43 protein-coding genes (1 of these 43 running past the window's edge) are annotated in these 57,671 nt (G+C 38.0%); 22 read left to right on the forward strand and 21 right to left on the reverse strand.

Translation table 11 applies throughout. The features are described from left to right. Positions 1-168: 168 nt before the first annotated feature. Positions 169-1,206 carry a 2-dehydropantoate 2-reductase gene (locus CH362_RS00005; RefSeq protein ID WP_100708327.1) on the forward strand — a complete coding sequence of 346 codons (1,038 nt, stop codon included), beginning with the start codon at positions 169-171 and terminating at the stop codon, positions 1,204-1,206. 29 nt (positions 1,207-1,235) lie between these two features. Here CH362_RS00005 and CH362_RS00010 read toward each other — a convergent pair whose 3' ends face one another. Next, complete coding sequence (locus CH362_RS00010) at positions 1,236-1,841, reverse strand: DUF2062 domain-containing protein (protein ID WP_100708328.1); 606 nt, start codon at positions 1,839-1,841, stop codon at positions 1,236-1,238. 11 nt (positions 1,842-1,852) lie between these two features. Then, on the reverse strand, positions 1,853-2,638 hold the full coding sequence (locus tag CH362_RS00015) for a tetratricopeptide repeat protein (protein ID WP_100708329.1): 786 nt from the start codon (positions 2,636-2,638) through the stop codon (positions 1,853-1,855). A 353-nt stretch (positions 2,639-2,991) separates the two neighbouring features. Here CH362_RS00015 and CH362_RS00020 point away from each other — a divergent pair, with 353 nt between their 5' ends. Beyond that, positions 2,992-5,085, forward strand: coding sequence for a PP2C family protein-serine/threonine phosphatase (locus CH362_RS00020; RefSeq protein WP_100708330.1), 2,094 nt, complete (start codon positions 2,992-2,994; stop codon positions 5,083-5,085). A 4-nt stretch (positions 5,086-5,089) separates the two neighbouring features. On the opposite strand, the gene CH362_RS00025 is transcribed toward CH362_RS00020, so the two are convergent. The 3 genes from CH362_RS00025 to CH362_RS00035 all read right to left on the reverse strand — a co-directional run bounded on the left by CH362_RS00025 (position 5,090) and on the right by CH362_RS00035 (position 6,450). Next, a complete protein-coding gene (locus tag CH362_RS00025; RefSeq protein ID WP_100708331.1) occupies positions 5,090-5,446 on the reverse strand; it encodes a hypothetical protein in 357 nt (118 codons plus the stop codon). 121 nt (positions 5,447-5,567) lie between these two features. Continuing rightward, positions 5,568-5,984: a MaoC family dehydratase gene (locus tag CH362_RS00030; protein ID WP_100708332.1), complete on the reverse strand. Its 417-nt coding sequence runs from the start codon at positions 5,982-5,984 to the stop codon at positions 5,568-5,570. Between the two features lie 13 nt (positions 5,985-5,997). Then, positions 5,998-6,450: an FAS1-like dehydratase domain-containing protein gene (locus CH362_RS00035; protein ID WP_100708333.1), complete on the reverse strand. Its 453-nt coding sequence runs from the start codon at positions 6,448-6,450 to the stop codon at positions 5,998-6,000. Between the two features lie 244 nt (positions 6,451-6,694). On the opposite strand from CH362_RS00035, the gene CH362_RS00040 reads away from it, so the two are divergent. Both CH362_RS00040 and CH362_RS00045 read left to right on the forward strand, forming a co-directional pair. Continuing rightward, positions 6,695-9,094 carry a sulfatase family protein gene (locus tag CH362_RS00040; RefSeq protein WP_100708334.1) on the forward strand — a complete coding sequence of 800 codons (2,400 nt, stop codon included), beginning with the start codon at positions 6,695-6,697 and terminating at the stop codon, positions 9,092-9,094. Between the two features lie 179 nt (positions 9,095-9,273). Beyond that, positions 9,274-9,501, forward strand: coding sequence for a hypothetical protein (locus tag CH362_RS00045; RefSeq protein ID WP_100708335.1), 228 nt, complete (start codon positions 9,274-9,276; stop codon positions 9,499-9,501). A gap of 33 nt (positions 9,502-9,534) precedes the next feature. On the opposite strand, the gene CH362_RS00050 is transcribed toward CH362_RS00045, so the two are convergent. Continuing rightward, the gene (locus CH362_RS00050) at positions 9,535-10,833 is read right to left on the reverse strand and encodes an OmpA family protein (protein WP_208859507.1); all 1,299 of its coding nucleotides are present in this window, start codon (positions 10,831-10,833) and stop codon (positions 9,535-9,537) included. Positions 10,834-11,059: 226 nt separating this feature from the next. Between CH362_RS00050 and CH362_RS00055 the strand changes: the two genes are divergently transcribed. Beyond that, on the forward strand, positions 11,060-12,094 hold the full coding sequence (locus CH362_RS00055) for a helix-turn-helix domain-containing protein (RefSeq protein WP_100708337.1): 1,035 nt from the start codon (positions 11,060-11,062) through the stop codon (positions 12,092-12,094). A 207-nt stretch (positions 12,095-12,301) separates the two neighbouring features. After that, positions 12,302-13,999: a CocE/NonD family hydrolase gene (locus tag CH362_RS00060; RefSeq protein ID WP_100708338.1), complete on the forward strand. Its 1,698-nt coding sequence runs from the start codon at positions 12,302-12,304 to the stop codon at positions 13,997-13,999. Between the two features lie 49 nt (positions 14,000-14,048). Here CH362_RS00060 and CH362_RS00065 read toward each other — a convergent pair whose 3' ends face one another. Both CH362_RS00065 and cutA read right to left on the reverse strand, forming a co-directional pair. Beyond that, the gene (locus CH362_RS00065) at positions 14,049-14,663 is read right to left on the reverse strand and encodes a hypothetical protein (RefSeq protein ID WP_100708339.1); all 615 of its coding nucleotides are present in this window, start codon (positions 14,661-14,663) and stop codon (positions 14,049-14,051) included. A 94-nt stretch (positions 14,664-14,757) separates the two neighbouring features. Then, a complete protein-coding gene (gene cutA / locus CH362_RS00070) occupies positions 14,758-15,075 on the reverse strand; it encodes a divalent-cation tolerance protein CutA (protein WP_100708340.1) in 318 nt (105 codons plus the stop codon). Between the two features lie 123 nt (positions 15,076-15,198). Here cutA and CH362_RS00075 point away from each other — a divergent pair, with 123 nt between their 5' ends. Then, complete coding sequence (locus tag CH362_RS00075) at positions 15,199-16,047, forward strand: patatin-like phospholipase family protein (protein WP_100708341.1); 849 nt, start codon at positions 15,199-15,201, stop codon at positions 16,045-16,047. 89 nt (positions 16,048-16,136) lie between these two features. On the opposite strand, the gene CH362_RS00080 is transcribed toward CH362_RS00075, so the two are convergent. Further along, positions 16,137-16,346: a hypothetical protein gene (locus CH362_RS00080; protein ID WP_100708342.1), complete on the reverse strand. Its 210-nt coding sequence runs from the start codon at positions 16,344-16,346 to the stop codon at positions 16,137-16,139. A 339-nt stretch (positions 16,347-16,685) separates the two neighbouring features. Next, complete coding sequence (locus tag CH362_RS19195) at positions 16,686-16,832, reverse strand: hypothetical protein (RefSeq protein ID WP_165780212.1); 147 nt, start codon at positions 16,830-16,832, stop codon at positions 16,686-16,688. Positions 16,833-17,275: 443 nt separating this feature from the next. Here CH362_RS19195 and CH362_RS00085 point away from each other — a divergent pair, with 443 nt between their 5' ends. From CH362_RS00085 to CH362_RS00105, 5 genes are all read left to right on the forward strand, one after another. After that, positions 17,276-18,439: an acyl-CoA dehydrogenase family protein gene (locus CH362_RS00085; protein WP_100708343.1), complete on the forward strand. Its 1,164-nt coding sequence runs from the start codon at positions 17,276-17,278 to the stop codon at positions 18,437-18,439. Positions 18,440-18,525: 86 nt separating this feature from the next. Further along, positions 18,526-19,950 carry an anthranilate synthase component I gene (trpE, locus tag CH362_RS00090; protein ID WP_208859508.1) on the forward strand — a complete coding sequence of 475 codons (1,425 nt, stop codon included), beginning with the start codon at positions 18,526-18,528 and terminating at the stop codon, positions 19,948-19,950. Then, positions 19,947-20,525: an anthranilate synthase component II gene (locus CH362_RS00095; protein ID WP_100708345.1), complete on the forward strand. Its 579-nt coding sequence runs from the start codon at positions 19,947-19,949 to the stop codon at positions 20,523-20,525. Before trpE ends, CH362_RS00095 begins: the two co-directional genes overlap by 4 nt. 5 nt (positions 20,526-20,530) lie before the next feature. Beyond that, the gene (locus tag CH362_RS00100; RefSeq protein WP_100708346.1) at positions 20,531-22,438 is read left to right on the forward strand and encodes an ABC transporter ATP-binding protein; all 1,908 of its coding nucleotides are present in this window, start codon (positions 20,531-20,533) and stop codon (positions 22,436-22,438) included. Beyond that, positions 22,435-22,851 (forward strand): response regulator, encoded by a 417-nt coding sequence (locus CH362_RS00105; RefSeq protein WP_100708347.1) that lies wholly within the window; start codon positions 22,435-22,437, stop codon positions 22,849-22,851. The genes CH362_RS00100 and CH362_RS00105 overlap by 4 nt, the downstream gene beginning before the upstream one ends. On the opposite strand, the gene CH362_RS00110 is transcribed toward CH362_RS00105, so the two are convergent. Then, positions 22,848-23,978 carry a carbon-nitrogen hydrolase family protein gene (locus CH362_RS00110; protein WP_100708348.1) on the reverse strand — a complete coding sequence of 377 codons (1,131 nt, stop codon included), beginning with the start codon at positions 23,976-23,978 and terminating at the stop codon, positions 22,848-22,850. The genes CH362_RS00105 and CH362_RS00110 overlap by 4 nt on opposite strands. A gap of 372 nt (positions 23,979-24,350) precedes the next feature. On the opposite strand from CH362_RS00110, the gene CH362_RS00115 reads away from it, so the two are divergent. The 3 genes from CH362_RS00115 to CH362_RS00125 are packed head-to-tail and all read left to right on the forward strand — an operon-like array spanning position 24,351 to position 40,613. Next, positions 24,351-34,259, forward strand: a complete 9,909-nt coding sequence (locus CH362_RS00115) for a type I polyketide synthase (protein WP_100708349.1) — start codon at positions 24,351-24,353, stop codon at positions 34,257-34,259. Continuing rightward, positions 34,256-34,702, forward strand: coding sequence for a holo-ACP synthase (locus CH362_RS00120; RefSeq protein WP_100708350.1), 447 nt, complete (start codon positions 34,256-34,258; stop codon positions 34,700-34,702). Before CH362_RS00115 ends, CH362_RS00120 begins: the two co-directional genes overlap by 4 nt. A 10-nt stretch (positions 34,703-34,712) precedes the next feature. Continuing rightward, positions 34,713-40,613, forward strand: a complete 5,901-nt coding sequence (locus CH362_RS00125; protein WP_100708351.1) for a carboxyl transferase domain-containing protein — start codon at positions 34,713-34,715, stop codon at positions 40,611-40,613. A gap of 93 nt (positions 40,614-40,706) precedes the next feature. On the opposite strand, the gene CH362_RS00130 is transcribed toward CH362_RS00125, so the two are convergent. The 5 genes from CH362_RS00130 to CH362_RS00150 form a co-directional block, all read right to left on the reverse strand. Beyond that, the gene (locus CH362_RS00130; RefSeq protein WP_100708352.1) at positions 40,707-43,685 is read right to left on the reverse strand and encodes a PP2C family protein-serine/threonine phosphatase; all 2,979 of its coding nucleotides are present in this window, start codon (positions 43,683-43,685) and stop codon (positions 40,707-40,709) included. A gap of 4 nt (positions 43,686-43,689) precedes the next feature. After that, a complete protein-coding gene (locus CH362_RS00135; protein WP_100708353.1) occupies positions 43,690-44,109 on the reverse strand; it encodes an ATP-binding protein in 420 nt (139 codons plus the stop codon). 8 nt (positions 44,110-44,117) lie between these two features. Beyond that, positions 44,118-44,459, reverse strand: coding sequence for an STAS domain-containing protein (locus CH362_RS00140; protein WP_086447289.1), 342 nt, complete (start codon positions 44,457-44,459; stop codon positions 44,118-44,120). Beyond that, positions 44,460-45,383, reverse strand: coding sequence for a hypothetical protein (locus CH362_RS00145; protein WP_100708354.1), 924 nt, complete (start codon positions 45,381-45,383; stop codon positions 44,460-44,462). A 142-nt stretch (positions 45,384-45,525) separates the two neighbouring features. Next, a complete protein-coding gene (locus CH362_RS00150; protein ID WP_100708355.1) occupies positions 45,526-46,797 on the reverse strand; it encodes an alpha/beta hydrolase family protein in 1,272 nt (423 codons plus the stop codon). Between the two features lie 146 nt (positions 46,798-46,943). Here CH362_RS00150 and CH362_RS00155 point away from each other — a divergent pair, with 146 nt between their 5' ends. Further along, positions 46,944-47,567 (forward strand): TetR/AcrR family transcriptional regulator, encoded by a 624-nt coding sequence (locus tag CH362_RS00155; protein ID WP_100708356.1) that lies wholly within the window; start codon positions 46,944-46,946, stop codon positions 47,565-47,567. Between the two features lie 36 nt (positions 47,568-47,603). Here CH362_RS00155 and CH362_RS00160 read toward each other — a convergent pair whose 3' ends face one another. Genes CH362_RS00160 through CH362_RS00170 form a run of 3 tightly spaced genes read right to left on the reverse strand, consistent with a single transcriptional unit; the run spans position 47,604 to position 50,443 of the window. Continuing rightward, the gene (locus CH362_RS00160) at positions 47,604-48,305 is read right to left on the reverse strand and encodes an MgtC/SapB family protein (RefSeq protein WP_100708357.1); all 702 of its coding nucleotides are present in this window, start codon (positions 48,303-48,305) and stop codon (positions 47,604-47,606) included. A 15-nt stretch (positions 48,306-48,320) separates the two neighbouring features. After that, on the reverse strand, positions 48,321-49,097 hold the full coding sequence (locus CH362_RS00165; protein WP_100708358.1) for an inositol monophosphatase family protein: 777 nt from the start codon (positions 49,095-49,097) through the stop codon (positions 48,321-48,323). A gap of 23 nt (positions 49,098-49,120) precedes the next feature. Further along, positions 49,121-50,443: a HEAT repeat domain-containing protein gene (locus CH362_RS00170; protein ID WP_244280441.1), complete on the reverse strand. Its 1,323-nt coding sequence runs from the start codon at positions 50,441-50,443 to the stop codon at positions 49,121-49,123. Positions 50,444-50,778: 335 nt separating this feature from the next. Here CH362_RS00170 and hflX point away from each other — a divergent pair, with 335 nt between their 5' ends. Next, positions 50,779-52,449, forward strand: coding sequence for a GTPase HflX (gene hflX, locus CH362_RS00180; RefSeq protein ID WP_341865075.1), 1,671 nt, complete (start codon positions 50,779-50,781; stop codon positions 52,447-52,449). 31 nt (positions 52,450-52,480) lie between these two features. On the opposite strand, the gene CH362_RS19465 is transcribed toward hflX, so the two are convergent. Then, the gene (locus CH362_RS19465; protein ID WP_020769644.1) at positions 52,481-52,606 is read right to left on the reverse strand and encodes a hypothetical protein; all 126 of its coding nucleotides are present in this window, start codon (positions 52,604-52,606) and stop codon (positions 52,481-52,483) included. Between the two features lie 112 nt (positions 52,607-52,718). Between CH362_RS19465 and murB the strand changes: the two genes are divergently transcribed. The 3 genes from murB (at position 52,719) to CH362_RS00195 (ending at position 55,360) form a co-directional block, all read left to right on the forward strand. Further along, a complete protein-coding gene (gene murB / locus CH362_RS00185; RefSeq protein ID WP_100708361.1) occupies positions 52,719-53,672 on the forward strand; it encodes a UDP-N-acetylmuramate dehydrogenase in 954 nt (317 codons plus the stop codon). A gap of 15 nt (positions 53,673-53,687) precedes the next feature. Then, complete coding sequence (locus CH362_RS00190; RefSeq protein ID WP_100708362.1) at positions 53,688-54,269, forward strand: TetR/AcrR family transcriptional regulator; 582 nt, start codon at positions 53,688-53,690, stop codon at positions 54,267-54,269. 179 nt (positions 54,270-54,448) lie between these two features. Further along, positions 54,449-55,360, forward strand: a complete 912-nt coding sequence (locus tag CH362_RS00195; RefSeq protein WP_100708363.1) for a histidine kinase N-terminal 7TM domain-containing protein — start codon at positions 54,449-54,451, stop codon at positions 55,358-55,360. 27 nt (positions 55,361-55,387) lie between these two features. Here the strand turns inward: CH362_RS00195 and CH362_RS19330 are convergent, their stop codons facing one another. Further along, positions 55,388-55,921, reverse strand: a complete 534-nt coding sequence (locus tag CH362_RS19330; protein WP_244280442.1) for a hypothetical protein — start codon at positions 55,919-55,921, stop codon at positions 55,388-55,390. A gap of 434 nt (positions 55,922-56,355) precedes the next feature. On the opposite strand from CH362_RS19330, the gene CH362_RS00205 reads away from it, so the two are divergent. Both CH362_RS00205 and CH362_RS00210 read left to right on the forward strand, forming a co-directional pair. After that, a complete protein-coding gene (locus CH362_RS00205) occupies positions 56,356-57,066 on the forward strand; it encodes a TetR/AcrR family transcriptional regulator (RefSeq protein ID WP_244280443.1) in 711 nt (236 codons plus the stop codon). Between the two features lie 150 nt (positions 57,067-57,216). Further along, positions 57,217-57,671: the start of an Lcl domain-containing protein gene (locus CH362_RS00210; protein WP_100708365.1), read on the forward strand. 1,087 nt of this gene lie beyond the right edge of the window; the window shows 455 of its 1,542 coding nt (coding positions 1-455); it begins with the start codon at positions 57,217-57,219; the stop codon falls past the right edge of the window.

Genomic DNA, 57,671 nt, shown 5'->3' on the forward strand with positions numbered 1-57,671 from the left:
GGTTACTTCCTGAAAATGGCTTCCAACGCGAAAGCTAATCAGTAATTTCGAACGTTGTGTCTGAAAAAAGCCGGGGTTAACCTCCCGGCTTTTTTTATGCCCAAATCTAAGTGCAGAATATCGATTTTCTAGTTGGTATTTTTCTAATATTCTTCATTCTTTCCGCGTATGAGTTTTTCCCCGAAATTTGCAATCTTAGGTTCCGGAAGTATAGGAACATATATCGGAGCTTATTTGGTAAAAGCAGGGTATCCTGTAGTATTTGTAGGTAGAGAAAGATTAAAACAAGAGATCCAATTATTCGGTTTAGGGATCAGCGACTATAAGGGAAATTCTTTCACCCTTGCCCCAAGCCAAGTACGTTATGTTACCGATATAAAAGAAGCTAAGGACTCGAACGTTTTTTTGATCACAGTCAAAAGTAAGGATACGATAGAAGCAGGAAAATCTATTCGTTCTCTTTTTTCACCTGAAGAATTATCCAAAATTACAGTAGTTAGTTTTCAAAATGGAGTTCGTAACTCAAAAGAGCTAGCTGCCGTATTACCTGAGTTAAACGATCGAAACTTACCAGGCATGGTTCCGTTTAATGTGGTGACAAAAGGAAAAGGGCAATTCCACCAAGGGACAAGCGGAGAACTTGTAATTAAATCTAACGAATTTGGGAACAAAATCCATTCTTGTTTAAGAAAAGCAGGTTTACCTTCTATCGTTCATAAAAACATGGAAGGTGTTCTTTGGGGAAAACTACTTTTCAATTTGAATAATAGTTTAAACGCACTCGCTGGTGTTCCTCTTAGAGAAGAATTATCCCAAAGAACTTACAGAAAAATTTTAGCTTCTATGATCTTAGAAGGTTTAGAAATACTTAAACTTTCCGGGATTCAACCTGCAAGCGCGGGTAAAATGATCCCTTGGCTTGCTCCTATCATTTTGGGTTTGCCTGATATTTTATTTTTCAGAGTGGCCTCTTCTATGGTCAAAATTGATCCGGAAGCAAGATCTTCAATGTGGGAAGACCTACATCATGGGAGAACAACTGAAATTTCTTATTTGAATGGAGAGATTATAAGCTTAGCAGATGAGATCGGTCATAAAGCACCAATCAATCGCAAGATTGCTTCTTTGATTTCAGAAGCGGAAAGCGGTTCCGGCAAATCTCAATACGATGCGGAAACGCTTTCTAAACTTTTAGGAATTGTTTAGGTTTCTTTGTCACCCGGTCCGGAAGTAGTTCAAGGCGTCTTTGCGAACAATCCCACATCTTTTCTAACGTGTTTTAGTTCCCATTCTTGAAGGCTAATACCTTCTTCATTTGCTCTTCTGGCTCTATAAGAATTTAATAATCGATAGGTGATAGGATAACCTAATAACGCCAGTGGAATTCCGAAAGCAAAACCACCTATGAACATTGGAAGTCCCATCTTATCGAATAAGAAAATTGTCCAATGATATAATCCGCTGATCAAATCCATAGATTCTGATTCTTTGGAGATCGCCAATAACGTGTCAAAACTAATCTGCTGAAAAGGGATCCCAAGTAAAAGTAGGACTTGTTTTCCTATCCAATAGAATAGAGAATAAAAAAACGGAAGAGTGACCGGATTCGTAATCCAAATCATAGCAATCGCAATTGGAAGATAAAAACGGATACGGAATAATCGAAGTATTAACCAAGTTCCAAGTCCCAAATACATTTGGACTCCTACAAGAGGAGTCATGGACCAGATCAGACCAATAGTCGTTCCTAAACAAACTTCGTGAATAGGAGCATAAGATTCTTGGAAAGGTAAAATGATTTGTTTATGGATTACGCGCCAGATCGTTCTGAGAAAATTCATTGGGTCCTGTTTTATTTAGAACTGGAAAGTTTGGAATATTGTTCCCAAGATTTTGAGTATTTCTCCATTGCTGGAAATAATTCGAAGGCTTTTTTTGCTGACTCGCTAGCTGCCTTAGGGTTTTTTTCGAAATCGTTTTGTAACTTTGCCAGAAGATAATAGGTTTCCGCTTTAATAATTAGATCTCTGTATTCAGTTCCTAATCCTTTTTTTAGGGATTGGATAGAAGCCACCTTGTCTCGATTCAATAGATACACAAAACCAAGTCCATAGTACGCAGAACCTTCTGGTTTTACTTGGATGGATTTATTATACCAATCCAGTGCCTCTTCTCTTTCATCTTGAGAAAGAGCAAGATTTCCCAGATCAGTAAGTAACATGGAACTGTATTCTTGGTCTTTGGTAGCTTGCGCAATTACTAAGGCTTGTTTATATCTTGTTTCAGCCTTTTCATAATTGAGTTTATGTTTTTCAATTTGAGCAAGCCCTCTTAGGCAATCGATGGAGTTTTTATTTTCCTTTAAACAAAGTTTATATTCCTTTTCTGCAGATGGATCTTCTTTCCGTAAATAATGAATCCATCCTCTCAAATAATGGACTTGGTCCATTTTTCCTGTAATAAGTGCCTTATCTTTCGCCTTCTGAACAGATTCTATTAAGTGACCAGAGTCCAATAGATCTCTGATTTCTAGAATAGAAGGCTCATCCTTCTCCCCTGAACAAGCGGAATAAGAAGCCAATACAAGTGTAACGCTAGCTAAAATAGAATAGTTTCTAGAAAAATGAAAACGGTTCATATCTATGATTCGTATCGGTCTTTTTCATGCTCTTCCGGAGGACCGACATGGCAACATGAATTTCCGGTTTTTAAGGCTATTTGGTAAAATACTTCTTTTTTACAAAAAACGCCTGATTGGACGTATAATTCTTCGATTTTTTTCCTCTAATAATCTTTGAAGTTCCCCGAATTTAGACTTTGGGACGCTTCTTTCGTATTTACGGAATCCAAGCAAAAAGTAGAAGATCATATATTCCAGAGCTGAGTTTGGAAATTATTATTTTCCAAAATTCTCTCGAATACTCTTGTTAGTCGGAGAAAGATTGACGAGAAAAGATAATCCGATGGAGGATGGTCCAACCTTCCTGCTAAATGCACACGGCAAAATATTTATTCTTTTTATTAGGACCAATCGGCTTCCTCATTTTCCTTTTGTCTCTCACTCCATGGCATAAGGAGGAAAATTTACGCGCTTACAAAGGTGTAATCGATCTTAGAGGGATCCAAAGTGCAAGTTCCGGCCCGGTAGATCTGTCCGGAGAGTGGGAATTTTTCTGGAGCCAAGAACCAGGAAAAATTTTAGAATCCTTTCATGGGAACATGACAGTTCCAGGCTCTTGGAATAGAGAAACTGAATTACATCCATCTTATGAAAGATTAGGTTATGCAACCTATAGACTCAAAGTTCTTTTGCCAGATGTTTGGGTGGGGAAGGTTCTCACTCTAGGTTTAGGTACTGTTTGGAGTTCCTACAGTTTGTACTTAGATGGAGAGTTCCAAGGAGAATCTGGAGCCCCATCTACTTCTACCCAGACAAGCGTTGCAAGAGTACAACCCAGATCTTTTTCTTTTGTTCCTAATTCCAGTCAGATAGAAGTTTCAATTTTTGTTACGAACAATTTCGCAAGACAAGGCGGGATCAGTTCTCCTGTTAAGTTAGGTCCTTCCGAAGTAATGTTGTCCACAAGGACTAGGACAATCTTCACAGATATTTTTGCATTCTCCAGTTTAGTGATCATGGGGCTTTACCATATCTCTCTGTATTTGTATTTAAGATCCAGCAAGGCTCCTTTGTATTTTGGATTTATGAGTATGGCGATCGGCATAAGGACACTTGTTACGAATACAAGACTTCTTATGGAATTTTTCCCTTCTATCAACCAGAATGGAATACAGATGATAGAACAAATTTCCATGATGTGCGCTACTGGATTATATCTGTTATTCTTCTATGAAACCTTTACAGTCTATGCATCTAAACTATACATAAGGATTTCCTTAGCAATAATCTCCCTGTTCATCCTAATGACTTTATTCGGCTCCTTGGAATTCAACAGCAGTAAGGTCGCATATTTCCACTTATTTATAGGTGTCACGATCGGCTATGTGATCTATGTGATCTTTGGAATAGACTTTGATAAAGAAAATAACTCTTCTTATATCTTATATGGTTCAGGAATACTATTCTTAGGAGTAGCGATCGACCTATTCTATACTTATATTCTAAAAGTTTCCTCTCATCAGGTTTCACATATTGCACTCGTACTTTTTGTATTCTTGCAGTCTTTGGTGATCGCTTCGGACCGTTCTTCTAAATATAAAGAAGCAAAACTTCTCACAGAAGATTTACAAACCATGAACTTAGAACTTTTCGAAATGAAAGAAAAATTGGTTCAAAAGGTAGAAGATAGGACCAGAACTCTAAATGACACTCTGCAACAGATCAATAGAGAGTTAGAGATCGCTCAGAACGTACAAAGAAAAATCCTAACTCCTCCTGAAAGAGAGATTAAAGGAATTCGTTTCGACTACGTTTACAAACCTTTGGAAAAAGTGGGTGGGGATTTCTTAGATATCTCAGAGATCAACCCTGGCCAAGTAAGAGTATTATTAGCAGATGCAGTAGGACATGGAGTGCAAGCAAGCCTTATGACCATGGCCTTAAAAACTGAATACGAAGAATTAAAAAAGCTCCCCTGCCCTACTCATGTATTAAAAGAATTGAATGGAAGATTTTTAAGAAAGTTTGATACCTTAGAAAGTATCTTTCCTTGTTTTGTAGCAGATATCTATTTAGAAAAAAAAGAAGTTCTATATGCTTCCGCTGGACATCCGGATCAGGTTTTGCTTTCTCCAAGCGGAGATTTCGAATTACTTCATAAAACAGGACCTATATTAGGACTATTCGATGATCTGGAGATCGAATTCTCGACCTATAAGTTTCCTACAGGAAGCCGTTTATTACTTTTCTCTGATGGACTCATAGAGAACAGAAGAAAGGAAAATAGATGGAGCACTGTGGAGACAATCGCTTCCAGAGCAGGCACTCTTTCCAAGGTAAGTCTTCAAAAACTGCTAGAAGAATTAGTAGTAATGGAAGAAAAATCCAGGGGAGACGAGCAAAGATACGATGATATCACTATCATCGCGATCGAATCCAGAGAAACTCCCGAATATCCTGCTTAAATAATTAGGCCTTTTCCTTTTTCAAAAGGGAGAAGGTCCAGACACCGCATAAAAACTCAAATCCACTTGGCAATAAGATCATCGGATGGATCCATCCAAGTAATACAAATATGACCAAGACTATAAATTGAAACGTTCTAGAATGAGTGGTCAATTTTAAGAATGGGTGAACATTCGCCTGTCCCATCCTAAAATAAAAATATCCTAATATGATAAGGGTCAATCCAACTACTCTTACCCAAACGTCACTTGCGCTTAATAAGAATAGACTTAAGAAAAAATTCGGAACAGTGATCAGAAGAAATCCTTCGATCAATAAAAAGATCCCGAAGTATTGTACACTTTTACCTGAGTTTATCATGGGCAATATGCATAACTAATTCAAAAAGAAGAACAATCCATTTTTGAGCTAGAATTATTCGCAGGTATAAAAAAAGCCCCCGAGTTCGGAGGCTTTTTAAAGTTTCAGATAAACGAAAAGATTAGCAGATAACTACTAATTCTCCAGAAGCTTTAACTTCTCCTGATTCATCAGAAGCTTCTACAGCAACTGTAAGAAGTTTCTCTCCGTTTTCTTCTTTCTTACGTTTGATTTTTCCAGAACAAGTTAATTTTTGTCCAGGCTTAGTCATCGCTTTGAAAGTAACTCCGAATTCTTTGATCTGCTTTTGGTCTGCCCAAGAAGTACAAAGTCTTCCGATCTGAGCCATTACGAACATACCATGAGCAATAGTTCCGTCTAATCCAGTCTTACGAGCGAAATCAGGATCGTTATGGATCGGGTTAAAGTCACCACTCGCTCCCGCATAACGCACTAAATGTGCATGCGTAATAGTATCCACTTTTAAAGGAGGGAGTTCTTGTCCTACTTCGTACTTATCGAATTCAATCTTACTCATCTTAATCCTCCTATCACTGTTCCGGTTTACGGATGAAAATAGACATCTCTGCTTCGATCACAGTTTCACCTTTCGCATTACGAATTGTGGTGCGGAAAGTCATAGTATCCATTTTACCAACAGTTACGTTAACACATTCTCCCTGAGAAGAAACTTTACCAGGGTAAAGAGTTTTAACATAATTATATTTTTCTTTTAGATGTAGGATCCTGGAAGTATCAACTCCCATGTTCTCCATATCTTTCCAAATTTTAGGATATCCCCAAAATTGGATCACTGTCGGAAATGTAGGAGGAGCTGGAATGTCCTCGTATCCCGCTTTTTTTGCCGCTTCTAAATCGAAGTATATCGGATTGCTTTCGCCGATCGCTAGACAAAACTCTTTTATCTTTCCTCTTTCTACGTCGAATTCGTAGGAGTCGAGTTTTGTGCCGATCAAGTCTTTTGAAATGCCTTTTTCTGCCATAATCCTTTTCCTTTGGATTGGTTTAAAAACCTTCGAAGGATCGAAGATCGTTTCTATGGCCCTATTTTTTAGACACCGATCTCACAGGTCCATTGAATTTTTAGTAACGAACGTTCTGTTCGCTCAAACAAGCGTTCACTGAATGGTGTTCATCCGGATGATAGTCGCTTCGCTCCTGAAGCCCGCGTTGCGGACTATAAGGGTTGTAAGCGGACCCCTCAAGTAAAATTCTGTCCTTGTTCTTATGATTTCTTTTGGTTCCAAACCTTCTAGGATATTAATCCTGATCCTGCTTTGTTATCTTTTACAGGATTGTAGACAAATTTTTCCAGGATCATTTTCAAAAGAAGAAGAGACCATAATCCCTGTTTGGGATGGACTTCGCTCTTTAAAAAAATCTGGAAGTGTATGCAGAGGAAATTCAGAAGAAGCAATTAAAAAGATCTCTTATCATTATAAAAAAAATCCATCTCGTTATTCAGAACTTCCTCTTAACGAAAAATGGAGGAATACACAACTGACTATTTTAAAAGATAAACAAACTCTACTAAATGAATCCAGAGATAGTTTACTCTTATTCCAAAACGGCGGCTGTGATATTTCCTCAGAGTTTATTATTCCCGGAGCAAAACTTTACGATCTACAAAATGTTGTTTTAGATTTTTCTATAACAGCACTTTCTTCTTTAGGGGAGAATGTTCCAAGCTCTGGGAAATTAATCGTGAAATTAGGAAGTAATATCGTATTTTCCGAAGATGTACAAAGCCAAGGAAGAGAATGGGTCGATCATCAAATTAAGATTCCCGAATCTCTTTCTAAAACTTTGGAAGAAAGTCCTTCTACTACTTGGAATTTTGAATGGGCTCCTAAAAATCAAAACGATCTTTTGTTTGTGGGACAACCTACATTATATGCATCTGTAGCTGATCCAAAACTCTGGGGGCCTCAAGAAAACGTAATATTGATCGTAGTAGATGCACTTAGGCCTGATCGTTTGGGATTTGGTGGTTCTCCTGTTCCTACCAGTCCTTATTTGGATGAACTTGCTTCTGATTCTATCATTTTTGAGAATGCTTTCTCCAACGGGAACTGGACCAAACCAAGTATGATCTCCTTCTTTACTTCTAAGATCGCATCTGAATTGGGTCTTGGAAACGCTTGGTTCTATTCTAGCAATCTTCATAGAAAAATATTCTATTCTAAAAAGCCGGAAACACTTCCAAATCTTCTCAGATCCAAAGGTTATCTCACTGCAAGTCTTATGAATAATGTCTTTCTCCTGGATTATACCGGCGTGGGAGTAGACCTTGGGTTTCACAAATTATTCCAACCGGGAAAAGACAAAGATGATACTGAACTCATACTTGCAGAATCCATAAAGTTCCTGAAAGAAAACAAAAACAGAAGATTTTTCCTTCATATAAATATCAACACTCCTCATTATCCTTATCTGCCTGAAAGGAAGTATATGGATATTCTTGCAAAAAAAACTGATCCAAAAATTTGGAACAGCTACGATCCTTATGTAAGAAAATACATGGCGGAGATCTTGTACACGGACGAGGTTATAGGATTAATTTTAGAAGAAGCTAAAAAGACCGGCGCCTTCGATAAATCCTGGATCGCAGTAGTCGCAGACCATGGAGAATTACAATCCATGGAACATTATTATCATCATCATTTCGTGGCGGAAAATTTACATGCCCACGGAGAAACACATTACGACGAAGAGATCAAGGTCCCTTGGATCATTCATCCCCCTGCATCAAAAAAATCGAATATTGAAAAAAGGATTTTCTCCGAACAAGTTTCTTTACTTTCTCTTTTTCCTACTCTAGCAGGAGCCTTGGGTTTACCTTGTGATCCGAAATCCTGTGATGGAAATGATTACTCCAAGGCAATATATGGAAAAGAAGGTCCGCAATCAGAGGACTTTGTATATACTGAAGGAAGATTTTCAGAGTCAATTCGAACTAAAGAATATAAACTGATACGCAGATATCCAGGTTATGATTTTGTAAGAAGGACCAAAGAGGGAGAACCTCATAAAATGCCTGAGGAATTCTATAACTTGGCCTCAGATCCTGGAGAACTACAAAATCTTTTTGCGAGTAATTCGCCTCTCCTAACAAAAGCAAAACAGGAATTAGATTCTCATAGTTTAAAGAAGAACGTTTTCAAACTCAGATTGCCTGCTTGCGAAAAAGAATGCACTCGCAAGATTGAGATCGGGATCCAGGCGGGAATTTATAAAATACAATCAGATACTCCATTTACAGAGAATAGATTAGAAACAAAGTCTGCTTCTATCACAGTAAAACAAGCACCAGGTAAAGAAAGTATCCTCTCCTTCTATACAGTAGAACCTGTCTTTGGATTTCGTTTATCTATTTCCAAAGATGGAAAACCAGAAGATTATAAATCTGGAAAATGGGGAATTCTATCAGAGGCAAGTTCTAAAATTTATAGAGATTCTCCGGAATCTATAGCTTCTGCAAAACTTCCTTACGAATTCAAAACTTCTAAAATACCATATTTTTATAATGATGCCGGCCTTTCCGGAAATTCAGAATCTTCAGAGCAGGCTGCGTTAGGAAAAGAAGTTCGGAAAGTGTTGGAAAGCTGGGGTTATATTCACGAATAAAACCTGTTTTATATAAGAGCCTTCGGCTCTTGAAGCCCGCAATCAACGGTCCTTGGTGACTTAATTTTTGGAACGGACTATAAAAGTTTCTACGCCCCTTTTTGCCAAAACTCCTTGCTTTTTTTATATCTTTCGTTATGTTATCCGCTTGCTAATCAAAACAGAACTAGGTGAAAAGAATGAAAGTTAGAAATCTTGTATTTTGTCTTATTCTAATATTCGGTTTTATATCCTGCGGGACTAATCCTGTAGAACGTTGCCAAGACAGAAGAAAAATAATGAGAGATGCGGTTTGCCAAGCAGTAGGTGCTCACCAACCAGGAACAGAATCCTATAATAACATTCTTCTTTCCTGCTTAATGGAAAGTAATCATTTTAACGAATGCGAAAGCGAAGGTTACTTTTAATTCCAAACTTTTACAAAGGGCAAAAGCCGAAGACTATTCCAATACGATGGTGATATCCACTCTTCGGTTTTTAGCTCTACCTAATTCTGAGGAATTTTCAGCCACAGGTTGAGACTTTCCATAACCTCTATAAGACATTCTAGTTTCTTCTATTCCATGAAAATCTCTTAACTCCTGCAGAACTGATAACGCTCTGTCTTGGGAAAGTTTAAGATTATATTCTTGGCTGCCTTTATCGTCCGTATGTCCACCGATCCGAATTTCTCTATCAGGATATTTTTTAAGAACATCTGCAATCCTTTCTAAGACCTTTTTGGCCTCCGGCTTCAATTCTGATTTATTATAATCAAAAAGAAGGTTATCTAAAGAAAGTACAACACCCTCATTCGATTTCCTGATCTCTACTGGTGCGCGGTCTGGAACTTCTTCTTCTGGATTTCCTTCCCATTCGGGCCATTCTAATCCGTTCCCTTTTTTACCAGTCGGTCTCTTTTTAGGATGAGCAGTTCCTTCTGGGAAAGGCCCAAGGATCCTTTTGACTTCTTCTGCAATTTTATCCTTATCGTTTTCAGTAACAGAGTTTTGTTTAGAATAAACTCCATGGATCTCGAAAGACATTTCTTGAGCGATCCCATTTGGAAAAACGAATGTATATGCAAGCTGAACATATTTATATTGAGGAACACCTTGCTCCGAATCGAAAAAAACTTTTCCCTTTGCAAAACCATAAATTTTGTAAGGAATATTCTGTGCAACGGGATCAGATTCTTTCATTAAATTATAATTATATTCTATAAGATCTGCGTTCCCTTTTTTACCTGCATATTCCCACTCTCCCTTACCTTGGTAAACATACTTTGCCTGGACTGGGATCTCAATCCTTGCTGTAGGAAATTGAAAACTTTCAGAAGCAGGTTTGGTCCATTCTTCTCCCACACCTACTTCTTTCGCAGAAAAACTAGGTAATGATCTTAGGTTAGGCATACTATATTCAGGAGGAACTGTATATTGGCCCAATTCCGAAATGTTAAATTTACTCTTAAAAGTTTTGTCTTTATAGAATGCAGGATCTAATTCAGGAAATTTAATATAGGTATCGAATATTGCAGAAAAATCGCATCCTTCTTTTTTGCAGCTAGTCGCCTTAAGTAAAATTCGATTTTTATCTTCTCTATTGATGACTCTAAGACCTTGTCTGGCCTTTACTCTATGGTATTCGTTTAATTCCAGATCGTCTCCGGATTTCATTTTCCATCGGAACAGTACTGGGGTTTCGGAAAATATATAAGAGGGAATTAAGAAGAATAATATGAGGAGCCCTCTGAATGCCATACTTATAGTTTCGAAAAATTTCCCGAAAAACTTAGAAAGGAATCTCAAAAAACGGGCCTCTTTCCAGGATATTTAGACTAAAATGACATGAGTTTCTGCTCTTAAAAGTGATTTGAGGGCTTCTATTCTAAACGTAAGAACTTGACAAGTAGGCGATATAAATTCATCCAATTAGTTCGTGGTTCCTCATTTCCATGAGATTGTATTCTTCGGAGTTCTGTTCTGTATGCTTCTTTCTGTGGCATGCCTACTCCGACCGGAGAAAAGTGCCGGTTTAAGGATTTTATCTTTATTATCTTTTTGTGTTTCTATCCAATTCTTATATGTTTATTTTCTTTTGAAGGGGATTTATTTCGAACCTTCGTTTTTAAACCATCTTCATATTCCATTCGCATGGTTTTTAGGACCAGGAATGTATAGTTTATATTCTGTTACGGTTCGAGAGGAGAAGTTCACAGCCTTCGAAAGAAGCTTTTATCTTCCAGGAATACTTCTTCTTATCTTATTTCCTATCTTACATTTAGTTTTACCTCAAATCTTTCTTAGCCATCCTATAGATTATTTCGAAAAGGGATCCACAAGTTGGCCGGATATCCTGCTGTTAGGTGCATATTCTGCAAATTTAGTATTTTATTCTTCTATCGTTTGGCAGACAAGAGCAGCTTTCCAATTGGAAAGACTGAAAAAAGATGCAGGTGCGAGGATACTTCTTTTCGTTATAATCGGAAGCGGAAGTGTAACTTCTATCCTTGTTATTTCTTATTTAATCAGAGATATTAATTTATTATTCATTTCTGTTCTAAGCACTGTCATCTACGCAGTCGCAGGTTATCTGGCGCAAATTTATTCTCCGGAAGTTTTCAGCGAGATGGGACCTTCTATGAGAGACGCGTATCGTAATTCCAGATTAGAAGGTGTGGACACAAACGATCTGGAAAACCGTTTAGAAAGTTTGATGTCAAAAGAAAAAATCTATCTACAAGAAGATCTTTCTCTTTCTATACTATCCAATCAGTTAGATATCAAACCATATCAACTTTCGGAATTTCTGAATCAAAGAAAAGGAACTAACTTTGCAAAGTTTGTAAACGGTTTCAGAGTAGCAGAAGCAGTTCGTATATTACAAAAAGAAGAAGGAGCCAATATTCTCTCGGTCGCGTACAGATCAGGCTTCAATTCAAAGGCGACTTTCAATCTTGCATTCAAATCCATACAAGGTGTTTCCCCCAGAGAGTATCTGCGAAAATCTAAGGTCTCTTAATTGAACGAACGTTTTCTTCTAAATTTGTTTAAATAAAAAATTAAGACCTTTTAATTTGTCCAAGATTCGAATCCAAGACGACCCTCACTGATAACTGTCTTATACTCCATCTTCATAAATTAGCTAAAAGTCAAAGACTGAAAAAGCATATGGAGAATAGTGATGAGAAAAATATACCGAACGTTAGTTATGCGATTTTGCATACTAATGATGATCGTAGGAGGATCTTTTTACTCTTGTAAAAGTGATTCTTCTCAAAATGCGGAAGCTGCTGCCCTCTTAGCTTCCTTAGATCCAAGCCTCGCTCAAACTTCCGGAAACAAAGGTGTTTCCGAGTTAGAAGATTCAAGCGGTCAGATCCAAAATGCATTCGCGCAAGAGAGCGACGGAAGTTTCACTTTCGACAATACCATTAAGGTAACTGCAAACGACGGAGTTGTGTTAGAAGCTAGTCTTTTCACTCCTTCTGCCCCTTCCCCTACCGGAAAATACCCAACAGTAATTTTCGTTAATAGCTGGGCATTGAACAAGTATGAGTATCTGGTTCCTGCTGCTAAGCTTGCTAAAAAGGGATATATTGTTCTCTCTTATAGCACAAGGGGTTTCGGAGCTTCCGGAGGACTCATTGATACTGCTGGTCCAAAAGATAGAGCAGATCTCAGCAAAATTATCGATTGGCTACTTGCAAACACCCAAACCGATTCCGCGAATATCGGTATCTCTGGTATCTCTTACGGTGCTGGAATTTCTTTAGCGGGTGTGAGCACTGAGCCTAGAATTAAAACTGCTGTTGCAATGAGTGGTTGGGGAAATCTCAAACGTTCTCTTTACGGCAACGATACTCCTAGATTGATCTGGGGATTATTGCTTGTTGCTTCTAGTTATATTACCGGAAGACCTGATCCAATCATCGCTCAGAATTTCGGAAAACTTCTACAACATACGGACATCGATTCTGTGACCACATGGGCAGCAGATCGTTCTCCAGAAACTTTTGTAGGACAATTGAATGCTTCTGCAGGTAAGTCAGTAATGATCTCGAATAACTTCGAGGACTTCTTATTTAACCCAAATGCGGTTTTAGATTATTACGCTAAGATCACTGTTCCTAAAAAACTTTTAATGAACGAAGGAATTCATGCTTCCGCAGAAATCGGCGGTATCCTCGGTTTTTCCGGTACAGTTTGGGATAACGCATACGATTGGTTCGATTATTGGTTGAAAGGTGTCAATAACGGAATCATGGACAAACCTCAGGTTACTTTCCAAAAACGTTTTGCGGGACCTAGAGTAACTCTTCCTTCTTGGCCTTCTCCTACTGTTTCCGATAAAACTTTTTATCTGAAGCCTAGAGGTCTTTTCACTAACGGAGAGATCGGTACTAGCCAAAACACTACTGTCACTAACACTGGAATTCTTTCCGGAGCGGATACTGTTGCAAGCACTGGATTTCCTTTACTTGCGGATATTCTTGCTTCTCACGCGGATATTCCTGTAACAACCAATTTAGCTTTAGTAAGCAGAGTGAATGGTATCGTTTACCAATCTTCTAATTTAAGTTCTACAGTGAAAATCAGAGGTAAAATGTTCTGGAACGGAAGAATTTCTTCCAGCCTAGGAAAGGCTAATGTGAACGTTTACTTCTACGATGTAGACAAATATGGCACCGCTACTTTGATCACTCATGGTACCGGGACTATTTTCGATGCTGGATGGTATGAAACAAAAGATATGTCTATCGATCTAAATGCGGTAGCTTACGATGTTCCAGCAGGGAATAAGATCGCGATTGCAATCGATACTTTCGATTCACAATATTCGGTGCCTACTGTGCTGATTTATGGTCTGGATGTGAAACACTCCAAAACCCCACAATCCACTTTAGTAATCCAATCGGAGAATTAATTTCGGATTTCCATTCCCCTTTTTTAACGGCGGGCTTGCCCGCCTTTTTTTATGCCTCTCTTTCCTTTCTCCACTGGATATAATCAGGCAATTCTACTAGTTCTATAAATCCTTCTTCCTCGGGGTCATCAGGAAGCATTCCAATCTCGTAATATCCGATTTCTTTGGTATAAGTATCTTCGCCAAGAAGAGTTTCTAATAATAGGCCAACTGCTTTTTTGAGATGAGGGCTGGATTCTACATTCGGGAAATCCGGGAAACAGATCCGAACTCCGAAACTTTTAGGAAGACTTGTATTCTCTAAAGGTAAAAACCAGATCTCTTCTGAATCTAATTCCAAACCTTCGTGAAATATGACTGTGCCTTTTTCTTGGAATTGGTCTACTGAAAATACATCCCAGCCTGAAATTTCGGGAGCGAGGTCTACAAATCTTTCCGCCGCTGCGTACAGATCCTCGTCTCCTGCTGTGACAACTGTGAATTCGTGAGGACTTTCGTCTCCCCCACCTATCTCGAAAAAAAACTCGGAATTCACTTCCTGGAGTCGATCCATTAGATCATCCAAAAGGCGATCTCTTTCTTTATCTTCCAGGTCGTCTAGTTTAGTATAATACCGGCTGTTTTGGGAAAACCAGGTCCAAAACTTTTCCGCTTTTTCTTCCATTCATCCGCCTCAGTTACGAATCTATCGGGATTTCAAACCAAGAGACTCGATAAAATTATCCGAATGTATGGAAAGAATGTTTAAAGGGAAAGAATTATTTTCCGATTTCCGAATCTATCCAACGCAAATACTTTTGATTCGCCTCTTTGATTTCCCAGGAAACGATACAAGGAACTGTGTAACTATGTAGTTCCGAAATTCTTGCTACGACTTTTTCCGCCTCAGAATCTTTGGTTTTTAACAAAAGAACCGTTTCCTGATTATGCTCCACCCTTCCATGCCATCTATAAATAGATTTCATACCAGGGATTAAATTGGCGCAGGCAACCAGTCTTTCGTTTACTAAAGTTTCCGCGATTTCTAAAGCCTCGGTCTCGTTCTTCGTGGTGACGTAAAAAGTTCGATAGCTCATCCCATAGTGATACTCCCGAAATAGGATTGTTTCAAGATGATTCTTCAGAATTCACAAAACGAAAGTCCTAAAAGTTGAGGTAAAATTCTGGACAAAGTCACCCTCTGAATTAAGAAATTCGCAATGGCTTCCAAAAAATCGCCGAATCTTATCTTTAAAAAATCGTATGACGCATTGGCTTTGAATTCCGCATTTTTCGGTTTTTATGCACACTCAGGTTTCTCTCTCGGACTTAAAGAGATTGGTTTTAAACCGGCGGCAATCGCAGGTTCTAGCTCAGGAGCATTGATTGGTTCCTTAGTCTCCGCAGGAATCCCTCCGGAAGAGATCACAAGGTTTATACTTACTTTGCAAAAAAGTGATTTCTGGGATGGAAACTTTTTCAGTCAGTTCTTAAAACCGTTTAGAAAGGGACTTAAAAATTATTCAGGCATTCTTTCGGGAAAAAAGATCAGAACCTTATTAGAACCTTACTTGGGAAATAAGGATATTTCTGAAATGCCTATCAAGATGGGGATCGCAGTTTCTAATCTTACTAAAGGTATCAGAGAATTAAAGACCGAAGGTAATATCGTGGATATGATCATGGCCTCCATGACCTTCCCCATTCTATTCGAAATTCCAAACCTAAAAGGAGAGGAATTTTTAGATGGTGGTGTAGCAGATGCAGAACCGATCAAAGAATTTATCTTGGATCCAAGTATCAAAAGGATTGTGATTCATGATATAGAGAACCGCAAACCTGTTTCTGAAAAAATATTAATGAGAGCTTTTGATTCTTGTGTAAGCGTGATCGCAAGTGAAACCAGAGATCTTAAAGAACTATTGGCTAAAAAATACGGCAAAAAAATTATCAGAGTGGTGACCAATACTCCTTATCTTCATCCAAACAAAATGGAAAACGGAAGATTAGCTTTGGAGTTAGGAAGAAGGTCCGCTCATTTTATGAAATCCCAAATATTGGGAGCCTAAATGCAAAAGCCGCCCGACAAAATCGGACGGCCCGGAGAAATGATCTAGAGAATAATCGAAGTTCGGAAATCAACGTTTCCGTTCTTATATTATTTCTTTGCGTCTTTTTTAGGATCAGCTTTTGGAGCTTCTTTCTTTGCTTCTTCTTTTTTAGGAGCTTCTTTCTTTTCTTCCGCGCTTAGAGCAAAAGCTGCTACAAGAGACAAAGTGGTGATTGCTAATACTAGTTTTTTCATTTGGAATTCTTCCTTTTCCTTAATTCCACCTTCCGTTTTTGCTTCCGGTGTGCAAAAGACCATACCAGAGGCGCGTCTGTTTTACAAGCAAAAATTATGTTATAACAGATAAAATTTCCGCAATTACACACGGTTCGCCAAAAGGCAGAGAAGGGCCTAATCGGGAAAAAATAGCTGACAATGAGGGGATGATATTATGAATAAGAAACAGGAGTCTTTGGACTCCTATCGTCGCTTCACTCTTATATCCGGTGGGGCTTAAACCTTGCCGGATCCTTTTTTGAAGAGCGACTAATATATAGTTCTTCTTGCTGTATTGAAATAAAGAGGGCCTCCTTTGCGGGAGGCCCTTTGTCGCTGCACTCTTATATCCAGTGCTGACGTCAATAAACCCTTACGGGATTATTTTTTTGCTTCTTTCTTAGCGTCAGCTTTTGGAGCTTCTTTCTTTGCTTCCTCTTTTTTAGGAGCCTCTTTTTTCTCTTCTGCGCTTAGTGCGAAAGCTGCAACGAGGGAAAGAGTGGTAAGCGCTAATACTAGTTTTTTCATGGATTTTATCCTTTTAGTTTTTTGGACCCGGAAAAACTCCCAGGTCCGAGGTAAAAGATAATCCGAAAAAATTCAGACCGCCCACAATCAAAATTCAAAAGTTTATATAAAATTTCGCTAATTTAACCTTCTTCTTTTTTTATAAAACATATATAAAAGGAGAATTTGAAACCTCCAACCTGGAACTAAATTAAAACCCATTTGGGTCTTAGAGGAAGAGAGTCTTTCCCTAAGTAAACCTTCGTTGGAAATTTATTTCCAAAAATAGGGTTCAAAACCAATGCCCTCTTCTCGGCATTTAAACGATTTCCGGATTCTTCTCGTCTCTTCTAATCCAATCGTACGTTCTTGACTCGGTACCCTTCCGCTTAGAACCTGTTCCCAGGGTTCATACATCGCGTCTCCCGCTGATTACCCTCATTCCAATTAAGGTTATAGTTATAATGGATTTCGCTCTTTCAGACGATCAAAAAGCGCTCAGAGGTCTTGCCAGAGATTTTGCAAAAAATGAGATCCGCCCAAAAGCGGAACATCATGATAAAACGGGAGAATACCCTCTTCAGATCTTGAAAAAGGCCTGGGAAATCGGCTTAATGAATATCCATATTCCGGAAAAATATAACGGAGCCGGAATGCACGAATTGGATGATGTTATCATCGGAGAAGAATTATTCTGGGGTTGTTCTGCGATGGCGACTGCTATCCTTGCAAACAACTTGGCATTAGCACCGGTTTTGATCGGAGCAAGTGACGAAGTCCTAAAAAAATGGGTTCAGCCTATGACTGAACAATTCCAACTCTGCGCTTATGCAGTTACTGAACCTGGTGCAGGTTCTGACGTTGCAGGTATCCGCACTACTGCAAGAAAAGTTGGAGATGAATATATCATCAACGGTTCCAAAATGTGGATCACTAACGCAGGTTATGCGGATTGGTTTTTCGTTCTTACTAAAACTGATCCTGCAGCGGGTCACAAAGGTATCACAGGATTTATAATTAGTTCCAAAACTCCTGGTGTGGTCGTTGGCAAAAAAGAATTGAACATGGGACAAAAATGTTCCGACACCAGAGGAATCACTTTCGAAGAAGTGAAAGTTCACAAAAGCCAAATGATCGGTAAAGAAGGCGATGGATTTAAGATCGCAATGGGAGCCTTCGATCATACTCGTCCGGGTGTTGCGATCGGAGCGGTTGGCGTTGCAAGAGCTGCCATGGAACATGCATTAGAATATGCTAAAACTAGAACTGCATTCGGCAAACCTATTGTAGAAAACCAAGCAATCTCTTTTATGATCGCTGAGATGGCGAGAGATATAGAAGCAGGAAGACTTCTTTGCCACCAAGCAGCTTGGTTAATCGACAACGGTTTCAGAAATACATACCAAGCTTCTATCGCTAAAGCATTCTGCGCGGATGCATGTATGAGAATTACTACTGACGCAGTTCAAGTATTAGGTGGTTACGGTTTTAACTCTGAATACCCAGTAGAAAAACTGATGAGAGACGCTAAAATTTTCCAAATTTATGAAGGAACTTCTCAAATCCAACGATTGATCATCTCTCGTTACCTAACAGAAGGTAAAGGGATAGAAGGACCGAACCTCTGAAGGAATTTTCCTTAACATACGAAGAATTCCTGGAGAAAACAAAATCCGGGAATCTGATCCCTGTTTTCAAACAAGTCTTCTTGGATTTGGAAACCCCGGTGTCTCTTTTTGCAAAATGGGGAGGCACCGAGGCCAAACATTCTTTTCTTCTAGAATCAGTAGAAGGTGGAGAGAATGTTGGTAGGAATTCCTTCTTAGGAAAAGATCCTTATAGATTGCTCTATGGTAAGAACGGTCTATTCTATGTTTCTAAAAGAAAAGAACCTGAAACTGAGATAATCACTTATGATCCGTTATTCCTATTAGAATATTCTATGGGAGACGACAAATACGTTCCGGATCATAGACTTCCTTCTTTCCAAGGAGGGGCAGTAGGCTTTCTCTCCTTTGGCGCTGTCCGTTATTATGAAAATATTCCGGATACTAAACCGGAAGATGAACCGGCTCCGGACGCATACTTCGCGTTATACGACGAGGTTCTTGTAGTAGATCATGTGGATCGTCTTTTAAGGATCGTTGTAAATGCTCGTCTTTCAGAATACGAAGATCCTAAAGCTTGTTACGAAGCTACATTAGAAAGAATTGATGCAATCGAAAAAGAGATCAGAGAAGGAGAACTTCCTGGTTGGGTCAAACATCCGTTAGAGTCTAAAGAGAAATTAGAATACACTCCTAATATTCCTGACGAAGATTATAAAAAAGCAGTTCAGAAGGCTAAGGAATATATTTACGCAGGAGATATATTCCAAGTAGTTCCTTCTAGAAAGTTGGAATTCCGACCAGGTGTTCCTCCTTTCCAAGTATATCGCGGATTAAGAACAGTAAATCCAAGTCCTTATATGTATTTCCTCAAGCTGGATGATATTTCCTTGGTGGGATCTTCTCCTGAGATTATGGTAAAATGTAAGGACAGAAAAACTTATTTAAGACCGATCGCAGGAACAAGACCAAGAGGAGCAAATCCGGAAGCGGATAGACTTTTGGAAGAAAATCTTTTGGCGGATCCCAAAGAGATCGCAGAACATATCATGCTAGTTGACCTAGGAAGAAATGACTTAGGTAGAGTTTGCGAAGCTGGAAGCGTTCGTGTAGAAGATTTTAAAATTATAGAAAAATATTCTCACGTTATGCATATCGTAAGCCAATGTTCCGGCATCTTGGAAGAAGAAAAATCGGTTTACGATCTTCTCCGCGCCACTCTCCCTGCAGGAACGGTTTCTGGTGCACCTAAGATCAGAGCTATGGAAATCATAGACGAATTAGAAAGGACCCGAAGAGGAATTTATTCAGGAGCCTTAGGTTATATTTCCTACCAAGGAGATACTGACATGGCGATCGTGATCCGCACTATCTCTTTTTACGGAGAGAAGGCATTCGTCCAAGCAGGCGGTGGAGTGGTTTATGATTCTTCCCCTGAAGGCGAATTAGAAGAGACCAAAAACAAAATGGCTGCATTACTCCGAGCTGTTGACTTCGCAAGAAACGGATTGAAAGGAGAATGGAATAGATGATCCTTCTCGTAGACAATTACGATTCTTTTACATACAATCTGTATCAGTATTTTTCACAGATAGGCAATAAGGTAGAAGTTTTCCGCAATGATAAGATAGATCTGAGCGAGATCAAAAGATTAGCTCCGAAAGGTATTATCTTAAGTCCTGGTCCAGGACGCCCTGAAGATTCAGGAGTTTGTATTGATATTTTAAAAGAACTGGCGGGACAACTACCGATCTTAGGTGTATGTTTAGGTCACCAAGCCATTGGTCTTGTCCATGGCGGAAAGATCGTAAACGCTCCGAATATCATGCACGGTAAAGTAAGCTTAATAGAGCATGATGGTAAAGATATTTATAAGTCCTTACCTTCTCCATTTTTAGCTACCAGATATCATTCTCTTGTGATCCAACCAGAAAGTCTTCCTGATGTATTAGAAGTTTCTTCTAAAACGGAAGATGGAATTATCATGGGAGTGCGTCATAAAACAAAACCGCATTTATATGGAGTTCAATTCCATCCAGAGTCTATCATGACTCAAAACGGATTGGAACTGGTGAGAAACTTTTCTCGAATCGTGTCAGAAGCATAAAACAAATGAAAATTTTCTTCCGCTTAATGAGTTATTCAGTACGTTATAAGTACAGATTTTCATTAGGTATTGCGTTCGCTCTTCTAACCGCAGTCTTGAATGCAGTTTCCTTAACTTCTATCATTCCTCTTTTCGATACCATGGCTGCGGATCCAAACACTCGCTTCCAATTCGAATTCACGGAAGCAGAACAAGAGATCATCGCTAAAGAAGAATCTAACTTAGAGATCCGATTAAACCCGGTAGAAAGAGCTAAGAAAGTCCTTATCGATGTTAAAAGATGGTCTAACGGACGCACTAAATATATGGAACCTAAGGAAGTGGTTTGGGCGGTTTGCCTTTTAATCCTTCCTCTATATGGACTTAAACTGATCACATATCTTGCTTCTGTGTATTGTCTTGCTACCGCAGGCTATTGGGCCGTGCGGGATATACGACAGGAATTATTCGAGAAGAACCAAATGCTCCCTCTTACTTTTTTCTTTAAGGAAAAAACGGGACTTTTGATGAGTAGGATCATCAACGATGTAGAAGTTGTGGCAGCGGTAATCTCTTCTAATTTTAGAGATGCTACGATTAACTTTTTCTATGTGATCACTCACCTTCTAGTATTACTTTATTTGAATACGGAACTTCTTCTTATCGCATGCGGAACTGTTCCTTTGATCATTTTACCAGTGACATTATTCACTAAAAAGATCACAAGATCCACAGAAAGATTCCAAGAAAAACTCGCAGACTTGAACGCGAACCTACAAGAGATGATTTCTGGAATTAAAGTGATCCGTGTTTTTAATACTGAAAAATACGAAAAAGAAAAATTCCAGAAGATCAATCAAAACGTTTATCGTAGGAATTTTAAAGGACAGTATTATCTTCAGATCGCGCCTAGCTTGGTAGAATTAACTTCTTCTTTAGTTGCTCTTGGATTTTTTGCTTTAGGTGCAAGATACATTCTCGCAGGAAATATCGGCTCTCCATTCACCGTTGGACAGTTCATGGTATTCCTTCTGACTCTTCTTTTTCTTCTCCGCCCATTAACACAACTATCACAGATGGTAGGAAAAATTTCCCAAGCGATCATTGCTGGAAGAAGGATTTTCGAGATCATAGATCTAGAAACAGAAGATCATAGCGAAGATGAAAAAGTAAAAGTGGAAAGAGTCACAAACTCTATCCAATTCAAAGGAATTAACTTTGCTTATCCTGGAACAAACGCAGAAGTTCTAAAAGACATCAATTTGAATGTGAAAGTAGGAGAAACAATCGCAATCGTTGGAGCAAGTGGCTGTGGTAAATCCACATTGATGGACTTAATTCCTAGATTCTTTGATCCAAGTGTTGGATCGATTGAGTTTGATGGGCAGAATATCAAAGATCTTTCACTTGCTGATCTTCGTAATAAGATAGGGATCGTAACCCAGGATATTTTTCTATTTCACGGAAAAGTCGCTGATAATATCGCTTACGGAAAACCAGGAGCGAGTAGAAAAGATGTAATCAGAGCCGCAAGGCTTGCTCACGCTCATGACTTCATTAAACAAATGGACAATGGATACGATAGTATCTTAGGAGTGAGAGGTTTAAATCTTTCCGGTGGCCAAAGACAAAGGCTTGTGATCGCAAGAGCATTATTAAGAGATCCTGAAATTATGATCTTAGATGAAGCAACATCTGCATTAGATGCTGAGTCAGAAAGACTGGTAAGCGACGCATTCCGCAGGTTATTCGCAAACCGTACTACATTTGTGATCGCACATAGACTTTCCACGATCAAAGACATTCCACGTATACTAGTAATGGACAACGGAAGAATTGTAGAAGAAGGAAGTCATACTTCTCTAATGGAACAAAATGGTCTTTATCGAAAACTAACAGACAACCAATACGCTGGAGTGGGGATGTTACCTTGAAACCATTAGTTCTTGTAGTGGACGACAATGATCGTTATGCTAATAATCTAAAAACTTATCTCCAAGAAAATGGATGCGAAGTTCTTCGTGCAATAGATGCATCGCAAGGTTGGGATCTTTATCTCGCGAATAAACATAAACTAAAAGCTATCATCACTGATATCACAATGGAAACCCAAACCTCAGGTCTTTGGATGATCCGTAAGATCTACCAAGACGGATTCGATGGAATTAAGGTGATTGCCACTACCGGATTCGATGTTTCAGGAGTAATGGCAATCAGCAAATATTTCCTGCCTTGGTTTGCAGGTGTAGAATATATGGTACCCAAGGTTCCTCTAAAAAAAGGAGAAGTTATACTTCTTCCTACAAGTGGAGTCTTCACAGATTTTTTAAGCAGACTGAAAGTTTAAAGCCAAAGATTATACATTCTATTTTTATTATGTTCGGAAATTGAAATGGTTTCCGGCTGTCCATTTCTTACAATAAAAGCCTGGCCGTCTGATTCCAGATCCCAAAGTTTCCCCTGCAAAAATACATTGATCCCGTTCTTAAATCCGGATCTAACAGCTCTCGTTTCCAATGCATATTTTTTCCAGGCCTGCCCTTCCGTGATCCTTCCAATATCCTTTAGATCTACGTCAGAGGGATTTTTTGCTCCATTATATCCTGCCCAAGACTGATCCCAAACTGAAGTCTCTCCTCGATTGATATAAGAAGGAACAGCAATAAAATCCGCACCGGATTCTTTTAAATTCGAGTAAGATTCAGGATACCAAGAATCAGCACAGACCAAAACCCCCAATTTTCCTGCAGGAGTATCTATGACAGTTCCAGGTTTTGAATTGGAATCTAAGAATGGTTTCTCCTCTTCTGTTAAAAACTTTTTACGAATCGGCTCGCCTAAAACAGAACCATCCTTTCCAAATACAAAGCTTGCATTAAATAAAGAAGAAGAACCTAAAACAATTTTTCCATTTTGAATAGAAGGAGAAGGTAATACAATAGAGCCAGCCAAGATCGTAATTTGGTATTTTTTCGCAAGAGCAGAGAAGGTACTCGCATAGATTTCCTTCATCTCTTCTGCTTTGATCTTAAATATAGCCGCCTGAACCTTATCATCTTCTTTAGAGGTAAGAAGATGATATAAGAATGAAAAAGGATTTCGAAGAATGAAGTAACTCATTCCAGATTGCAGGTCTGGAGAAGTATATAAAGATGATTTTTCGCCTGAAACAACCAGCCAAGTGCCATAATATTCCGGAAAAACGAAAATTGCCTTATCAGTTATCCATCCAAGCTGTTTTGCATTTTTAAGATAAGATTCAGTCTTCTGTAAGAACCTAGTATGGCTTGAATAATCACCAGGAATCATAAAAGGTTCTACTCCTATCAAGTTTCCTCTGCCAGAATCCTTTCCATAAGAGTAAGAACTGGTCCGAAGAACCTCCTCTTCAGGAGAATTTCCTAAAAAAGAATAAGCCCAAATCAAATATGCACAAACTAATAATAGAATACTGTAAAACGAATATCTCTTCATGCGACCTCTTCTCTTTATACCAAAAATACTTTATATTTTATTAATATATTGTAAACAAACGTTCATTCATTTAAACATTTCAAACACTAAGATGAATAATCGTAAGCAATAATCAAACACAATTAACGAACGATTGTTAACTAACTTATTTAACTAACAAATGTTCATCAGCATAATAATTATACATTCATATTATAAAATAGGAAAATAGATATGTATAGCATTTGTTACATCTTATAGAACAGCGTTCGCACATTACGATTTTGATTTTATTAAGCGTAAAAAATTTTTTTCTTGAAATCAAAACGTAAACTCTTCCATTTCAAATGAAATCTTTATAAATGAAAAAAATAAAAATGGAAGGGTCAGTAAATGAAAACGAATTATTCAAGCGGAGCTTTGTCTTCTGAACAAGTATCAACTATCTTTAAAAACCTTTCCGCCCAATCTGCTAAAACATTCGTAACCTTTGGTGGGCAAGGGATAGATCCTATTCCTGAGTTACGTTCTTTCTATGAAGAGGGCCATTCCTATTCTGAATTTTGGGAAACTGTCTTTTCTTCCATCGAAGAAGAATGTAAAGCGATCCATAAAGACAGACTGATAGGAGCATTACCTTTAGGTTTTCATTTAAAGGATTGGTTGGATCAACCAGAACTAACTCCAGACCATTCTATCTTAAAGAATTGTTCTTATAGTATTCCTCTTATCTTTTTAGCCCAGGCTTCTGCTTTATACAGAGTTCTCCAAGATGAATCTAATTGGGAGGCTCTTTTTAACGAAACTTCTGGTATATTCGGTCATTCCCAAGGGGTTTACGCAGGATTCTTATTATCTTCTTCTCCTGATAAAACTACATTCTTAACAAATTTATCTCTTATACTTAGAAATCTAATTAGTTTAGGAATTCGAGTCCAAGAAGAATTTCCAATTTTAGAATTGGACGTTTCTGCTAAAAGGCTTTTGAAACCGGATGAGATTGTTTCTCCTATGGCAGCCTTAAAATCAGAAAACGATTCCTTATTAACGGAAGAATTAGAAAAATTTAATTTAACCAGAAGTTCCGAAGACACAGTATATTTAGGTCTGAAGAATGGACCAAAGGCTCGAGTAGTCTGCGGATCGCCAGAATCTTTATTAGAATTCAGAAGTTTCCTTACAAATAATAGTTTCCCTAACTTGGAATCTTGGACATTCCTAAAAATTTCTGCTCCATTTCATAGCCCTCTCTTAAGAAGAGTTCCTGTACTTTTAGAAGAAGATGTCAAAAGAATTGGATTCAATCCGAAACAATCTGATCTAAAAATTCCTTTATACGACACAAGAGACGGAAGGGATCTCAGAACTGAATCAGATATTGCACTTGCATTATCCAGAATGGCAGTTGCAGAAATATTAGATTGGGAAATCTGCTTAGGAAGTTTAGAAAAGGAAGAAAGCAAAGTTTTACTGATCTCTTTCGGACCAGGAGTAGACGCAGAAAAATTATGCTCTCCTATCTTAAGAGGAAAATCCTATATAGTTCGAAATTTAAGCAAATCAGAATCGTATAGATCATTTACCAAAGAGACTAGTTTAGAATTTCCTAAATCATGGAAAGAATTCCAACCGGAAACTGTTGAGCTCCCGAATGGAAAAGTTTTCTTAAAAAACAATTATTCTGTTTGGACAGGAAGAGCTCCGATCTTCGGAGGAGGTATGACTCCTTCTACCGTTGAACCTGAAATAGTTATCTCCGCTGCAAAAGAAGGATATTTAGTAGAATGGGCAGGTGGCGGACAAGTAACCGAAGAATTATTCAGAAAAAGAATGGATGTGTTTCGAAAGGAATTACCTCCAGGAGTTGGCATAGTAATCAACCTTTTATACTTAGATGCTTATTTATGGAATCTACAAGTTCCATTAGTTAAAAAGCTCAAAAGTGAAGGAGCACCGATCGAAGGAGTTACCATCTCTGCCGGTATTCCAGAAGCTGAAGAAGCAATTCGAATATTAAAAGATTTCGAAGCTCATGGGATCTGGCTAAATTCTTTCAAACCCGGAACCCAAAAACAGATCCGACAAGTGATCTCTATTTCAAAACAAATACCGGATTCAAAAATTCTAATGCAGATAGAAGGCGGAGCTGCAGGAGGCCATCATAGCTGGGAAGACCTCGAAGAACTAGTCCGCTCTACTTATAGTGAGATCAGAGATTGTAAAAATATCATCTTAGCAGTCGGAGGGGGAATTGCGGAACCTCAAGATTCAAAATCTTGGTTATTCGGAACCTGGGCTGGAAAAAATCCAATGCCAGTAGATGCAGTCTTCTTAGGCACAAGACTCATGGCCGCAAAAGAATGTGCTACATCAGAAAAAATTAAACAAGCTTTGGTTGATATCTCAGGATCTGAAAATTGGAAAACAACCCAAGAAGGAAAAAACGCAGGAGGAGTAATCTCGGGAAGATCAGGACTCGGCGCTGATATTTATTACGCAGAAAATACGTGGACTCAACTTTCCTCGCTAGCAGAAGAATTAACAAAGGGAAAAGAAACAGAAGAAGCTAAAAAGGCTGTTATATCCAAAAAGAACGAATTAGTTTCTCTAATCAATTCTACTTCTAAACCTTACTTTGGTGTTTTAGAAGAGATGAGTTATACTCAAATTCTTTCTAGATACTTAGAACTAACTTGTCCCGGACAAAGATTAATTTCCCCAGAAGGAAATTGGCCGGATCATCCCTTTATAGATAAAAGTTTCAGAAGCAGATTTATAGAATTAGCGCAAAGATTCGAAGCCCGCATCTCAGAACTATCAGATCAAAATTCTATATTAGAAAAAATAGGTTCGGACTTTGATCCAAATGTTTTTCTAAACGAATGGAAGAATAGGTATAAAAACGCAGATTCAATTCTAATCTTACCGGAAGATATAATCTTCTTCTTTGATGTTTGTAGAAGACCAGGTAAGCCAGTAAATTTCATCCCAGTCATTGATGAAGACTTGGTAAAATGGATCCGTTCCGATTCTCTTTGGTATTCTCACTGCGTAGGTATCGAGCCAGATTCTTGTGCTTGGATCCCAGGACCAAAAGCTATCAAAGGAATTCATAAAGCAAACGAACCAGTCTCGTCTATCTTTCAAAATTTTCTTCAAATTAATTTAGATAATTCTAAATCTAAAAAAATTCATTGGGAAGATCTATTCGATTCGGATTCTCAAGGTAAAAAAATACTGAATTTTTTCCAAGAAGAGCAAATTAGAAATAATTCGGTCTCTATATTCGAAAATATTGATATAAATTCAAATGATTGGATTATCTGTTTAGCAGAATTAGGAAAAGGATTCCTAAATGCTCTATTAAAATCTCCCAAAATCGGACAAACCTCATCTGATCTCAAACTATTCTTTGAACCAAGAGTTGGGAGAAAATTTACTTGGGAAACAAGTAACTCAGAAGAATTGCTACTGCTCCAAATCTTAGAAGAAAACAAACTAAAAGTAGAGTTAAAACTTTCGGAAAAAGATTCTGCTGAATTAAAACTATTCTTCTACGATCCTAAAGATGGAGCCGCTATTCCTTTCCAAAGAAAGTTTTACTCAAGCAAAACCTCAGGAACATTTATAGAGGAAGATCTTTCATTTAGAGAAAAATCCGGCTTAGATCTATATTTGAGAACATGGGGATTGGATCAAAAAATTGATCTGAATTCTTCTAAAAATATTTCTCAAGAATTAGAATCCGAGATTGTAATCGATAAGGAATCTATTTTAAATTTCAGGAAAGCAATCGGAGAATTAAGAAGAACAGATCTAAAATCAGATCCAAATCCTCCTCTCGGAATGAGTACCGCTTTTGCTTGGAAAGTATTACTCTCTCCACTATTTACATTAGAAAATAAGAATTTATTTAGACTTTTACATTTCTCCCAAAATTTCCAATGGGAAAAAGAAACAAATGATTTGGTCCCGGGAGATAAACTAAGATCTAAAGCAAGACTTGCTAAAGTTCGCAAATTAGGCTCAGGACAAGAAATCCAAATCTTGGGAGAAATTTCAAAAGAAGGAAAGAAGGTCTGCTCTTTCCAAACTGGGTTTTTGATCCGAGATGTGAATTCCAAATTTGAAGAATTCGATTCTTTACCTTTTGAAAAAACTATTCTTATCAAATCGGAAGCGGAATCCAATCTTATAAATTCTATCCCTTGGATTTACAAAAAAGAAGATCAAGAAACCAACTCAGTTGGATATAAATTAAAATTCACTTCTACGAATCGCCTTGTTCTGTCTTTGAGCTCAAACCAGGAACTTCATGCAATCGAAGGTAAGATAGAAAAAGTTTCAGGTTTTCATCTAGAAGAATGGGGAAAATTCAAATTAGAAGAAAAAACCACTGTTGGAATTCCAACATCTTTTGATCGATTCTTCTTAAATCTTACAGAAGCAGATCAAGAAATTCCGCTTACAAAATCCTACAAGATCATATCCGAAACCTTTTATGCACCTTCTGATATGAGTGAATATTCTGCGGCTTCCGGAGATACAAATCCGATCCATACAGATATTGATTTTGCAAAATATGCAGGCTGGAAGGATAGGATCGTTCACGGACTCTGGACTTCTTCCAGAGTAATTAAACAAATCGTAATGGATACATGCGAAGGCGATCCATCTAGATTATCTTCTTTCGAAGAGATATTCGAAGCTCCCGTATATTTAGGAGAAGAATTACTTTTAGAGGCAATCCATGTCTCTCAAAAGAAGGGATCTCAAATTCTTTCGGTCAGTTTAGAGAATAGAAATGGAGAAAGAAAATTAAGCGCGAAAGCAATTGTTTCTCCTAAAAAGACGGGCTATGTATTCACAGGCCAAGGTTCTCAATCCCAAGGAATGGGAATGAAACTCAGAGATGAGTTTCCAGAAGCCAGAAATGTTTGGCAAAGAGCAGAGAACACTACAAAAGATGAATTAGGCTTCTCTCTTTTAAAAATTGTACAAGATAATCCAACCACATTGAAAGTTGGGAAAAAAGTTTGGAATCATCCAAAGGGTGTTCTTCATCTCACTCAATTTACTCAAGTTGCTTTGGTCACTAAGTCTATGGCAGACTGGGAGATCTTAAAAGAAAGAGGGTTTCTAAATCAAGAAGCTCCGTTTGCAGGACATTCCTTAGGAGAATTCTCCGCTCTATCTGCCAGAGGATTTTTAGGATTAGAGAATGTGATCCGAATCGTGTATGGAAGAGGACTAACAATGCAAAGTCTCGTTCCAAGGGACAAAGAAGGAAGAAGCCCTTTTGGAATGAGCGTTGTATTAGGAAATCGTCATGTAGGCTTGGACGAAGAAACTATCCTGAAAGTTGTTGCGCAAATCAAAGAAGAAACAGGTCTTCCTTTGGAAGTGGTCAACTTAAACATCCGAGATAAACAATATTCTGTGACGGGTGATCTTAAGGCTCTCACTGAAATGGAAAATCGTTTTAAAGAGATCGTAAGAGGCAAAAAAACTACAATTCGTCTGGAAGGAATCGATGTACCGTTCCATTCTAGAGTATTAGTAAACGGAGTTGCAGAATTCAGAAAAACTTTAGAGGCGAATGTTCCTCAAATATCAGGTTTCGAAGAATTGGATGGAAAATATATCCCAAACCTGGTAGCAAAACCATTCTCCATTGATAAGGAATTCATAAAATATGTTGGAGAAGTTTCAGGAAGCCCGATCCTTGAAAAAATCTTAAAAGAAAACCAGAAACTTTCTAATAAAGAACTCAGAAGGATTCTGTTGATTGAGTTACTTGCTTACCAATTTGCAATGCCAGTGCAATGGATCAAGACCCAGGATCAATTCTTCCAAGATCTGAAAGTCCGAAGATTGATCGACCTTGGAGCCAGAGGAGATCTTGCAGGTATGGCAAGGCAGACTCTGAGAGAAGTTTCGGATCCTTCTTCTTTTGAAATCTTACATATAGAAGAAAATCGGAATATAGTTTTTTCAGAATTAGAAGATTGTGATACGGCTGAATTTTCAAAACTCAGAGAAATTCCAGAACCTATAACAATAGAATCTCCAATTGCAAAAGCGGAAATTAGAACCGCTCCAGCGCAAATTCAGGATATTGTCCAAGAATCTCAACAATTCGGCGGAGAAGAAGCATCCGTAAATCTCACTAAAAAAGATGCATTATTCGTATTACTTTCTTTGAAAGCAGGAATTCGACCGGAAGAAATTTCAGAAGATGAAAACATAGATACTCTTTTCGGAGGAAATTCTTCCAAAAGAAATCAGGTAATGGCAGATCTAGGAACCGAATTCAAAACCACAAGTTTAGATGGAGCTCATGAAAAATCTTTAAAAGATCTGATAAAATCTTTAGAAGAACAATCTGGATACACTCAACCAGGTCCTTATCTCAGAACTTCATTCGAAGAAACTTTGAAGAAATTTTTTCCGCCTGATTTTGGTAGAACTGAAGTATTCAAATATTTAAAAGAGGAAAGAGGATTAAGCACTTCTGGAATTTTCGCCGTTAGCATTTTTCTTCCTTTATATGTAAGAGAAGGAGAATCATTACGAAAAGGAACATTGAGTTCCATCGCATTAAACTCTAGGATTGGAAATTCTAAAGATGCATCCAAATGGTTGGATAAAGCTGTAGATATATTTGCTCAGTCCAAAGGGATAAGGATTGGAAAACTTTCCGCAAACAATTCAAGATCAGGCGGAGGTGCGAAAGTAGATGCAGCTGCCCTGGAAGAATTAGAAAGAAAGTATTTTGGAGCAGAAGGAATTTTTGGAAAAGCAATCAAGAATTTCCAATCAAGACTTTTAGGAGAAGATCCATTTTCAGAATTCTTAATAAAGGATCTAAATGTTCTACAAGAAGCTAGGCAAAAAATCCAAGCAGAGTCCGCACCTTCTTCTATATTTGAAGAAAAGAAAATTGTTCGTTTTTCGAATTCGGAACAATGGGCAAAGAAAAAACTTCTTCAAGGTTTAACTAAACTAAGAACTGGAACCTCAAATAATTTCAGTCCAGAAGAAGAACGATATTTTGCGAATCATGCAAGTCCTCTATTATCTCAGGTCCTAAAATACTGGGACCAAATTCTGGAGAATGACAAGATCCAATTTCCGGAAGAAAAGAAAAATTTAGAAACTAAAAGAGAATATTTAAGATCACTTTCTTCTAAATGGGATCAAAATAGAAACCCTATCTTTTTCACGGAAAACTCTGTATTACGTCCTAAACTAGAGATTTCTGAAGAAGGTAACTTAAACTTTAAGGAAGTAGAATATTCTACTAAACTAAAGGATTTTTTCCAAAACAAAATTTCAATCGGAACGAGTAAGGATCAAGGCGCGAGCTGGAAAGAAAATCAGCAGGAAACTGAGTCTATTCTAAACTCAATTTTACGTTCTTCAAGCGAAGGAATTTCCTTTTCAGGTCTTAAAGTTTTAGTTACAGGCGGTGGACCAAACTCGATCGCATTAGAGACTGTATTCGTTCTGCTCGCTGGCGGCGCGGATATTATTCTAACCACTACTTCTTATTCTTCCGAGAAAGTTAAGTTTTACAAAAAAATATTCCAAAAGTACGGAGCAAAAGGTGCTTCTCTCTCTTTAGTTCCATTCTCTCAAGGATCTTTCGACGACATACGTTCTCTATCAGAATGGTTGGTCCAAAAAGATTGGGAGCCGGATGTTTTAATTCCATTCGGCGCGGTTGGAGAAGAGAATACAGGATCACAATTGGATGATTCTTCTTTAACATCTTTGAGAGTCATGCTGCTCGGTGTGGAAAAACTGATAGGCACTCTAGGAAGAGTAAAAAACACACCTACGGAAACTTCTCCGCTTCATGTGATCTTACCTCTTTCACCGAACCATGGAATCTTTGGAAGAGATGGAATGTATGCGGAAACTAAATTGGGCCTTGAGACTTTGTTCCGCAAAAAATTCTCAGAAGAAGATGATTGGGGAAAACATACAAGGATCCACGGTTGTGTGATCGGTTGGGTAAGAGGAACAGGCCTCATGGAAGCCAACGATCTTGTAGCTCAAGCGTTGGAAGAAAAATCTGGAGTGCTTACATTCTCCAGAAGAGAGATGGGACTTCTTTTAGGAAATTTAATCCACACCTATGTGTTCCATTCTTCTGAACAAATTACTAAGGCAAACTTCACAGGCGGTTTGGATTCTCAAACTGATCTTGGAAAAACTTTAGGAAAGATACGTGCAGACATTCTTTCAGAAGCAAAGATCAAAAAGGAAACCTTCTCACTTAAGAGCAAGGTCCTATTAGAAAAACAGGAAACTCGCTCAAGAGAATTTTTACCTAAAGAAGTATATAAATATCCTTCTATCCCTTCTCAAGCTAAATTAAACGAAATAGGACACTTAAAAGAATTAGATTTATCTAAAACGATTTGTGTTGTTGGTTTTTCAGAGATCGGACCTGCGGGTAGTTCCATGACCAGATGGGAATTGGAAAAATCGGGAACACTTTCTTTAGAAGCTGCACTCGAACTGGCTTGGATGATGGGTTTCATCAAATACCAAGCTGCAGACAAGGGAAGAAGTTGGACTGATTCCGAAACTGGAGAAGCAGTCGCTGAATGGGAAATAAAATCTAAATATGAAGAAAAGATCTTAACCCATACTGGAATTCGAATTATAGATAAAGAGTCAGTAGGTTTCGATCCTTCTTCATTATTCTCGTTTGTAGATGTAGTTTTGGAAGAAGACTTCTTCATTCCTGTTTCTAACTCAAAAGAAGCAGAAGAATTTAAGAAAGCAGAACCAGAAGCTACAGAAATCTATCACGATTCCGAAAAAGACAAATGGTTCGTAAGAAGGAAAAAAGGAAGTACAATCAAAGCAAGAAAAGCTTCCGACTTCAATAGAAAAGTTGCAGGACAAATCCCGAAAGGATGGGATCCCGCAAAATACGGACTTACAAAAGATCTAACCGCTCAAGTAGATCCGATCACAGTATATAATCTTTATTGCACATGCGAAGCATTCCTACGCTCCGGAATGGAGCCAATGGAATTGTATAGATTTCTACATCCTGGACTCGTAGGTTCGACAGTTGGCTCTGGTATGGGGGGAATGGGAAAACTCAAAAGAATGTTCCATGACTTCTTACTCGGAAAAGAAAGACAGCATGACGCGTTACAAGAATCACTAATTAATGTTACGACGGCTTGGGCCCTTACCTCTTATGTAGGTGGTTATGGTCCTGTCCAAACTCCAGTCGCTGCTTGTGCCACTGCAGGAATATCTTTAGAGATGGCTGCAAGTTTGATCAAAGAAGGTAAAGCAGGCTTTATGTTAGCCGGCGCATTTGACGATTTCGCGATGGAAAGTTTAGTAGGATTCGGAGACATGCAAGCCACCGCAAGCAGTGTGGAAATGTTGGAACAAGGCATCGACCCGAAAGGAATGTGCCGTCCGAACGATATCAGAAGAGGTGGATTCGTAGAAGCACAAGGAGGAGGAGTCGTTCTACTCGCAAGAGCAGACTTAGCTTTAGAAGCAGGACTTCCTATTTATGGAATCTTGGCTTATGCAGGTTCCAAAACAGACGGTATCCAAGCTTCCATTCCTGCACCAGGACTCGGACTCTTATCCTTAGGAGCAGAATCTGAAAAAGAAAAATCTCCTTTAAGAAACGCGTTATCCTCTTTTGGACTTACTGCTGATGATATAGGAGTCGCTTACAAACACGATACTTCTACAAAAGCAAATGATAAGAATGAAAACAAACTTTTGTATAATTTATTATCTAAGTTAGGTAGAAGTCCAGGAAATCTATTGCCTGTAGTTTCTCAAAAATCTCTTACAGGACATTCCAAAGGCGGAGCCGCTGCATGGCAAACAATTGGGATATTACAAACTTTGGAAGAAGGTATCGTAACCGGAAATCGAAACCTGGAAGAAGTAGATCCGGACATGAACGATTATGAGTTCATTACATTTACGGATGAAAGTATTCCATTCGGAAAACATAATATTAAGGCCGGAATGTTAACCACATTAGGCTTCGGACACGTAGGTGCACTTTGTCTTTTCGTTCATTCGGATTATTTCTTAGCAGCACTTACTCCAGAACAAAGGGAAACCTATCTGAAATTGAGAAGAAAAAGAGAGATCACCAACCGAAACAGATATCATGAGATAAGAATGGGTATAGGAAAACCTATGTATGAAAGACATACTAAGTCTTATTTCCAAGAAGAAGAAATCGGTATTCTTTTAGATGCAAACTATAGATCCAAACAGGGAGAGAAAAAATGAAATTAGAATCACAAACTCTTCCTAACTTTGAATCTGTTACCAGTCCTTATGCTTCAGTTGGAGTAGATCTTACTTTTATTCCAGAGTTCAAAGAAAGTTTGCAGGATAAGGCAACCTTCTTCTTTAAAATTACTTTTACGGATTGGGAAAGAAAGAAGGGGCAAACAAAACCCGAAAACCAAAGAGCAAGTTTTTTTGCAGGAAGATACGCAGCAAAAGAAGCGCTGATCAAGGCCTTAGATGGGTATCGTTTGTTCCAAAAACCCGATCTATCTGTAAACTATTCTGAAATCGAAATACGTAATGATGATTATGGCCGTCCGTATTTTCGTTTTTATGGAAACTTTGAAACCTATCTAAACAATTTAAAACCGAATTCTATCCGGTTGAGCATCAGTCATACGGGGGATTACGCATTTTCCGAAGTCCTCCTGATATTTTAGGAGAAAGCGAATGATACCAACAAGAAAACCAGAGCCAGATTCATTTACCCAAGGAATATTAAGTATTCCTGAAATAGATTCAGTTATAAAAGAATTAAAAGTCCTAAATCCGAGACGCTCCGAAAAGAAAGAAATTTTACCGGAAAGAAAAGGTATCCTTAAAAAAGTACTGATCGCAAACAGAGGAGAGATAGCAAAAAGATTTTTTTTAGCCTTAAGAGAAGAAGGTATTCGTTCTGTTGCTGTAGTAACAGACCCGGACCGAGAACAATCCTGGTATGAATCCGCAGATGAGATCATATATATAGGAAGTTCAGATAAATATACAAACTCGCAAACGATCATAGCTGCGGCTTTACTATCTGATGCAAATGCAGTTTATCCCGGATATGGATTTTTGTCAGAAGATTTCAAATTTGTAGAATCTTTAGAGGAAGCTTCTCTAATATATAAAAAGAATATAATATTTATGGGCCCCAAAGCTTCAGTGATGAGGAAAGTAGGGAACAAACTGGATGCTAGAAAATTAGCATTAGAGAATGGTATCCCTCTCTTATTAGGAAGCGGGCCAATCACTGGCGGAGAAGAGATAGCAATCCAAGAAGCAGAAAGGATCGGCTATCCCATCATGATCAAATTGGACAGTGGCGGTGGCGGAAAAGGAATGGTCATCGTAAGAAATTCCAAAGAACTAGTTCCCGCAATTGAAAGTGCAGTTCGGATCGGTCTCCAATCTTATGGAAACGGAACCTTCTTCTTTGAAAAATATGTAGAGAGACCTGCTCACTTTGAAGTACAAATTTTCAACTCCACCGCAGTCGGAATTCGAAAATGTGCAGTACAAAGAAGGAATCAAAAAGTCGTAGAAGAAAGCGGAGAAACTTTTTTAGACGATAGAACATTATTACAATTATTATCTTCGGCTGAAAAGATCGCTCATATCTCAGGTTACTCCGAAGGATGCGCCGCTGGAACTGTGGAATTCCTACTAGATTGTGAAACAGGCAATTTCGGATTTTTAGAAATGAATACCAGATTGCAGGTAGAATATCCTGTGACTGATCAATCTCTCGGGATAGATCTAGCAAAATGGCAAATTCTATTTTTTGACGGAAGAGAACAAGAGATACCTTACGACTCAGTAATCAGAAGAAGATTCTCAGATAGAAATCATTCTATCCAATGCAGAATATATGCAGAAGATCCTTTTCAAAATTATTCACCTTCTCCAGGAAAAATAAAAGATATAGAGCTGCCTACATTCAACGGAGTACGTTGTGATTTCGGATTCAGAAAAGGTGATAGAGTATTAGGCGATTACGATCCTATGATCGGAAAATTAATCACTACAGGAACCACAAGAGAAGAGGCGCTCCTGAGAATGGAAAGAGCGCTTTCTGATCTATATATCCGCGGTATCACTACAAATATTGAACAATTAATTAAACTGGTCAGACATGATCTATTTCGTTCAGGAGAATATGATAATTTAATTTTATCTAATAATGAAGAACTTACAAAAGCGGAGAAGGAATCAGAAGAAGAAGGTGCAATCATCTGCTCTCTTGCCGAATCTGTTTTTATAACAGAAATCAATCTTAAAAGATCTTTCAGAGATCGAGATCTTCCTAAACTACTTCATTCACAAGAATCTGAATATTCCCTTTACGAATTTGAATTAAAATCGGAAACAAAAACTTATAAGACACGTTTATTCAGAACTTCTATTTCAAGTTATAGAATTTTACTAAATGGAAAAGACTTCGGAACCATCGGAGTTTCTCTAAGCGGAGAATTAGGAGAAGAATTTTTAATAGACTTTGAAGGTAGAACAATCCCGGTACGAGTGGATCGTAGACCTTCATTCCATTTAGTAAGATTTCCAGACAAACAAGGAAAACTCAGATATTTAAGATTCTCTATTATTTCCAAAGACAAAAAGAATAATACATCCAACGAAGGAATATTACGTTCTCCTTTCCAAGGAACATTCGTAAAGATCTGCAATAACCCGCTAACGAATGAAACATGGAAAGAAGGAGAAATTATCGAAGAAGGAGATCCTATCTTAGTTATTTCCGCAATGAAAATGGAAACTGTGCTTACTGCACCCGTAGGCGGAAAACTTGGCTATCTATTAGAACACGGAGATAGGAACAAATTAGTCAGAGGAATGACTGCTTCCGGGATGGTTCTTGGAAAAGGACTGAGCGAAGGAGAAATACTCGCCAAAATAGAAACAGAACAGAAATCCGAGACAAAGAAAGAATTAGAAAATCATAATTCTTCCGGAGAATCTATCTGGGAAATCTGGCCTTCTATCGAAACAGATACTGAACTAAAACTTCCATCAATCCAAAAAACTTCAGGCTCAGATCTAAGGATTTTATTAAAGTCCTGGATATTAGGGACTTTCAGAGAACAAGACGCAGCAGAAAAAATAGATTCTATACTTTCTAATTTCGAATTTGCAAAACTTTCAGATTCTGAAAATCGACTTTGGGGAAATTTCTATATAGAACTTTTGAAATTCCATGTACTCGTAAGAAGAATATTTTCCTCCGATCCTGGTACAAAATTCTCTCATTATGGAGAAATACAAAGAGCACTTTCAGAATGGGATACAGAAGGATATAATCCACCAAAGACTACAAAAAAACTTTTATCAAATGCATTTCATTATTATGGAATAAAACCTTGGAATCCTCTTAGAAGGACTAAGAGCCAAAAAGATGCATTTATATTTTTAGTAAAAGCCTATGCGAATCTGAGAGAAGGAAAAGAGCTTACCGCAAAACTTTTGGAAATACTTTCCATTTACGCTCCACCTACTCCTTCTATTGATCTTGCATTAAACGGGATCTTGTATCTGGAAGAAAGAGAGAAGGAAAGCTCACTCGAAAAAACAGTCAGAAGAATATTAAACTCGAGAGGAAATCGTCCTCAAAAGTTTAAAGGAGGAGACGCGACCATTTCCAGAAAACATGTATTCGACTATGTACGTTTTCTGAAATCACCTTGGTCCTCCGTCTCCGAAGAAAGATCCGAAATCTTAGAAGAAAAATTCAAAAGATCATTTTCTGAAAACTTACCATTGATCCCAGAAAACTTTGATGAATCCCTCACATCTCAAATAAGAAAAAAACTGGAGTATTGGCAAACCCAAGGAAGTATCAAAAGATTATTCTCCCCTACTCCAGGACATTTTTTATATTTTCTGGAGACCGGAAAAGAAAAACAATATATACTCTTCTCCACTTTAAGTGCAAAACCTGGAACACAAACTTCTAGATTTGATCTGGAAACTACTGCAAAAATAGGAGCATGTATTTTACAAGGCTCTCAAATATTCAAAAAATTAGATATTTTTAGATTAGAAGTTCTTGTTTCCGGGTTTAAAGTAAAATTCGATCCGGGATCTAACGAAGAAGATATATTCAATTATAATAATATAATGGAATCAGCAGGTTCTGTTCTTCGTTTCTTTTTACATGGATTGTATAGCCAATTCACAATGGATTTCCTTCCGGAAAACACTGAAAAGACAGTTACACTTTCCTTCTTCTTTAAAGATGGAAAGCTTAGAATGGATATTGCTCATCCTAATGATCCAAGATTCCCTTATTGTATAGGAACAGATCCAAAGGACCTGACAGTTTTCCAAAAAGGAAAATGGCCCTTGGAATGCTGGGTCTCTGAGGTATTTGATGCGGATTCCACTCAGGAAATCACAATTCCTAGTATAGACGGACTTCTTAGAAAAAATCCTAAAACAGGCAAAGAAGAGATCTATTCTCCAGGTGCGAAAATATTCGAAGGAAAGATTGGCGGAAAACCTGCATTATGTTTTTTTAAAGATTCCAGAGTTGCAGGTGGAGCCACAGGAGATTTAGAAGGAAGAAAATATATAGCGGCAGCGTACTATGCTTATAGAAAAGATCTTCCTTTATATATTTGGAACGATGGAGCCGGAGCTAATATCAAAGAAGGAATGGTTTCTTTGAACAGAGCTGCAGAAGGATTTTTCATGAATTCACTTTTAGGAGCGGGCACCAAGGCATCAGAATTTAGAGCAGCAATTGAATCACATTCAGATCCAATCTTAAAGGAAGTATGTTCCGAAACTGAAAAAAAATACGGATCAGAATTCAGAAAATATAACTCTGAAGATAAACCCAATCTATGTTTCACTGTCGCAGTCGGAACGGGCTCATCAACTGGTTTGGATGTGTATGGCTCTTCCCAAGCATCTTTACAAGTTCTCTTAAATGAAGACGAATCTTATAGAGTTCTTACAGGATCTTCTGTGATTGAATCAGTGACAGGTGAGAAGTTCACCAATTACGAGATTGGTGGCGCTAAAATTATGGGGCAAGCTACTGGTACTGTGGATTTTGTTGCTAATGATAAGATCCAGCTCATTTGGATCATCAGAAGAATTCAGGACTCTTTATTGGGATGTAAACTTCCTCCAAAAGAAAAAAGCCAAAGAGCCATATCAGAAAATTGGAATGTTTTAGATGAAAACGACCTGATTCATCATTCCGAAAGTGGATTCTTTTTACCAATAAAAGAAAATTATTCAGGTTCAGGATCCTTAGTTTCCGGATTTATTCGATTGGGACAAACATCTGTGCTTTCCATGGGACCAAGAACCAACGACGGATTTCATTCTCTTCCATGCATTATCAAAGCAAAAGAATCTGTTCGGATCGCAGAGAAAACAAGCGCAAGTTTACTTTTAGTTTATGGAAGTAAATGGTTCAGAAGTTCCCATTTGGATGATTATGATTCTCTTAGACCAAGAAGAGACTTTCAAAAATCATTACAAAATTTCAAAGGGGCTTGTTTACATTTTGTTAAAAATCCTGAAGGACTTAGAGTCTCAGAACTCACTTCGAGTGCAGATGTATGGTTACTCTTAGAACCCAATGAAAAAAGTAAAACGTCCGCTCATAAAGAATTTTCGAATAAAAAAAGGTGGGCAACATTCACTTCTAAAAACGAATCAGAAGCTTACGAGATAATCAAAAAATTCTTCCATTTACTAAATCATAGAAAAGTTGAAAACTCTCCAACTAGCAAAACTGAGATCAAACTTCCGAAAGAAATTACAGTTTCCTATGATATGAAGGAAGAGATTGTTCATAAAATTTTGGATGAGAATACTTTCTTAGAATTTGGAGAATGGGACCCAGGTTCTAGTTTGATCACAGGACTCGGAAGAATACAAGGAAGAACAATTGCGATAATCGCAGACCAACCTAAAGGAGGAGGCTCTCCTGACGCACCAGGCACTGAAAAATTCAGAGTATTCACTGAGTTTGCAAATAAACACTCCATACCTTTATTAATGATTTCTGATGCTCCAGGTTTTGTTCCAGGAACAAAACAAGAAAGAGCAAGGATACAACAAATCGGCGGTGAATCCTTGGATGTAAACGTTCTTTCAGAGATTCCAGTAGTTTCTATCATCTTAAGACAGAATTATGGTGGAAGACAGATCCATGCATTCAGCGGATTCTTAAGACCTGGAATTGCTTACTATTCTTTAGCAGAAGCCACTCTTGCAGTGATGGGAGGCAACTCTGCATTTGATCTATTCCAAGGAGCAAAAGTTTCAGCCCTCAGAAAAGAAGGGAACATTCAAGAAATTGAATCTATCCAAAAAGAATTTTTTGAATCCTTCACTAAAAAATCCAGAGCAGATTTTGATGCAAAGAATACTGGAGTTTTAGATGGAACGTTCGGATCTGTTTCCGAATTAAGAGAAGTTTTAAAAACAGGTTTAGAAGAAGCAGACCTGAAACTTTCTCATTGGAGAAAAAATAAGAACAAATATTCCGAAGGTGAAGTATATCTCAGTACTTCTAACTCAGGAGAAGATTGGAAAGATCTAATCTTACCTTAGTTTGAAAGATCCGTTTGTAGGAATTCCTACAAACGGATCCAACCGTAAACTTCGAAATTAATCTAAAACATATGGTGCAGGGCAAGAGAGTTCTTATCTTTTGCGGATCGCAATCATCGCAATATCATCAGAAAGATTAGAAAATCCTGTAGCACTTAGATCTTGCTGAGTATGAGATTCCACATCCGTAACGATCGTCTTGATCAATTCTTCCGGACGCTTTTCTCCGTTTGCATGCAAAAGTTTCGCAAGCCTTTCTCTAGTATACATTTCCGAGTTAGGACTTCTAGCTTCGTCCAAACCGTCCGTATATTCAAAGAAAATATCTCCTGAGTCCAAAGTTAATACTCTTCTCTCAATCGTAGTTTCGAAGAAAGAATTTTCATCCATACCGATAGGTAAACCTCCAGCTGGAAGTTCTTTGATCTTTCCATCGGAAGCATCGAAGAATAAAGGTTTAACGTGACCCGCGGAAATATATTCCAATCTGGAAGTATTCGAATCGAAGATCGCCAAGAAGAACGTGATAAAAATATGATCTGGAGTATCCTGATACTGATAAGCATTCGCCTCGAGTAAGATCTTTTTCAGATCTCTTTCACCTTTTCGAAGAATTGCTTGGATCTGAGCTCTAAAAAGAGCCATCACAATCGCGGGGCCAACACCATGGTTGGAAACATCGCCGATACAGATCGCGATCTTTCCTCCGCCTAATTCAATAAAATCGTAATAGTCCCCGCCCACTCCTGTCATAGCCTTATAGAATGCACCAAATTCAACATAGTCATTCAAACTAGAAGGTAGTTTTTCGGGAAGAAGTCGTTTCTGGATCTCTTCTGCTGCCAGAAGTTCTCCTTTCATTTCTTCTCTTTCCTTTAAACCGTGAACCATGTCGTTCAATGATTCACTTAATATACCGATCTCGTCATAGCCTGCAGGAGGAAATTCAACATTCAAGTTACCATCTCCAATCGATTCAGCGTTTTTACTAATAATTCGGATCCTACGGACCACAAACCAAGCCAAACCATAAGCCAAAAGGATCGCTATTGTCCCAATGATCCCAGTATACCGGATCATCTCTTCCCTGTTGGACTTCATTTGACGAACACCTTCGGTCCTATCTATTAGAATAATATTATATCCTAATAAGTCTTTGCGGAGAAGGTCATAAACAAGTCCTTTGCCTTCCTCTTCGCCCGGAGCCACAAGAGGGGTAGAATCTAAGGCCCACATTACTTCTTCAGCCTCACTTCTGCTTCGGACCAGAATTCCGGAATCCCAAGCGATTCCCCTCGGAGTTTTAGGAAGTTCAGTTTCAGAATTTCCAGAAAGTATCCATTCTCTCAAAAGTTTCCATTTAATCTTAACGGACTTTCTTTCGTTTTCGTCTTTATAATATCTTCTGATGCCGGCAGGTCCTGTTTTGAAAGGAATAAATGTGAAATCTTCTAACGCAGCTTCTCTCAAACCGAAAAATGCGTCTTCTGCCTTACGCTCGTAGGAATTCCCCCAATCACCCTTAGTAGATTCCAAGCGAATTAAAGAATCTTTATATTCTTCTTCCTGAGACTCTAATACTCGGATCTTCTCTTGGATCTCTTCTGGAGAAACTTTATTCTCTCCTTCTTTAGGAGGAAATTTCAGCAACTTCTCCCATTCTAAAATTTCCTTGGAAGTACTTGCGATCTTATCTTTTAGAGATTTATGATCATCATCCCATTTTTTTTCATTCTTCTCGAAAACGGAACCGTAAGGTTGTAGTTGCTCTAACTTAGTGTCTCGTTTTTTGAGCATCTGTCTATAAGCCAAAGCCAGATTTTTGAATTCTTTATCAGAAGAAGGTTTAGCTTTTCCGTCTTTGCGGAGCTCCGACATTCTGGCCTTCAGTCTCTGAGATATCTCAGCGATTTCCGTAGAAATTTTTCTATCTTCTTCTAGATACTTTGCCCAATCCTTAGGATTTTCCGCGATCTCTTCTGCCATAGATCTGGATCTTTCTGCAGTGCTTGGATTTCTAAAAACAGGACGATACACTACTTCGTATTGTCTTCCACCTACTTCATAACTTTCAGGTTCAGATTTATTTTGAATAACTTCCAAAACATCCGTATCTCCAAAAAGGCCTTTACGACTTTCTGTAAAATCAGACTGAACAAGCAATTTTTTTCCGGTCTCTGAACTTTGAGAGAATAACAAACCTGTATCTAAGGTTTCCTTTCCTACTCTATCATAAGCTAAGATTCTAATTTTATCCGGGAGAAGTCCTAAAGAAGAAATTCTATCTTTAAAGGAACCTCTGAAAAAATTCTGAAGAGCCTTTGTTAAAGCAGTTTCCCCTGATGCAGCCTTCTTTTCTCCATCTGGGATCGCTTTCTCAGCAAGTTTTCTCTCCTTCTCCAATTTATCTTTATCCGACAGATACGTTTTTTTCTTTTTAGGATCTAAGTCCGCTTTTGCTAATTCTGTATCTAAAAACTTAACTTCTTCCGTGATCTCTTCTATTCTGGTCTTAGAAGTTTCTGCACTGATCCTGGCAAGTGCTGTTCTTTCCGCAATCGCTCGGATCCTTTCGTAAACAGGAGCGTCAATCGGTGCTCCATTCTCTTTTCTTAATTCGTTACGGACTTTCGATTCAAACTCTTGGATTTCTTTTTCGGAAAGGTATCTTGTAAAATAAGTATCTACAGATTTATAAACATTCCCTCTTTTAACGTTCAGACCAATGGATTGACCGAATGCCTTTAATGCACCGAAAAGCCCACCTTCCTTCTGGACAACTGTCCTTTTGAACTTACTGAGCTGTTTTTTCTTCTCTTTTACCCTGACCTTGAATTCTTCGATCAGGATCATACTTCTGCTCAGGTTTTCTAGATCCAAAACGACAGAGTTCACATATTCCAAAGGTGCCTTTAACTCTGACTCAAGCTTCTCTTCCAAAGCCTTTGTCTGTTGGGAATAATGGATTATAGAAGTAAAACCTAATATAGAGATGACCAATGCGGCCGTGAAAAAGGAAAGTTTTGCCCGAATACCTGGCAGAACCGCTCTAAGGATTTTGTTTTTAATCATCTTGTTATCTCGTATGGATCAAAGTGAGTTTATTGCGCGGAGGATTTTTGAGGCGTTGGTAACGTACGACCATTATCTTTTTAATGGAACGTAATCCGAAACCTCCATCAGCACCGCTATCGTATAATTCCTTCCAGGTTTCGCTTTTTTCTTTAGTAGGATCGAAAGGGACGCCTTGGTCCAGGATAGAAAACTTCCAGCTTCCCTTATTCTTTTTCATTCTTAATTCAATCTTAGATGAGTCAGGCTCCGTAAATCCATGCTCTATTACGTTAGTCATAGCTTCATCTAGGCAGAATACAATCCGGCCCTTGACTATATCAGAACAGTCTTCTCCTAAAAATTCGCGGACCACTCCTCGAATTTTAGAAAGTTCGTCCAGATCGACGGAGTAATATAGGATTTTTTCCGGAGAGAAATCCATGAGAGGATTTAAACTCCGCCTAACGCATCATTCAAAGAAGGAAATACTCTCACCTTTTTGGTGAAGTACATGAGTTCCATCGTATCCTTTACTTCTTTTTTAAGGCTGCAGAATACGATCTCGCCAGATTTTTCCTTCAAAAATTTTTGGATGGAGTTTAGAACACCGATCCCAGCAGAAGCAATGTAAGTAAGAGCGGAACAATCACAAATAATTGTTTTGATCCCGTTCCCTACTGCAGCTTCTAATTTAATTTTCAGATCCGGAGCAGTTTTAGCATCAATCTCGCCTGCGACTGTGAGGATCAATTTGCTTCCGTCCACTTTTTCGTTAAATGTAAGGTTCGCCATTTACACACCCTTCCTTAATTCTTTCATTAAATCCTTTGCTTGGATGATTCCATATAATTTTCTTTCTAAAGAGTCTATTTCGTAGTAATACTTTGTATTCGGATCTCCTTCGAAAATGTGAGCATATTTCCGAATACCTTGGATCGCTTTTTTAGCGTTCCCTTCTAATATACCCTTTGTTATAGAAAAGTAAAGTTCGATTGCAAGAGAATCTCTCAAAGTTTCTTTAAATCCAGCTTCACGTTTTCCTAATGCGTCCAAAAGATTCTCAACTTCTTGCTCGCTGTAAGTCTCCGAATCGCTATAATTAATTATATATCTGGAAAGTAATTTTTTGCAACGGACCAGATTATTAACCTTTGCAGCCGAAAGGATCTGTTGATACAAAGTGTGAACTTCCGTATCCAAATATACTTTCTGCCTGGTCCCATCCAATTTAACCGGCTCAAAGGCGGATTTTAATTCTTCTTTGGAAAAGTTCTTAATGGAATCTTCGAAAAGTTTTTCGTTATTGCTGCTTGTTACTTTCTCGAATTCTTTTAAAGGTTTTTCTAATACAGCAACGAACTCCAAAGCTTCCGGAGAAACAGCGATACTCCCTGTTTCTTGTATCCTCTCCAAAAAGAAAATACAAGAGTCACCTAAAGCAGAAAGACTTTCTATAATTGCCTGAGAGATCAAACGTTTGCATTGATGAGGAATAGTATGCAGATATGATGGATTATTAGAATCCTCTTGGATCTTATCTATCATCTTGCTTGCAGCAAGTGCAGAATGGGATTTTTCTTTTTCCCAACCCGCATAGATAAACGGATCGTATAGATATTTTTTAAAATGCTTTTTGCCGGACATAGCAAGAAGTCGGATAATTTTTACAAGTTCTTGTGCGAGATCCGAAGGGATCGATGTTCTTTTTTCGGCCATATTCCCAGGTCAGAATCATTTTATAAGGTCATAAAAAAGCATAGCAAATTCCGAAATTCGAATAGATTCCCGTAAAAAGTAATAGGACATAAAACAGATTTCAGAATTGTAATATTAGGTTTTGGGGCGACTCCTCACTTTCTCATTTCTTTTCGAATCTTTTCATCCAATCAAAAAAGTCCGCCTGCCATAAAGCCTGAGCCCCCAATTGACAATGTTCCGCTCCTCCGGATGCCCGATCATAGATTACTGAAGTAACACTTTTTGCATTCGTCAATTTACGTTTAAAATCTTCGACTTGTTTAAGTGGAATAAAATGATCCTCGGTCGCCGCAAAGATCAGAACGTCTTGGGTTATTTTCTCTGCAGAAGACTCCAAAGTGAAATTCCTAAAAGATTTCAAGGTTTCACCTGAGTTTGCGGTTTTCATAGTCCATTTTCCATTTTTTACTCCCCAAGAAAAACTTGGGGAAAAAGAAGATTTAATCTTAACAAGAAACTCAATTAGATTATTATAATTCTGTTTTTCCAACCAAAGTACGATTCCTGGAACTGTGCGTTCTGCTACTTCTCCGAAATCATATAAAACGTCGTAAGCAACCACTCCATCAATCCTCTTATCGAAAGCGGCTGCGCGAGGAGCAAGATATCCTCCCAAACTCATCCCGACCAAAACAGTTTTAGAAGGTTTTGGATGAGAAGCTAAGAAAGTATCTAATACCGCTTTCGTGGGTTTTTCCCATTCCGGAGTAAAACCTAAATTTTGTTTTCTTAAAACAGAACCTTGGCCTGGTCCTTCGTATGTAAGTACGCTAAATCCTCTTTCATAGGCAGCTCGTACAATGGTAAAATATAATTCTTCCAAAGTGGAATCAAAACCTCCAACAAAAACAATCAAAGGTTTTTTATCTGCACCTGCTGGCCCTGGATAATAAATTGCATTTAGATGGTGTTCGCCATAAGGAATATTGATCTTTTCATATTTTACTCCAAGACTATCCAAACCCTTATGAAAAGTTTCTACGGATTTATCGAAAGCGGACGGTCTTTTTTCATCATCAGGGTCTAAGAAAAATTCTGCGGTGCGTAAGTAATTATGTGCTCTTAAATATGCCTGACCCTTACTCATTGGATCTTCCGTCTTATTCGCTCTCTCTAATACTCGATTACCAGCATTCTCCCATCCATAGAACCAAGATTGAGGATCTCCTTCCTTGATATTCTTAACTGCCTCCAGAATTTCTCCGGTTTCCGCTCCATCACTGCGTGCATCGTTTAAGGCCCTTAAGGTTTGAAAATGATAAGCTTGGTCGTTAAAAAAGCGCCCCTTTTCAATTTTCCCGCAATCCAAAGCCAAAATTGCAAATACCGCCAAAATCAAAAAAGTGCTAAATTTGCCAATTAGATATCCCATTTCTATTCTCCAAAACATGAACTTTGTTCATATATATGACGAACCAAAAACAAAATGCAAATTAAAAATTTGAACATTGTTCATGTTTTACAAAAAATGGAAAATACGCTTGTTGGCAAACCGCGCAACCCAAAGCATTTTCAGAGATGGACCAAAAGAAAAAAATAGTCCGAAATCCAGTGCAAGATCGCTCCATTGCCCGAAAGGAAAACCTTATAGAGGCCGCCTATAAGCTCGTAAAACGTAATGGATACAATGAGACAGGAATACGGGACATAGTGGAAGAAGCAGGCGTTTCTATTGGAACATTCTACTCCTATTATAAAGATAAAAACGATATCGCATTGGAAGTGATCCGGAAATACAGCGAGGAATTTTACGGCAACCTTGCTACCGAAACTATCGAATCCCTCCCTGAAAACGCAGATATGACCCGGATCATTTTAGGAATTTTGACCAGAATGCGCAAATCGGCCCTGAAAAACAAAAAACTACATAAAGAATTTGCGATACTTTCTCTTTCAGATCAAACACTTGCAATTGCTGTAAAAAAAATAGAAAGAGAAAGGATCGGAACCGAAGTTTTCAAATTGTTTGAATACTTCGGCAAAAATCGGAACCTTAGATCTGATCCGGCGGCACTTTTAATTGCTCAAAGAGCGATGGATGATATCATAACGTATATGGTTCTACAAGGCTTCGATATTCCTGACGATAAGATCTTAGAAGAAACTGCACTTATGATCGGAAAATATTTAGAGATCTCTTAAGTTCTTAAATCGACTCCGTATCGGCCATTATCAAACCTAAGTCGATTCAATGCTGATTTTTATAACATCCGCCAGATTTCTGAATTCATCCACAATCTTTAGAATATCGAAATCTCTAGGCATCGCAATCGTAAGTTTAATCTGGGCACTTTTAGACTGGTAATCCTGCATAAAGGATTCGGAGACCAATCTTAACTTATTTCTTAATAATAATTCTTTAAACCCTTTTCGATGAAACTTTTTCTGTTTCAGGTCCAGGATCAAAACCTTATATTCGTATTTTCCAAAATACCTTTCTTCTACCAGATCAAATAAGACCAGAATGATCAGAGTAGCAACTGTGGTTAAAAATCCCGCATAGTATAGACCTGCACCCACAAGCAAACCAATTGCAGAAACAATCCAGATAGAAGCAGCGGTATTCAATCCTTTCACGGTCAATCCGAACTTCATGATTGCACCCGCACATAAAAACCCAACTCCGGAAACTACCTGAGCCGCAATTCTAGAGGGATCTCCTCCCACCACTGAATAAAATTCAGGAATAAAAATTGATAATAACATTAGAACAGTAGATGCAAGACCGATCAAAATATGCGTCCTGAAACCGGCTCCATGATTTTTGCCTTCTCTGTTCCAGCCTACTGCACCAGCAAAAATAATGATCAAGGCCACACGAATACTTACCGTGATGGTATCGATCGTTTTAGAATCCAGAATGGTTAGAAATTCCTGCATAAGCCAAGGAATGATCTAAGGTTTCAGTCGGTAAACTTCTTTTAAGAAATCTTGATCTCTACTTAACAATGCAGACATACGGATCTTATCCCATTTTAACGAATTAGCTTCCTTGTCCCAAACAATTCCTCCAGCTTCTTCCAATGCAAGGACTCCAGCAGCAAAATCCCAGATCTTGGCACCACTTAAGTTCATAAATAGATCAGTCTTGCCTTCTAATAATTCTAAAAATCCAGCACCTGTCGCAGCCAAAGCACGAGTTGCTAAAGTATTTTTACTAACGTTTGCGATCCAACGATAGTCCTCGTCTTGGAAAGTATTATTGATCTCAAGGGAAAGAACGGAACGATCTAGGCTTCCCCCCTTTTTCAAAAGGATCTTTCTATCATTGATAAAGGTTCCTTCCCCTCTTTGAGAGGTAAGATACGTATCTAATGCAGGAAAATAAATACATCCTACTTTGGGAGATCCATTTTCTATATAAGCTAAAATTACGCTGAACTCTTTGATCCCTCTGGAAAATAAAGTAGTCCCATCTAACTCATCACATACGATAAAAGTCCGAGGAAGAGGCTCTATATTATTTTGTTCTTCCATCACAAGCGGAATTCCTGGAAATTCCTTTTTTAGAATTTCTTCCAACACACGATGGGAATCTAAGTCGGCTTGAGTCAAAACTTGCATAGGATCTTTGAGATCAAATGCAGATTCTTTTCCGAATAATTTTAGGATCTCTGTTCCAGCAGATTTAGATGCAAATTTAAAAACAGAAAGGATTTTAGAAAGATCCATTGTCTTAAGTAAAAGACGAAACTTTATTGAGGATTCGGATTTTCGCTATCAGGATTAGGTGCCGGTTCAGAAGTTTCCATATCATCCAAGATAGAAGGACTTTTCGGTTTCTTCTTCTTAGTTTCTTTCTCTTCTTTAGGCATAGAAATGGTTCTAACTTGGATATATTTTCCAAACACCCAGCCTTGGACAGTTTCAGTAAATGCATCCTTATACTTGGTATTTACTAAAACTTTATAATAAAAGTCTTCAATCCTTTGGCCTTCAATCGGAATGATATAAGCTACTGAATGTTTGCTAATTACTTTTCCAACTTCTCCAGATTCCAGGTCGCGGATCTTAGGAGCTCCAACATAAGGTTCTCTTAAGAGAGGAGTATTATCGGAAATGATGGTCATATATTTTCCGACAGCTTTTAATTTATATAATCTTGCGCTAATCTCATTTACAATATTTTCCGAACCGGAGTTTGCATTCAAAATTCTTAATAATGCAAAGATCGCGAATGAATTTTTTTGTTCTGTCAAAGTATCCAGGATTTGGTTTCGAAGATTTGTTTTATCTTTAAAAGAATCTTCCAAAATTTTCATAGAAGTTCTGGTCTTATGCCTTCCCAAGGCTTCTACAGCTGCCTTTTGGAATTCTTCATCTTCTGAATTTAAATAATCTATAAATATACGAAGGTCTTCTGGAACTTGATAATATCCTAAACCTAAAAGAGTTGCTTTTACGATTTCCTTATCGTCTGACTTAAGACCTTTTTTTAAGAGAACTTCTCTTGCTCCAGGATCTAATGTTTTTCCCATTCCACGGAAAGAAGCTACTCTGATCTCTCTATCTGAAGATTTAGCACCTATATAAAAATAATCTAATGAACGTCTGGAACCGATATCCGCGAGTCCCTTGTATGCAGCCTGGCGCACCCATTCTCCGTCGCGATCGATCATCTTATGTAAAATATCAACGCCAGTTGGGCTCTTCAATCTTCCCAAAGCCAAAGCTGCTGCTGCTCTAACTCTCGGAATCGGATGTGTCAGTCCATACTGTTTTAAGCGAGGGTAATTATATGTGGCTTCCCCTTCAAAAACCTTCAATAAACCGGTTTTTAAAAGGTCATTATAACGTTTAGATTCAGGATCTAAAACCGGCTTTTTCGGTTTTTTCTTATCAGTTTGCTGTTCCTCAGAAGCAGAAGGATCCTCGGCGTCTGAGGAATTATTCCCTTCATCGGAAGTGTTGTTAGTATCTTCTGGAGTTTGAGCAAAAATTGGTGAAAACCAGACTCCAAAGGAGGCAATCAGTAATAAGCCTGGAAATAAAAATCTGAAATTCAATAGGGCAAACATTCTTTTAATCGAAAAGCAAGCTTTGGTCCAAGAAACATTTCCCTGTGCCAGCCTCTATTCTTTTTTTCGACCATCCGTTATCGGCCGTTTACCTTTTTTTAAGGCTAAATCCTCTATTGCAAGTAATGTAACCGTAAAAGTAATAATTTCTTTCCAAAACAGGATACAGATTTGCCATCTATACCTTTATATCTATAGAATTCGATCTTCTTACACTTTTTACGATTGGAACTGCTTGACTCTCTTTTTGAGAAATGGTACCGTCTAATTCTTAGAGAAGAGGCAAATTTATCAGTAAGCTCAGCGGAAACCTTTCCGGACTCAAGTCCAATCAGATCCAAAGACTCAAAAAACTCTCCGAGCGTAGAATTCGGGAAAACGTGATTATCACGCCCGAAGTTTCCAGAACACTCACAGAACTTTCCTTCGAAATCAGCAGACAAATCGGAATCCTAATTGATAGGAACGGATACGTAACTCACGTGATCGTGGGATCAGATAGTTCAATTGATATCCCTTGGCTGGATCGTATCAGAACATCCGAAGCCAGATTACGAGGTTTAAGACTAGTACATAGCCATCTCAAAGAAGAAAGTCTGAACCAAGAAGATCTTACTGACTTAGCTTTATTACGTTTAGATTATATAACTGCAGTTACCATGGATGAAAAGGGTCTTCCCAGATCCTATTACTCCGCACATGTAAATCCTGAAGACGAAGAGGGAGAACCTTGGACTGTTCTTTCTAAAAAAGTTCCAGGACAATTGGAAGAAGGTATACTGGACGAAATTCTGGACATCGAAAGCAGGATGACCAGATATCGCAAAAATCTAAAAGATGCTCAAAAAGAGAATAGAGCCTTTTTAGTAGGAGTATATCCTGAAAATAACAGAATACGTCCTCCTGCACAATCCATTAACGAATTGAAAGAACTCTGCAGAACCGCAGGAGTTCATGTAGTAGATTCATTCATCCAAAGAAAAAATCGTTTAGATCCTTCTACAGTATTAGGAAAAGGTAAACTAGAAGAGATCGTTCTAAAAGCGATCCAAAAGCAGGTTGAACTATTAGTATTTGATCTGGAACTTACACCTTCTCAAGCAAAGAAGATCTCAGACTATGCAGATCTAAAAGTTTTAGATAGAACCCAATTGATCTTGGATATTTTTGCAAGAAATGCAACAAGCAGAGATGGTAAACTGCAAGTAGAACTCGCACAATTAAAATATCTGAAAGGTAGACTTTCAGAGTTAGATGATAATATGTCCAGGCTCACCGGGGGAATCGGAGGAAGAGGACCAGGAGAGACAAAACTCGAGATCGGAAAACGTAGAGTAGAAGAAAGAATTTCCAGACTAGAACAAGAACTTAAGTCCTTGAAAAAACGAAGAGAGATCGCAAGAAGAAGACGTAAGAAGAACGAGATCCCAGTCTGCGGAATCGTAGGTTATACAAACGCAGGAAAATCTACCTTATTGAATGCGATGACAAATTCTACCGTACTATCCGAAGACAAGTTATTCGCAACATTAGATCCAACATCCAGAAGGATCCGCTTCCCAGAAGAAAGAGAGATCATTATCTCCGACACTGTGGGCTTTATCCATGATCTTCCCCCAGAACTATCCAATGCATTCAAAGCAACACTGGAAGAGTTAGGCGATTCTGATCTTTTGGTCCATGTGGTAGATGTTTCCAATCCTGAATTCAGACAACAGATGGAAGCAGTCGAAACTATATTAGAAGATTTGAATTTATCTGATATCCCAAGGATCTTAGTATTCAACAAAATAGACGGATTACCTGAAGAAGCACGGAATGAACTCCTCAGAGAAGCTGATCTGGACACAATCTATGTCTCAGCGATTACAGGTTTTGGATTAGAAACTCTATTAAACCGAATAGAAGAGAGAATGTACTCACAAGCAGAGGCAAAACTCTCTAGCACTAAACTTTGGGAAGAAGATGAAGAATTGGAAGAGGAAACGGAAAAAACCTACGTTTAACGCAGGTTTAAACGTTTTGAAGAAGGGGACTTTAAACTAGACCGGCTAATTTTTCTTGGTCTAAAGCCAATCGGATCACAGAATTGATATAAGTTTCCCTGTCCGATCTTCCGGTGATATAATCTTGATACACGGATTGCAAGAGCAAATAAAACATATTCTTTCGGCCCCTAAAAGAATGTTCGGACCGACTTACTCTTCTCATAAGCCTTTTTTAGGCCTTAGACTTTTTTCTTGCTCCTAGATCCGAACGGGGAAACCTGAATAAAGTGGCCATTCTTTCTGAAATACAGATACGAGAACTAAAGAATTCCCTAGAAAATTCCGGTCTACCCTACCGTGAAAATCAGGATTTGAGCGTTCATTGCTCCTTTAAGATCGGAGGAATATCTCCTCTAATAGTCGAGCCTGAAACCCAGGAACAAATCCTAGAAACTCTTTCTGTATTCAAAAAACTAGACCTGCCTTGGAAGATCTTAGGTGGTGGCACAAATATTCTAATCTCAGATCATCCAGATGATTTTGTGATCTTAAAACTTTCTGGTGGATTTAAAGAATATAAAGATATGGGAGAAGGTCTCTTCCAAGTAGGAGCTGCCACTAATACCACTCCAATCTTCCGCCAAATTTCCCAGAAAGGATATACTGGCGCAGAATTCCTAAGTACAATCCCAGGTTGGACAGGTGGAGCAGTCATCCAAAATGCAGGATGTTATGGAGGAGAACTTTTTGATCTTATCCAAGAAGTAGAATTCTTAAGAAACGGAGAAGTTCTTAAAAGAAAACCTACTGAAATAGAACACGGCTATCGATTTACAGAATTCTTAAAAAGGAAAGATTCCATTATTCTTTCCATTCTAATCCAATTAAAACCCGGAAACCTAGAAGAGATTGAAATATCTCTCAAAGAAAAAAGAGACAAACGAAATTCTTCTCAGCCTCAAAATAAAAAAAGCGCTGGTTCCATGTTTAAAAACCCAAAGGTATTCGACGAACAAGGAAAAGAGATCAAAGCTTGGCAATTCATAGACAAAGTAGGCCTAAGAGGTTTGCAAATAGGTGGAGCTCAGATCTCTCCGGAACATTGTAATTTTATAGTGAACACCGGAGGAGCAAAGGCCTCCGATGTATATGGACTTGTAAATACTGTCCAAGAAAAAGTGGAAAAAGAAACAGGTGTACTATTACAAAGAGAAGTGGAATACTTCGGTTCCATTCCTTAATTCCAGGAAAATCAAATGCCAGTAGTTCGAGATCCGGAAGATAAAAAAGAAAGAATACTCACCTCTGCCTTAAGGTTATTCACCGAAAAAGGTTTTGAAGGAACTCCTATACCTGATCTAGCCAAGGATGCAGGCATAGGCGCTGGAACCATATATAGATATTATAAAAACAAAGAAGAACTAGTAAACGAACTCTATCGTTTCTGGAAAAACAAACTGAGAGAAACTCTCGCAGAAAATTATCCTGAAAAAGCTAAATCCAAGGACTTATTCGTTCATTTATGGAAGGCACTTGCAACCTTCTACCACCGTTACCCGGATGCGTTTGAATTTTTAGAATTACACTATCATTCCCCTTATTTGGACCAAGCTAGCAAAAAGGCAACCGCTCAGACTATGGAGTTCATTTGTACATTCTTAGAACAAGCAAGAGCAAAGGGAGATATCAAATCCGACCTAGGTTCCATGGAACTCGTTTCCTTATGTTATGGAAGTTTTGTGGGAATGGTAAAGATGGCCAAGGGTGGCTATATCCAGCTTACCACTGAGACGTTACACGCTTCTGGTTTAACTCTTTGGAAAGCATTGGCAAAATAAAGAATTCTCTGTTCTAAAACTTGTTCTCCAAGGGACAAGAATCATCCCAAAATAGGTTTTTTCCGAAAACGGAAACAATATTCTAAATTATACAATCTTCAAATCCCAATTTATCTTTTCTCAAATAACATCTCTTTCTAGTATGCTTATATAATTGATCGATAGTTAGGAGAATTCGTTTGTCCCTAGTACCTTCTATAACTCTTCTGTGCTCAGCGATATTTTTTTATTATAAATCTGACAGACGAAAGCTCTCTTTAGCCTTCACTTCAATTGCTTCTTTAATGGCCTTGTGGTCAATATTGTTATTCTGTTTAGAATCGGGACTAAACCTTGAATATAAATTAGTCATAATGAATCTAATACCTATCCCTCCTCTTTTTATTCCATATCTAGTGAACTATATTATTCGAAATTATTCAAATCCAAATAACTTAACTCAGATCCCACGCCGCTTCGCAGTCGCCCATACCGTTGCAATTATTCTATTTTCGATATTTTTTGCTCTGGGGATAGAATCCCCTTTCTCCGTAAATGGATCTTCATTTTATTTTCACGGAGGTCGTATATATAATCTTTCTATATTATATATTTATTCTGCTCTTGCTTGGGGGATGGGTAGGATTATTTATAATATGTTCCAAGGAAATTATTTCGAAAAACTTCATTCTATTTATCTTTTTACAGGAATTCTATTTTCCTGTCTCTTCTCCATCGGATTTTTATTATTCAGTTCTTCCGACGAATTGATCCATAATTCGATTTTGGCCATTGGGTTAATCTTCTTCTTATGGTTCAGTTGGATACCTGTTACAAAATACAAATTATTTAATGTAGATATAGAGGACTTCGGGAAAGATCTAAGAAGTCCTAGAATTTCTTCGATTGTTATAACTGTTAACCGATATCTTTTAAATAAAATCGATCCAATCGGATATAAAGAAATCTGCGATAGATATGAAAAATTAAAAGCAGAAGAACTCAAACATATCCAAATGTCCGGCATTCAGCGCCTCTTATTAGGAAAGGTTTCACCCTCTGAATATTTAGCAGAGGCCTCAGAGAAGATAACAAAATTGTTTTTTAATTAGATCCACGCAAGAAAGCCTCACTTTTAATTAATCATACACTTTTTTTTCTAAGCTCAGTAATTGTTTATATGCTAGTTCATAAGAGGAGCGAGGTAAACTCAGAATGAGTGAGATTGCCGATCGTAAATCTTTGTTTTTCTTTTCTTGTAATAGCTTATGACACAAATTGATTATCAGTTCTTTATCAGTTAACTCCAATTTTAAGGCTAAATCAATAACCCTTTTCATTTGAATGTCTTCTTTTACTTTTTGGGACTTAACAAGATCAGTCACTATATCGCCAAAAATTGCCATCTGTTCTTCGGAGCTAGCTTGCCAGATCCCTTTGCCAGTCTTAACGTAAATTTTTGATATTCCTAGCTGAATTAAGAGCTCATTTAAGACTAATTCCTCTATTTTATCATCGTTTCTGGCCCATCTTTGAAACGTATGCTGGGTAATATTTACTTTTTCGACTGCTCCCTGTATTCCATATTGCTGCACTGCATATAACAGCCGTTTACCTTCAGATCCTTGGGCCCGAGAGGGTTTTAATGTTTCAGGGTCCTTAACTTTCTTCATTTTTGAACCTTAGATAAAAAGTACATTTTGTACTTTTTTTTACTTGATTACGTGTATTTTGTACCTTTTATGGAACCAAGATAAATCCTGTCGTGCGAGCAAATTTTATTAATATTTATAACTACTGTCGCCAAATTTCAGTTAAGTTATCTATTTTTTGATTTGTTACTATAGGTTTAGAATGTCGGTTCCGGAAAACTAATGTTATAGATCCTCAGATTATTACAATCTTTGTTCCAAATAATTCAACCTGCAAAATTGAATTATTTATTATTTTTCAAAGAGTATAAATTCTGCATATTGTTAATTCGGTATTGCTAATGAATATTGGTAAATTATATATTTCCAATTATTCCATTAGTTAAACATTCAAATTTGCTAATAGTCCCATTCGCACCACTGGTTCTAAAAAGAAATTGAAAATGGTTACCCGGATGGAAAATAGTTCCCTGATAGAAACCCTAGGCATTTCCTCGGATCCAGAACATATACCTGATCAGGATCCCATACACGAAACAAATAACGAAACTCAACTACATAAGAAACCAGATGTATCCAAAGAAAGGATCGTTCGTTCAGCTCTTAAATTATTTGCGGAAAGAGGATTTTTCGAAACGAGGATCCCTGAAATTTCTGCTCATGCAAAAGTTGGAGTTGGAACATTGTATAGACATTTCCGAAATAAGGATCACCTGTTCAATGAAGCGTTTCGGATCTCTGTCCAAGAGTTTTCAGAATTTTTAGATAGATCTACATCTAAGAACTTATCTCCAAAAGAACAGTTTTTTGATTTTTGGAAAGGGTTAGGATTATTCTCTCAAGGCAAATTTGATCAGTTAATCATGATAGAAAGAAATCTAACTTCTTATATACTAGATGAAGAAAGTGCGAAAGATGCTCTAATATTAAAAGAAAAAATTTCAGAATACTTTGCACCAGCTGAGAATGATCAAAATTTGAGATTACTTTATCCTTCTCTTATACTTGGCTCCTTTACCGGGATTTTACGCTATCACCGGATCCAAGAAAATAACATAGACCCTTCTCTTTTGGAACAGTCCGCCGAAATGTTATGGGAAGGGTTTTCAAAAGTCGGGCAATCGCCATTAACTAAAAAGAAAGAAAAACAGATAAAAAAAGCCTGAAATCGGGAATGGGATGAGTTTTTTTGTCGGAGGTCTATCTCGGATAAGATAAGTAAAATAACTGTTAAAAACTTATTTACTAACTGGAAATAGATCGAAATATAAATTCGTCCCCTATAGCGATCTATCCCTTTAAGGGTGGACTTTATTATGCGAACTCGTTTTGCCCTTTTATTACTTGGATTTGAATTGTTATGCAAACCAATCGAAGTGCATAACCCGGCCATCCCATTTTCGGATGCTTGGTGGGAAACCACCTTTGTTCGTTGCATTTTGGGAGAATTAGATATTTGCCTTCCGGGACCGGCTATTAGTGGGAGCCTTACTGCAAAATTCGTAAGCAATAATTCAGGTGCTGTTAATTCTTCTGATCTTACTTGGAGGTCGGATACTGACGGAACTTATGATGTCCGGATAGACGCCGGTTCTTGTACAAGTGGATCAAGCCTAATTACTGGAACTGCTACGGCAAACACAGACAATTTAGCCTCAGTCAATGCAAGCTTCCTTCCTCTTGGCGCGAGCTATATCAGAGTCTGTGTTACTGATCCGGTAGAAAATATAACTGGGTCCGGGACTTTCAAGATCGTTCGGGATGATACTTA

The organism is Leptospira saintgironsiae (assembly GCF_002811765.1).
GTDB classification, from domain to species: domain Bacteria; phylum Spirochaetota; class Leptospiria; order Leptospirales; family Leptospiraceae; genus Leptospira_B; species Leptospira_B saintgironsiae.

Coding starts and splice junctions, on each gene's coding strand:
- CH362_RS00005 (WP_100708327.1), top strand. CDS start 169: ATGAGTTTTTCCCCGAAATTTGCAATCTTAGGTTCCGGAAGTATAGGA.
- CH362_RS00010 (WP_100708328.1), bottom strand. CDS start 1,841: ATGAATTTTCTCAGAACGATCTGGCGCGTAATCCATAAACAAATCATT.
- CH362_RS00015 (WP_100708329.1), bottom strand. CDS start 2,638: ATGAACCGTTTTCATTTTTCTAGAAACTATTCTATTTTAGCTAGCGTT.
- CH362_RS00020 (WP_100708330.1), top strand. CDS start 2,992: ATGCACACGGCAAAATATTTATTCTTTTTATTAGGACCAATCGGCTTC.
- CH362_RS00025 (WP_100708331.1), bottom strand. CDS start 5,446: ATGATAAACTCAGGTAAAAGTGTACAATACTTCGGGATCTTTTTATTG.
- CH362_RS00030 (WP_100708332.1), bottom strand. CDS start 5,984: ATGAGTAAGATTGAATTCGATAAGTACGAAGTAGGACAAGAACTCCCT.
- CH362_RS00035 (WP_100708333.1), bottom strand. CDS start 6,450: ATGGCAGAAAAAGGCATTTCAAAAGACTTGATCGGCACAAAACTCGAC.
- CH362_RS00040 (WP_100708334.1), top strand. CDS start 6,695: ATGATTTCTTTTGGTTCCAAACCTTCTAGGATATTAATCCTGATCCTG.
- CH362_RS00045 (WP_100708335.1), top strand. CDS start 9,274: ATGAAAGTTAGAAATCTTGTATTTTGTCTTATTCTAATATTCGGTTTT.
- CH362_RS00050 (WP_208859507.1), bottom strand. CDS start 10,833: ATGGCATTCAGAGGGCTCCTCATATTATTCTTCTTAATTCCCTCTTAT.
- CH362_RS00055 (WP_100708337.1), top strand. CDS start 11,060: ATGCTTCTTTCTGTGGCATGCCTACTCCGACCGGAGAAAAGTGCCGGT.
- CH362_RS00060 (WP_100708338.1), top strand. CDS start 12,302: ATGATGATCGTAGGAGGATCTTTTTACTCTTGTAAAAGTGATTCTTCT.
- CH362_RS00065 (WP_100708339.1), bottom strand. CDS start 14,663: ATGGAAGAAAAAGCGGAAAAGTTTTGGACCTGGTTTTCCCAAAACAGC.
- cutA (WP_100708340.1), bottom strand. CDS start 15,075: ATGAGCTATCGAACTTTTTACGTCACCACGAAGAACGAGACCGAGGCT.
- CH362_RS00075 (WP_100708341.1), top strand. CDS start 15,199: ATGGCTTCCAAAAAATCGCCGAATCTTATCTTTAAAAAATCGTATGAC.
- CH362_RS00080 (WP_100708342.1), bottom strand. CDS start 16,346: ATGGTCTTTTGCACACCGGAAGCAAAAACGGAAGGTGGAATTAAGGAA.
- CH362_RS19195 (WP_165780212.1), bottom strand. CDS start 16,832: ATGAAAAAACTAGTATTAGCGCTTACCACTCTTTCCCTCGTTGCAGCT.
- CH362_RS00085 (WP_100708343.1), top strand. CDS start 17,276: ATGGATTTCGCTCTTTCAGACGATCAAAAAGCGCTCAGAGGTCTTGCC.
- CH362_RS00095 (WP_100708345.1), top strand. CDS start 19,947: ATGATCCTTCTCGTAGACAATTACGATTCTTTTACATACAATCTGTAT.
- CH362_RS00100 (WP_100708346.1), top strand. CDS start 20,531: ATGAAAATTTTCTTCCGCTTAATGAGTTATTCAGTACGTTATAAGTAC.
- CH362_RS00110 (WP_100708348.1), bottom strand. CDS start 23,978: ATGAAGAGATATTCGTTTTACAGTATTCTATTATTAGTTTGTGCATAT.
- CH362_RS00115 (WP_100708349.1), top strand. CDS start 24,351: ATGAAAACGAATTATTCAAGCGGAGCTTTGTCTTCTGAACAAGTATCA.
- CH362_RS00120 (WP_100708350.1), top strand. CDS start 34,256: ATGAAATTAGAATCACAAACTCTTCCTAACTTTGAATCTGTTACCAGT.
- CH362_RS00125 (WP_100708351.1), top strand. CDS start 34,713: ATGATACCAACAAGAAAACCAGAGCCAGATTCATTTACCCAAGGAATA.
- CH362_RS00130 (WP_100708352.1), bottom strand. CDS start 43,685: ATGATTAAAAACAAAATCCTTAGAGCGGTTCTGCCAGGTATTCGGGCA.
- CH362_RS00135 (WP_100708353.1), bottom strand. CDS start 44,109: ATGGATTTCTCTCCGGAAAAAATCCTATATTACTCCGTCGATCTGGAC.
- CH362_RS00140 (WP_086447289.1), bottom strand. CDS start 44,459: ATGGCGAACCTTACATTTAACGAAAAAGTGGACGGAAGCAAATTGATC.
- CH362_RS00145 (WP_100708354.1), bottom strand. CDS start 45,383: ATGGCCGAAAAAAGAACATCGATCCCTTCGGATCTCGCACAAGAACTT.
- CH362_RS00150 (WP_100708355.1), bottom strand. CDS start 46,797: ATGGGATATCTAATTGGCAAATTTAGCACTTTTTTGATTTTGGCGGTA.
- CH362_RS00155 (WP_100708356.1), top strand. CDS start 46,944: ATGGACCAAAAGAAAAAAATAGTCCGAAATCCAGTGCAAGATCGCTCC.
- CH362_RS00160 (WP_100708357.1), bottom strand. CDS start 48,305: ATGCAGGAATTTCTAACCATTCTGGATTCTAAAACGATCGATACCATC.
- CH362_RS00165 (WP_100708358.1), bottom strand. CDS start 49,097: ATGGATCTTTCTAAAATCCTTTCTGTTTTTAAATTTGCATCTAAATCT.
- CH362_RS00170 (WP_244280441.1), bottom strand. CDS start 50,443: ATGTTTGCCCTATTGAATTTCAGATTTTTATTTCCAGGCTTATTACTG.
- CH362_RS19465 (WP_020769644.1), bottom strand. CDS start 52,606: ATGTTTTATTTGCTCTTGCAATCCGTGTATCAAGATTATATCACCGGA.
- CH362_RS00190 (WP_100708362.1), top strand. CDS start 53,688: ATGCCAGTAGTTCGAGATCCGGAAGATAAAAAAGAAAGAATACTCACC.
- CH362_RS19330 (WP_244280442.1), bottom strand. CDS start 55,921: ATGAAGAAAGTTAAGGACCCTGAAACATTAAAACCCTCTCGGGCCCAA.
- CH362_RS00205 (WP_244280443.1), top strand. CDS start 56,356: ATGGAAAATAGTTCCCTGATAGAAACCCTAGGCATTTCCTCGGATCCA.